This is a genomic window from Heyndrickxia coagulans DSM 1 = ATCC 7050 (assembly GCF_000290615.1).
In the GTDB taxonomy this organism is placed as follows: domain Bacteria; phylum Bacillota; class Bacilli; order Bacillales; family Bacillaceae_C; genus Weizmannia; species Weizmannia coagulans.
In genome coordinates this window covers 1-45,064 of the sequence record NZ_ALAS01000239.1, presented here as the reverse complement: position 1 = coordinate 45,064, position 45,064 = coordinate 1, and the positions used below count along the sequence as shown (strand labels likewise).

At 46.2% G+C, this 45,064-nt stretch carries 35 protein-coding genes, 2 pseudogenes and 1 riboswitch; of the genes and pseudogenes, 21 read left to right on the top strand and 16 right to left on the bottom strand.

The features are described from left to right. Positions 1-216: 216 nt before the first annotated feature. The 5 genes from IC21_RS13120 (at position 217) to metC (ending at position 6,865) form a co-directional block, all read left to right on the top strand. Positions 217-2,136, top strand: coding sequence for a BglG family transcription antiterminator (locus tag IC21_RS13120; protein ID WP_029141956.1), 1,920 nt, complete (start codon positions 217-219; stop codon positions 2,134-2,136). Between the two features lie 268 nt (positions 2,137-2,404). Beyond that, on the top strand, positions 2,405-3,247 hold the full coding sequence (gene kdsA, locus IC21_RS13115; protein ID WP_019722158.1) for a 3-deoxy-8-phosphooctulonate synthase: 843 nt from the start codon (positions 2,405-2,407) through the stop codon (positions 3,245-3,247). 14 nt (positions 3,248-3,261) lie between these two features. Next, positions 3,262-4,239, top strand: coding sequence for a KpsF/GutQ family sugar-phosphate isomerase (locus IC21_RS13110; protein WP_029141957.1), 978 nt, complete (start codon positions 3,262-3,264; stop codon positions 4,237-4,239). 141 nt (positions 4,240-4,380) lie between these two features. Further along, a riboswitch (SAM riboswitch) is annotated at positions 4,381-4,501 on the top strand. A 76-nt stretch (positions 4,502-4,577) separates the two neighbouring features. After that, positions 4,578-5,693, top strand: coding sequence for a methionine biosynthesis PLP-dependent protein (locus IC21_RS13105; protein ID WP_029141958.1), 1,116 nt, complete (start codon positions 4,578-4,580; stop codon positions 5,691-5,693). Then, complete coding sequence (gene metC / locus IC21_RS13100) at positions 5,690-6,865, top strand: cystathionine beta-lyase (RefSeq protein ID WP_029141959.1); 1,176 nt, start codon at positions 5,690-5,692, stop codon at positions 6,863-6,865. Before IC21_RS13105 ends, metC begins: the two co-directional genes overlap by 4 nt. Positions 6,866-7,010: 145 nt before the next feature. Here the strand turns inward: metC and IC21_RS13095 are convergent, their stop codons facing one another. From IC21_RS13095 to IC21_RS13080, 4 genes are all read right to left on the bottom strand, one after another. Beyond that, positions 7,011-9,299: a glycoside hydrolase family 65 protein gene (locus IC21_RS13095; protein ID WP_029141960.1), complete on the bottom strand. Its 2,289-nt coding sequence runs from the start codon at positions 9,297-9,299 to the stop codon at positions 7,011-7,013. A 141-nt stretch (positions 9,300-9,440) separates the two neighbouring features. Then, complete coding sequence (locus tag IC21_RS13090; protein ID WP_029141961.1) at positions 9,441-10,268, bottom strand: carbohydrate ABC transporter permease; 828 nt, start codon at positions 10,266-10,268, stop codon at positions 9,441-9,443. A 12-nt stretch (positions 10,269-10,280) separates the two neighbouring features. Next, complete coding sequence (locus IC21_RS13085; RefSeq protein WP_029141962.1) at positions 10,281-11,495, bottom strand: carbohydrate ABC transporter permease; 1,215 nt, start codon at positions 11,493-11,495, stop codon at positions 10,281-10,283. Positions 11,496-11,680: 185 nt separating this feature from the next. Next, entirely contained in the window at positions 11,681-12,925 is a 1,245-nt protein-coding gene (locus IC21_RS13080; protein WP_029141963.1) for an extracellular solute-binding protein, read from the bottom strand. A 116-nt stretch (positions 12,926-13,041) separates the two neighbouring features. Here IC21_RS13080 and IC21_RS13075 point away from each other — a divergent pair, with 116 nt between their 5' ends. The 4 genes from IC21_RS13075 to IC21_RS13060 all read left to right on the top strand — a co-directional run bounded on the left by IC21_RS13075 (position 13,042) and on the right by IC21_RS13060 (position 16,289). Then, positions 13,042-13,788 carry an AraC family transcriptional regulator gene (locus tag IC21_RS13075; protein ID WP_029141964.1) on the top strand — a complete coding sequence of 249 codons (747 nt, stop codon included), beginning with the start codon at positions 13,042-13,044 and terminating at the stop codon, positions 13,786-13,788. Positions 13,789-14,064: 276 nt separating this feature from the next. Further along, entirely contained in the window at positions 14,065-14,790 is a 726-nt protein-coding gene (locus IC21_RS13070) for a WecB/TagA/CpsF family glycosyltransferase (protein ID WP_019722168.1), read from the top strand. A gap of 181 nt (positions 14,791-14,971) precedes the next feature. Beyond that, complete coding sequence (locus IC21_RS13065; protein ID WP_029141965.1) at positions 14,972-15,286, top strand: iron-sulfur cluster biosynthesis family protein; 315 nt, start codon at positions 14,972-14,974, stop codon at positions 15,284-15,286. Between the two features lie 16 nt (positions 15,287-15,302). Further along, a complete protein-coding gene (locus IC21_RS13060) occupies positions 15,303-16,289 on the top strand; it encodes an acrylyl-CoA reductase family protein (RefSeq protein WP_029141966.1) in 987 nt (328 codons plus the stop codon). A 168-nt stretch (positions 16,290-16,457) separates the two neighbouring features. On the opposite strand, the gene IC21_RS13055 is transcribed toward IC21_RS13060, so the two are convergent. Then, positions 16,458-17,333 carry a cation diffusion facilitator family transporter gene (locus IC21_RS13055; RefSeq protein ID WP_029141967.1) on the bottom strand — a complete coding sequence of 292 codons (876 nt, stop codon included), beginning with the start codon at positions 17,331-17,333 and terminating at the stop codon, positions 16,458-16,460. Positions 17,334-17,521: 188 nt separating this feature from the next. Between IC21_RS13055 and IC21_RS13050 the strand changes: the two genes are divergently transcribed. From IC21_RS13050 to IC21_RS13025, 5 genes and pseudogenes are all read left to right on the top strand, one after another. Continuing rightward, positions 17,522-19,264 carry a phospho-sugar mutase gene (locus tag IC21_RS13050; protein WP_029141968.1) on the top strand — a complete coding sequence of 581 codons (1,743 nt, stop codon included), beginning with the start codon at positions 17,522-17,524 and terminating at the stop codon, positions 19,262-19,264. Positions 19,265-19,609: 345 nt separating this feature from the next. Next, positions 19,610-20,104, top strand: a complete 495-nt coding sequence (locus IC21_RS13045; RefSeq protein WP_029141969.1) for an Ig-like domain-containing protein — start codon at positions 19,610-19,612, stop codon at positions 20,102-20,104. Between the two features lie 256 nt (positions 20,105-20,360). After that, positions 20,361-20,846, top strand: coding sequence for a VanZ family protein (locus IC21_RS13035; RefSeq protein WP_029713783.1), 486 nt, complete (start codon positions 20,361-20,363; stop codon positions 20,844-20,846). 67 nt (positions 20,847-20,913) lie between these two features. Next, positions 20,914-21,726 carry a teichoic acids export ABC transporter ATP-binding subunit TagH gene (gene tagH, locus IC21_RS13030; RefSeq protein WP_029141971.1) on the top strand — a complete coding sequence of 271 codons (813 nt, stop codon included), beginning with the start codon at positions 20,914-20,916 and terminating at the stop codon, positions 21,724-21,726. A gap of 205 nt (positions 21,727-21,931) precedes the next feature. Continuing rightward, a pseudogene (locus tag IC21_RS13025) lies at positions 21,932-22,150 on the top strand (SDR family NAD(P)-dependent oxidoreductase); the annotation flags it as partial. A gap of 264 nt (positions 22,151-22,414) precedes the next feature. Here the strand turns inward: IC21_RS13025 and qoxD are convergent. Genes qoxD through qoxA form a run of 4 tightly spaced genes read right to left on the bottom strand, consistent with a single transcriptional unit; the run spans position 22,415 to position 26,204 of the window. After that, positions 22,415-22,699, bottom strand: coding sequence for a cytochrome aa3 quinol oxidase subunit IV (gene qoxD / locus IC21_RS13020; RefSeq protein WP_029141973.1), 285 nt, complete (start codon positions 22,697-22,699; stop codon positions 22,415-22,417). After that, positions 22,699-23,307 (bottom strand): cytochrome aa3 quinol oxidase subunit III, encoded by a 609-nt coding sequence (qoxC, locus tag IC21_RS13015; RefSeq protein WP_029141974.1) that lies wholly within the window; start codon positions 23,305-23,307, stop codon positions 22,699-22,701. Before qoxC ends, qoxD begins: the two co-directional genes overlap by 1 nt. Further along, positions 23,304-25,253 carry a cytochrome aa3 quinol oxidase subunit I gene (gene qoxB, locus IC21_RS13010; RefSeq protein WP_029141975.1) on the bottom strand — a complete coding sequence of 650 codons (1,950 nt, stop codon included), beginning with the start codon at positions 25,251-25,253 and terminating at the stop codon, positions 23,304-23,306. Before qoxB ends, qoxC begins: the two co-directional genes overlap by 4 nt. A 24-nt stretch (positions 25,254-25,277) precedes the next feature. Continuing rightward, positions 25,278-26,204: a cytochrome aa3 quinol oxidase subunit II gene (gene qoxA, locus IC21_RS13005; RefSeq protein ID WP_029713784.1), complete on the bottom strand. Its 927-nt coding sequence runs from the start codon at positions 26,202-26,204 to the stop codon at positions 25,278-25,280. Positions 26,205-26,549: 345 nt separating this feature from the next. Between qoxA and IC21_RS13000 the strand changes: the two genes are divergently transcribed. Then, complete coding sequence (locus IC21_RS13000; RefSeq protein WP_029141977.1) at positions 26,550-27,209, top strand: HAD family hydrolase; 660 nt, start codon at positions 26,550-26,552, stop codon at positions 27,207-27,209. A 53-nt stretch (positions 27,210-27,262) separates the two neighbouring features. Here IC21_RS13000 and IC21_RS12995 read toward each other — a convergent pair whose 3' ends face one another. Next, entirely contained in the window at positions 27,263-28,174 is a 912-nt protein-coding gene (locus tag IC21_RS12995) for an LCP family glycopolymer transferase (protein ID WP_029141978.1), read from the bottom strand. A 370-nt stretch (positions 28,175-28,544) separates the two neighbouring features. On the opposite strand from IC21_RS12995, the pseudogene IC21_RS16395 reads away from it, so the two are divergent. Then, positions 28,545-28,847: pseudogene (locus tag IC21_RS16395) on the top strand (transposase); the annotation flags it as partial. A 147-nt stretch (positions 28,848-28,994) separates the two neighbouring features. Here the strand turns inward: IC21_RS16395 and pgmB are convergent. The 5 genes from pgmB to ppc all read right to left on the bottom strand — a co-directional run bounded on the left by pgmB (position 28,995) and on the right by ppc (position 38,072). Further along, entirely contained in the window at positions 28,995-29,684 is a 690-nt protein-coding gene (gene pgmB / locus IC21_RS12990) for a beta-phosphoglucomutase (RefSeq protein ID WP_013858479.1), read from the bottom strand. Positions 29,685-29,912: 228 nt separating this feature from the next. Beyond that, positions 29,913-32,195 carry a glycoside hydrolase family 65 protein gene (locus IC21_RS12985; protein ID WP_272954094.1) on the bottom strand — a complete coding sequence of 761 codons (2,283 nt, stop codon included), beginning with the start codon at positions 32,193-32,195 and terminating at the stop codon, positions 29,913-29,915. 19 nt (positions 32,196-32,214) lie between these two features. After that, positions 32,215-33,621, bottom strand: a complete 1,407-nt coding sequence (locus tag IC21_RS12980; protein WP_029141980.1) for an SLC45 family MFS transporter — start codon at positions 33,619-33,621, stop codon at positions 32,215-32,217. A 513-nt stretch (positions 33,622-34,134) separates the two neighbouring features. After that, positions 34,135-35,112 carry a LacI family DNA-binding transcriptional regulator gene (locus tag IC21_RS12975; RefSeq protein WP_029141981.1) on the bottom strand — a complete coding sequence of 326 codons (978 nt, stop codon included), beginning with the start codon at positions 35,110-35,112 and terminating at the stop codon, positions 34,135-34,137. 251 nt (positions 35,113-35,363) lie between these two features. Beyond that, positions 35,364-38,072 (bottom strand): phosphoenolpyruvate carboxylase, encoded by a 2,709-nt coding sequence (gene ppc, locus IC21_RS12970; protein ID WP_371836416.1) that lies wholly within the window; start codon positions 38,070-38,072, stop codon positions 35,364-35,366. Positions 38,073-38,416: 344 nt separating this feature from the next. Between ppc and IC21_RS12965 the strand changes: the two genes are divergently transcribed. Then, positions 38,417-38,707 carry a hypothetical protein gene (locus IC21_RS12965; protein ID WP_234969504.1) on the top strand — a complete coding sequence of 97 codons (291 nt, stop codon included), beginning with the start codon at positions 38,417-38,419 and terminating at the stop codon, positions 38,705-38,707. Between the two features lie 424 nt (positions 38,708-39,131). Beyond that, positions 39,132-40,070, top strand: coding sequence for an L-lactate dehydrogenase (locus tag IC21_RS12960; RefSeq protein ID WP_013858488.1), 939 nt, complete (start codon positions 39,132-39,134; stop codon positions 40,068-40,070). Between the two features lie 210 nt (positions 40,071-40,280). Here the strand turns inward: IC21_RS12960 and IC21_RS12955 are convergent, their stop codons facing one another. Further along, the gene (locus IC21_RS12955) at positions 40,281-41,468 is read right to left on the bottom strand and encodes a 3D domain-containing protein (RefSeq protein ID WP_235801120.1); all 1,188 of its coding nucleotides are present in this window, start codon (positions 41,466-41,468) and stop codon (positions 40,281-40,283) included. A 257-nt stretch (positions 41,469-41,725) separates the two neighbouring features. Between IC21_RS12955 and IC21_RS12950 the strand changes: the two genes are divergently transcribed. From IC21_RS12950 to IC21_RS12940, 3 genes are all read left to right on the top strand, one after another. Further along, entirely contained in the window at positions 41,726-41,914 is a 189-nt protein-coding gene (locus tag IC21_RS12950; protein WP_026685048.1) for a hypothetical protein, read from the top strand. A 103-nt stretch (positions 41,915-42,017) separates the two neighbouring features. Beyond that, the gene (locus IC21_RS12945) at positions 42,018-42,560 is read left to right on the top strand and encodes an HD domain-containing protein (RefSeq protein ID WP_029141985.1); all 543 of its coding nucleotides are present in this window, start codon (positions 42,018-42,020) and stop codon (positions 42,558-42,560) included. A gap of 260 nt (positions 42,561-42,820) precedes the next feature. Further along, the gene (locus tag IC21_RS12940; protein ID WP_029141986.1) at positions 42,821-44,950 is read left to right on the top strand and encodes a YhgE/Pip domain-containing protein; all 2,130 of its coding nucleotides are present in this window, start codon (positions 42,821-42,823) and stop codon (positions 44,948-44,950) included. The last annotated feature ends 114 nt before the right edge of the window (positions 44,951-45,064 follow it).

The window sequence follows — 45,064 nt, the reverse complement described above, 5'->3', positions numbered from 1 at the left end:
TTTGAAATTTTTACACAACACTATTTTATATTTTGATAATCGGAATTTGGCTTGTATCTGACCAAATTTGATTCGTTCAGCAAGCCCTAACTACGATAAGGCAGGCTGCACAAGGATAAAGGCATTGGTTTTTTCAACGTTTACATCACAGCCCGAAAAAATGGTTTCTCTTTGCCAAAAATTGTAGTAATCAATGATAAAAGGGAGTTGTTGGCATTGTCTAATTTATCAAGACGGCAGAAAGATATCTTAATCCTTTTATCCAAATCAAAAGAACCCGTTACTGCAGGCTGGATGGCAAAAGAACTGGGCGTCAGTGACCGGACGATACGGAATGAAATGAAGCTCATGCAAAATAATATGGACTCAAACGGGTTTCAAATTGAATCGACCAGAGGTTTAGGATATAGCATAAAAGTATTAGATGCCGGGCTTTTCTCAAAAGTCCTCCATGAGATTTCTGCGGAGGAACCCCAATTAGCGGGGGATTTTGCTGATAAAGACACAAGAGTGCTCTATATTTTGCGCCGGTTATTGTTAGAAACAGATTTTGTTAAAATTGAAAGTTTTATAGACGAGATGTATGTCTCTTTGTCGACATTACAAAATGACTTGAAGGACGTAAAGAAAATTTTAAATCAATATCACTTAAAGCTAATCAACCGTCCCCATTACGGGTCGAAAGTGGAAGGGGACGAATATATGAAACGATTATGTTTGTCAAATTTATTACTGGAGCGGAACCAGGAGGCATTTCTGAAGGAAGAATGTTTACAGCTTATTGATCCGGAACTATTTAAAAAGATTAAAGAAATAATCGTCCAAAAGGTCAATAAATATAAGATTGAAATCTCTGATATATCTTTGGAAAATTTAGCGACACATATTTCCATTGCCTGCCGGAGAATCCGGGAAGGTTTTGTCATTGAAGAGCTGGCTGATGTTTTGGTCGATGATTATCCATTTGAGAAAATTGTGGCGAATGAAATTATAAAAGAAGTTGAAGCTTTCACTTTGTTAGCCTTTCCTAAGACAGAAATCGATTATATTATTGTTCATTTATTAGGAACCAAACTTTTACACAAAAAGGAGCTGGCCGAATTTAGTAAATTTGATGAAGCCGGAACGATTATTAATTGTATGTTATATCGTTTAAAGTCTGAATTGAATTGGGACTTCCGCCAAGACCGCGAGTTTATTCAGTCGTTAACGCTGCATATTCGTCCTGCAATGAACCGGTTACGGTATAAGATGAATATCCGGAATCCGTTATTAAACGATATAAAGAAAAAATACCCAGCTGCTTTTGAAGGCGCTATCATTGCCGGCAAATGTATAGAAGAATATTTAGGAATGGAAGTGGTGGAGGGTGAAATTGCTTATATTGCGCTGCATATTGGAGTTGCCCTTGAACGAATGAAATTAAACAAGAAAAAAATAAAAAAGGTACTTATCGTTTGTGCATCCGGCGTAGGGAGTGCAAAATTGCTGTCCTACCGGTTAAAAAATTTGTATGGGCAAGAAATTGAAATTGCCGATACCATTAATTACTACAATTTGTCATCCTATGATTTATCTTTTATTGATCTGATCATTAGTACGATTCCTATAAAGGAAAATTTGGGCGTCCCGGTCCAAGTTGTGAATACTTTTTTGGAAGATAAGGACATTCATGCGATAAAATGTTTTTTATCCAAGACACAAAATGTAGCAGAAAAGTATTTACATCCTTCAAGAATTTTTCTCCAGCTGGAATTGCGGGATAAGGAAAGCGTGATTCGATTTTTATGTGATGAACTATATAAGCAAAAGCTTGTACCAAGGGATTATGTAAACCTTGTTTTAGAAAGGGAGTCGATTACGCCAACCTGTTTTGGGAATCTCGTAGCCATTCCCCATCCAATGGTGCCCGTAACGAAGGAGACGTTTTGGACAGTATGCACGTTAAAAAGCCCTATTCACTGGCATGACCAGCAAAAGGTCCAATTTGTTTGCCTGTTAAATATTAAAGAAGGCACGCAAACGGATTTAGATGGTATGTATGAAAAACTCATTTCCATTATTGAAAACAGGTACGTTGTGCAAAAAATCATCAAAAGCAAAACGGCTGATGAGTTAATGGCATGTATAAAATAATGAGCTCAGTGCCGCCGCCATTTACAAAGGAATATTTTCCAATCCATTGCCTCAAAGGATACTTTACCCGCCATCCATGTCATCAAGCACAAAACTTGTCCGGTTTTGTGCTTGGTATTTCTGGAGATAACTTTACATAAAAGCGAAAAAAATTTGTGAATATTTTTTACAACTTCCTTGTCCTGTGCGGTTTCCTAAAGGATAATATTTGTAACCTGCAGTAGAAGGAGTAAAGACACGTGAAAACTTAACAATGAGGAGTGAGCAAATGAAAACGGTCCAACTGAACAGCCGGATAGCTTTCGGCCAACGTCTACCGCTTGTATTGATTGCCGGCCCGTGCGTAATTGAAAGTGAAACGATGGCCATGGAAACAGCCGCAACCCTTCAAACCATTGCCGGAAAACTCGGCATTCCTTTCGTTTTTAAAGCTTCTTTCGATAAAGCCAACCGATCATCCATTTTTTCCAAACGGGGCCCGGGACTGGAAAAAGGGCTCGAAATACTTGACCGGATTAAAAATGTATTTGGCGCACCGGTCACGTCCGATATTCATGAGCCGCACCAGGCAAAAGCAGCCGGGGAAGTGCTCGACATACTGCAAATCCCCGCTTTCCTTTGCCGCCAGACCGATTTGCTGCTTGCCGCCGCCGCGACGGGCAAAATCGTGAATGTCAAAAAAGGGCAGTTTTTGGCGCCTTGGGATATGAAAAACGTCATTCAAAAATTGGAAGAATCCGGCACCGAAAAAATTCTCCTTACAGAACGTGGTTCGACATTCGGCTACAATAACCTGGTGGTGGATATGCGTGCACTTCCGGAAATGCGCAGATTAGGGTATCCGGTCGTGTTTGACGCTACCCATAGTGTCCAAATTCCGGGCGGAAACGGCACTTCAACAGGCGGAAAGCGTGCGTTTGTCCCGTATCTGGCAAGGGCAGCGGCGGCATGCGGGATCGATGCGTTGTTTCTGGAAGCCCATCCTGATCCGGACCAGGCCTGGTCGGATGGCCCGAATATGGTGAAACTGGATGATATTGAAGAAATGTTAAAGCCAATAATTGAAATTGATCGCATGATAAAAGAACAAACGGCAGCAAACATCCATTAACGGAGGTGAATAGGATGTTAAAAGATTTCAAACGAAGCATCAATTATGTCGAAAGCGTCCGTGAAGTACTGGAAAAAGAAGCCAATGAGATCTTAAAGCTGAAAGACCGGATCAATTTTCGTATAAATGAAGGCATTGAAATGATATTGTCGTGCGAAGGCAGAGTCATTTTTACAGGAATGGGGAAATCGGGCATCATTGGCCGGAAACTTGCTTCCACATTTGCAAGCACCGGTACCCCGGCATTTTTCCTTCACCCGGGAGAAGCACTGCACGGCGATCTTGGAAAAATAACAAAAGAAGACATCCTCATTGCCATTTCCAACAGCGGGGAAACGTCGGAAATATTAAATATGATCCCCTCCATCAAAAGGATCGGCGCAAAAATGATTGCCATTTCCGGTTCACGCAAGTCGACACTGGCGCGGCGTTCGAATCTGGTGATGGATATCGGGGAAGTTGAGGAAGCGTGCCCGCTCGGCCTTGCGCCGACTTCTACAACCACCGTCACGCTTGCGCTCGGGGATGCGATCGCGGTAGCCCTTTTAAAGGCAAGGGACTTTAAACCGGAAAATTTTGCGCTCTTCCATCCCGGCGGCTCGCTTGGCCGGCGTTTGCTTCTCACGGTTGGCCATGTGGCTAAACGGAAAAGCATGAACCCGGTTGCCGGAATGGACACCGGCATAAAGGAAGCATTATTTATGATGACGGAAGCGGGGGCGGGGGCTGTTTCAGTTATTGATGATCGGGGACGGCTGGCCGGCATTTTAACGGACGGCGATATCCGGCGTGAGCTTTTAAACGGCCATGAAGTACTGGACAAAAAAGTAGCAGATTTGTATACAAAATATCCGGTTTGCGTCAGTGAGCATCAGCTGGCAGCGGAAGCATTGCGGATAATGGAAGACCATGCTTTCAAGGTGTTGCCGGTTGTTGCCGCCCAGAAACCGGTTGCCATGCTCCATATTCAGGATTTGGTCCAAACTATATAGACAAATGATAAAAATTAAATTGGAAATTTTTTAAAAAAGCTTGACGAATCCGAAAAAAGGGGATAAATTGAACATAAGCATTTTTTAAGTCCGTTGTGTAATGGCTTTTGCGGTGTTTATGGCAAATTTCATACTCGTATTTTCTTATCAAGAGAGGTTGAGGGAATGGCCCGATGAAGCCTCAGCAACCTTCAATGCTTTTACGCGTTGAAAAGGTGCTAAGTCCTGCAAGTTATGGGATCCATAACTTGAAAGATAAGAAGATGGTTCATGCACGAAAGGAATGGCCTTCTTCTTATTGGAGAAGGTTTTTAACTTTATTTGAGGGAGTGTCCATCATGTATCGTACAGAAACAAAACTTGCACAGATCGGAAACCGCAGTGACCGCGTGACAGGTGCGGTGAACCCGCCTGTTTATTTTTCTACCGCTTACCAACACGAAGGCATTGGGCAGTCGACCGGTTTTGATTATTCCCGTACCGGCAACCCGACACGCCAGTTGCTGGAAGAAGCGATTGCGGATCTGGAGGGCGGGGACCGCGGGTTTGCGTGCAGTTCCGGCATGGCTGCGATTTTCACTGTTTTATCTTTGTTCCAGGCCGGCGATGAGTGGATTGTGAGTGATGATTTATACGGCGGCACCTACCGCCTGCTGGAGCAGGGGTATAAAAAATGGGGGCTTTGTTGTAAGTACGTGAATACTTGCAACCCGGAAAATATTGAAAAAGAAATCACCCCGAAAACGAAAGCCATTTTTCTCGAAACACCGACAAACCCCCTCATGCAGCAGACGGATATCGGCGCTGTGGCTGAAATTGCGAAAAGGCACGGAATCCTGCTGATCGTGGACAATACTTTTTACACCCCGCTTTTGCAGCAGCCGATTAAAGAAGGCGCTGATATTGTGGTCCACAGCGCAACGAAATATCTTGGAGGGCATAACGATGTGCTGGCCGGGCTGATCGTGGCAAAGGGCGCTGAACTTTGCGACAAGCTTTTCTTGTACCATAACGGTGCCGGCGCCACACTCAGCCCGTTTGATTCATGGCTTTTGATGCGCGGTATGAAAACGCTGGCGCTCCGGATGGAAAAACACGAAAAGAATGCAAAAGCTGTGGCGGCCTTTTTAAGCGCGCATCCGGATGTAAAAGATGTGCTGTATCCGGGCCGCGGCGGGATGCTTTCTTTCCGTGTAAAAGAAGAATCATGGATTGACCCGTTTTTACGCGGCCTGTCTCTGATTACATTTGCCGAAAGCCTCGGCGGGACGGAAAGTTTTATCACTTACCCGGCTACACAGACGCATGCCGACATTCCGGAAGAAAAACGGATTGCCTCGGGCGTGGACAACTGCCTTTTGCGCTTTTCAGTCGGAATTGAAGATGACCGCGATTTGATTGCAGATATTGAAAAAGCTTTTGCCAACATTCACGAAGGGGTGCAAACACGATGACAAATGAAGATTATTCTTTTCAAACGAGGCTTTTACATAACAGCCACAAAATTGACCAGGTGACCGGTGCGGTGAGTGTGCCGATCCAGCATGCTTCGACATACCACCAGGCGGACATTGATCAGTTCGGCAAATACGATTACAGCCGCTCGCTCAATCCGACGAGGGAAGCGCTCGAGGATGTCATAGCCGAACTCGAAGGCGGCGCCAAAGGTTTCGCGTTTGCTTCCGGGATGGCGGCGATTTCAACGGCATTTCTGCTTTTGTCGGCGGGCGACCATGTTGTGATCACCGAGGATGTGTACGGCGGCACGTTCCGGATGGTGACAGAAGTCCTGACACGGCTTGGTATTGAACATACATTTGTGGATATGACCAACCTTGAAGAAGTGCGGCAGGCCGTCCGCCCGAACACGAAAGCTTTTTATGTAGAAACCCCTTCAAACCCGCTTTTAAAAGTGACGGATATCCGTGCGGTGAGTGAACTGGCAAAGGAAACCGGGGCGCTCACCTTTGTCGACAACACCTTTTTAACGCCTGCCCTGCAGCGCCCGCTTGAACTCGGGGCGGATATCGTGCTGCACAGCGCGACGAAATTTTTAGCGGGGCACAGCGATGTCGTCGCCGGGCTTGCAGTTGTAAAAGATGAAGCATTGGCAGCGCGCCTCGGCTTTTTGCAAAACTCGTTCGGGGCGATACTCGGCGTCCAGGATGCATGGCTCGTTTTGCGCGGGTTGAAAACGTTGCATGTGCGGTTGCTCCAATCGCAGCAATCAGCGGTGAAAATCGCACGTTTTCTTGATGCGCATCCGCTTGTACGAAACGTGTATTATCCGGGGCTCGGGCACCATCCACAGCATGCATTGCAAAAGCTGGAGGCACAAGGGCCGGGCGCGGTATTGTCGTTTGAACTGGAAGATGAAGAGGCGCTACGGGCATTCGTCAGCCATGTAAAAATCCCGGTTTTTGCCGTCAGCCTCGGTGCTGTAGAATCGATTTTGTCTTATCCGGCAAAAATGTCCCACGCCGCAATGCCGCCTGAGGACCGAAGAAAACGCGGCATCTCCGACAGCTTGTTGCGCTTATCGGTTGGCCTCGAAAATCCGGATGATCTGATTGCCGATTTTGAGCAGGCTTTTTCATACACGAAAGCTGGCACACCAGTGAAATAGAAGCCGGATTCCTTCAGCAGGAAACGCCAACTGTTGCCGGTTAAAGCCCGATTCGTTCAGAAGTTCCGAAAAAAGCAGCGGGAAACCACTGTAAAAAGGGTCCCGCCGCTTTTTTCTATTTTTTGTGCAATGAAAACGCCTGTATTCACAATCCGGGAATCGGCCGGGTAATCGTCCTGCCTGGTTGCAGCGTTTCTGTCCGGCCGCCGATATGGATGTCCAGCGCATCTCCTTCCAGCAATGCCACTTTGAACGCATGGCGCGTGACTTCCACCCGGAGCCTGCGGTTTTGGTAGGTGAGACGGAATAAATAGCGGTCCCATTGTTCCGGAATGGCCGGGTTTAAGAAAAGCCCATTTTCTTTGATCCGGACGCCGCCGAATCCGTACACGATGGACAGCCATGTCCCACCCATATTGGCCATATGCAGGCCGTCTTTTGTGTTGCCGTGCGTGTTATCAAGATCAAGACGGGCTGTTTCGATAAAATATTGATACGCTTTTTTCGTTTCGCCGAGCCTGGACGCCATGATGCTGAAGATGCAAGTGGACAGCGATGAATCGTGTGTTGTGACTTTTTCATAATAATGATATGAGTTTCGGATCGTTTCCGGATCGGCCTCTTCTTCCAGCAAAAAATGTGCAAGTACCGTGTCCGCCTGTTTGCACACCTGATGCCGGTAAATCGTGAGCGGATGATAATGCAAAAGGAGCGGGTAATGGTCTTTCGGCGTATGTTCAAAATCCCAGACCGCTTTATCGAGAAAGCTGTCATCCTGTTTGTGAATGCCGCGCTTTTCATCATAAGGGAGATACATCCCATCCGCTGCTTTCCGCCAGCTTGCCGCTTCTTCGTCCGTTAAGCCAAGCCGCGCCGCAAATGCCGCAAAAAAGGCCGCATCTGTTTCTTTCAGCCAGTAGTAAAATTTGTGCGCTGATTTTAAATTGTATTTTGCCATCACATTGGTATAGTAATTGTTATTAACGATGGCCGTGTACTCATCCGGCCCGGTCACATCTTCAATCGCAAATTTGCCGTCCTTTTCCCGGTAATGCCCAACCTCAAGCCAAAGCCGCGCCGTTTCCACGAGGATTTCGATGCCGTATTGTTTCATAAAGTCCTGATCTTGTGTGGCATACCAGTACTGCATATAGCTGTAAGCAATGTCCGCGCTGATGTGATACTGCGCTGTGCCGGCAGGGAAATACGGGGAGCATTCCGTGCCGGAGATCGTCCGCCACGGAAATAGCGCGCCTTTTTGATGGCCCATCTCTTTTGCCCTTGCCCGTGCGTGGTCAAGGATATGGTAACGGTACAGCAGCAAATGCCGCGCAATTTGCGGATACGTTAAAAGAAAGACCGGGAAAATATAAATTTCCGTATCCCAAAAATAATGCCCTTCATAGCCTTCGCCGGACAGCCCTTTTGCCGCAATATTGCTGGCGGTGTCTTTTCCGGCAGACTGCAGGAGCTGGAACAGATTGAAACGGATCCCTTCCTGCAGTTTCGGATCGCCGTCAATTTCAATGTCCGCTGCTTGCCAGTAAGCGGCTAAATATTGCTCCTGCTCCCGTAATAGTGCTGAAAAATCTTTCCCTTGCATGCTTTTCAGGATGTCCGCCGCTTTTTCTGCGACATGGCCCCCGTGGCGGAGCGTGTCCGTGTAAATCGCAAATTTTGTAAAGCATACCGGTTGGCCGGGCTTGAAATTGATGATTGCGCGCACTTTATTTTCGTCTTGTTCATAACGGCATTCGCAAGGGACGTTAACAGTATGGGTTACGGCACAGGCCGTTTCAAGCCCGGAAGCAAATGTGCGGGCACGCAGTATAATGGTGCCGCCTTCCTCTATAGCTTTTGTCACAGCCAGCCTTTTTGCATGGGCAGATCCGGTCCGCGGGTCGTTTGCATCGACATAATTTTGCACATCACCGTTGACAGTGGAAATCACCCGCACCGGCCCGGAAAAGTTCACCGGCTTCATTTTCACTTGAATCGCAAACAGTTCCCGTTGTGTAAAAGAAACGAGCCGCGAAAAAGTGAGTCTGATTTCTTTTCCGGAAGGCGATTTCCAGTGGATGGCACGTTCGGAAAACCCGCGTTTCATGTGCAAAGTTTGGGAAAAACCGAGGACTTCCCCTTCAAAAAGCGAGAAGCGTTCTTCCCCAAGAAAAATTTCGACGGTCTGTGCATCGATCACATTCAGCATTTTCTGCCCGGTTTCCGGAAATCCGTACGCTTTTTCCCCGTATTCGATGTCTGTAATGTCATAAAAAGCATTCAAGTATGTGCCGCGGATGGAAGGAATTTCTTCCGGGTAGCCTTCTTCAAAGTTGCCGCGCACGCCAAGATAGCCGTTTCCGAGCGCAAATAAACTTTCATTGACCAGCAGCATTTGTTTGTCACATTCGTGTTTTGCCATTTCCCATGTCATACGCGGTTCCTCCAAAAATTTGAAATTCATAGAGGGCATGATGCAAGTACCCTTCATCTTCTTTATGATTCAGCCGGCGGGCAACAACGGATCTCCTGCCGGCTCAACGTGTTCCTTTTTTGCAGTACGGGGGATGTGAAATTATTCTTTCACCCCGCCCGTTGTAAGGCCGGAGACGATTTGCTTCTGGAACAGAAGGACGATGATCAGGGTCGGGACCGTGACGACTGTGGTAGCGGCCGCGACCTGTCCCCAAAGAATTTGGAACTGGGTACGGAGGAAAGAAATCGCGACCGGCACAGTATGGTAGTCAGCGTCTGAGTTTAAGGTAATCGTCAGCAAAAATTCGTTCCACGCAGCAATGAATGTAATAATCGCAGTTGTAAAGACACCTGGCGCGGCAAGCGGGAAGACGATCCGGAACAGCGTCTGAACCGGCGTCGCACCGTCAATTTTTGCCGATTCTTCAAGCGCGAGCGGAATCTGGTTGAAATGCGTCACTAGGATCCATACCGCAGTCGGCAGGGTGATCGTCGAATACGGCAGGACAATCGCATACGAGTTCGTTAAATGCAAATGCAGGAACAAGTTATAAATCGGCCCGGTGACAATCATTTGCGGGAACATCGAAACCGCCAGAATCAGCCCGAGCAACAAGTTTTTCCCTTTAAAATCAAAACGCGAAATGGCGTAAGCCGTAAACGTGGCAATTAAAATAATGTAAACCGTTGTCGTTGTCGCAACGATAAAACTGTTTTTCACCGATGTCAGGATTCCCTTTTGGAAAATCTGCGTGTAATTTTCCCATGTCGGATGATGGGCAAAGACCCGAAAAGCCCCGTCCCCAAAAATTTCCCCGGAAGGTTTAAAGGAGGTGATAAAAATCCAGAAAAACGGAAATATCATCCCAAATAAAAATACGGCAATCAGGGCGATGATGAGCACATTCCATTTGCGGTTCGTTTTCATGGCCATCCCTCCTTAGTTTTTATCCATCAGATTGGCGCCAAGCACTTTAATGTAAATGGTTGCGATGATGGCGACGCAAATAAACATGATGATGACAATGACGGAGCCGTAGCCGAAGTTGGTTTGCCCGAACATCGTTTTGTAACCGTAGACAGACATGGTTTCTGTTGCCCCGCCCGGACCGCCGCCTGTCAGAACGTAAATCAGGTCGAAAACGCGAAAAGCGTCAAGTGTCCTGAACAGCAGTGCGACTAAAATAGAAGATTTGAGCATTGGCAGCGTAATTTTGAAAAATTGCTGGATTTTTGTTGCGCCGTCAATGGATGCGGCTTCATACAACCCTTTGGAAATGTTTTGCAGGCCGGCAAGCAGCAAAAGGGCCATATAAGGTGTTGTTTTCCAAACGTCGGCTAAGATCGTGGATACCATCGCGCCGGATCCCGTTAAAAGCAGAATGCGCGAATCGCTGATCAGCCCTATGGATTGGAAAAAATGCGCGACAACACCGCTTGTGCCGTCATACAAATAACTCCACATGAGCGCGGCAACCGCGGTCGGAATTGCCCACGGGATCAGCGAAGTTGTCCTTACAATGCCTTGCCCTCTGAACGCTTTGTTCATAATCATGGCGAGGCCGAGGCCGAGGACGAACTCAAGGAAAACCGAAACGACGGTAAAGAGCACGGTATTCCATAAGGCATGCCCGAGTCGTTTGTCATGCAATGCTTCTTTATAAGACTTGAAGCCGATGAAGTTGGAGGGTACAAAGCTGCTTTTGAAATCTTTAACAATTTTTGATAAATTTTTTCCGTTTTGCGTATTGTATTTGGCATTGATTTCCTTTACCAGTTTGGATGAGTCGGTATAAAGGCCCATCAGCTTTTTCTGGTCGGCCTGGCTGATTTTTTGGACGCCTTTTCTGCCTTTATACTGCTTGGCAACATCGGCAACGCGATGGACCAGCTTGTCGACTTTTTGCCGGTCGGCCGGGTTGGTGATTTTTTCCCGGTCTTCTGTCAGAAACAGCCTGACATACGTTTGCGTTTCGTCAAATAAATCGAAATTATAGCGCGGGCTCATGTACAGCCCCGATTTTTGCTGGTTATTCAGCTGATAATCAAAAAAGGTATAGCGGAGTGACTGAAAAATCGGCCACAGCGAGAATACGCCGATAATCAGCAGGGCTGGAAGGATAAATAAAAAAGCCTGCAAGCGGTTCTTCTTCATGATGCTGGCACCTCTTTTCACCGTAATGTTTCTTCCCGTACGGAGGATGCACAGTTTATGCAGCGCCCCCTCATATCTTTTTAAAAAAGGCTCTATTGAATAGAGCCTTTCGCCGATATCAAACCATTATGAAAAGCAGGCGCCCGGGGACGGAAAGGGAGTAAAACGCGCCCCTGGACGGTTGCTTATTCGCCTGCTGCGTCCTGGATCGTTTTGGCTGCATCATCCAGATTTTGGCCTGTGCTTAAATATTTGTGGGCCGCAATTTGGATCGTGTCGGATACTTTGCTGTACTTCGCGGATACCGGGCGGGCAATCGTCGTTTTCAATGCTTTTTGGAAGCCCGGCATGGTCAGCATTTTGTTTTGTTTTTGGACATCAGGATCATTCAGCAAATCATTATATCCCGGCAGGTAACCGCCTTTTGTGGACATAATCTTCTGCCCTTTTTTGCCGGCTACGAATTTTACAAACTCCCATGCGCCTTCTACATGTTTTGAGTTTTTGTTGATGCCGAGAAGCCAGCCGCCGACAGCGCCGCCGTTTGGAAGCGGGGCAATGCCAACATTTTTGATGTCCACTTTTACGCCTTCTCCGCCAGTTTTAATGGTGCCATACTGGTACGGCCAGTTCCGCGCGAAGACAGATTTTCCTTGCGCAAAGCTGTCCAGCGTTTGTTGTTCCATATAGTTTAGCAAATCTTTTGGCGCCCATGCTGCTTTTGTAAATTGATACATCGTCTCAAGGCCGCCTTTGATATCTTTATAATGATTCGTGAATTCTGTCACATTGACGGTTAAGCCTTCATATTGTTTGGATTGATAAACAAAACCGTTTGTCGTTCCGTTTTTGCCGGCATATTTTGCAGCCATGTCCCCGAGTTCTTTATAGGTGTAGTCCCCGCTTTCGAGTTTCGCAGCATCTTCCTTGCTGACAATATCGGAACGGTAATACAGAATGCCGAGGTCCGGGAAGAATGGAAGCGTATATTGTTTCCCTTCATAGTTACCGGAAGCCATCGAACCGGCATTGAACTGTTCTTTCGTCAAATTAGCATCCATCATTTTCTTGTCAATCGGGACAAGGTATCCGGCACCTGCAAATTCGCCGCCCCATACAACGTCCATGGACATGATGTCATATTCGCTTGATCCGCTGGAGAGCGAAGTCAGCAATTGGTCGTGCATTTGTGCCGAGTCATTCGTCATTTGCACCCATTTCACCTGGTACTTTTTCGATTGTTTGTTAAAAGCTGCAATGACTGCTTTTGTCGCAGGTGTACTGTCATTTTGTGCCGCGAATTTTAACACAATCTTTTTTGAGGAACTGCCGCTTTTACTTGATTTCGAGCTTGAATTGCTGCCGCAGCCGGCCAGCACGCCCACAACAAGCGTAAGCGCTGCCAAAATAACGCCCGCTTTTTTCCACATCCTAAAGCCCCCCTTTAGTTTTGATGCTTACACTTGAATATTACCATGTATGCGCATACAATGATATTGAAATCTTTAGATCTATAATAAAATTTTTAGATTGAGGGGCGGCTCCGATGAAACAGTCTGCCATCAGCAAATCCATTATAGAACGCTACCTTTCATACCGCGTTGAACACCAGCGCGAGTATTTTCTGCATCCGCCTTATATGATGGAAAAGCAGTTGTTGAATGCTGTAAAAGAAGGAAGAGTGGAAGCAGCCGAATCCGTTTTGAAAAACATCAATACGCTGGAGCGGGCAAAACTTGCGGAAGTACCGGTCCGCTCGCTCCGTAATTCTCTCATCTGCATTTGCACGCTGTTCACGAGGGCGGCGATCGAAGCGGGCGTGCCGCCGGAAACCGCTTTTAACATCAGCGATGCGCATATTTTGGAGATTGAAAGGATGGAGACGCAGGAAAAGCTGTTTGAATTGGAGTACAGCATGATGCGCAATTTTACGGAAACCGTCCGGCAGGCAAGGAAACAGGAACATCGCTACAGCCATGCGATTCATATGGCTGTGACATATATTCATGAAAATATTTTACAGGTGGTCACGCTCGAATCGCTGGCAAAACATGTTTACCTGAATCCGAGCTACTTGTCCCACTTGTTTAAAAAAGAGACCGGCGTATCGGTGACGGATTATATAAATAAAAAGCGGATTGAAGAGTCGATTTATTTTTTGCTCCATACGAATATACCCATTTCTGAAATTGCGCTTCTGTTCCATTTTTGCAACCAAAGCTACTATACTTCGCTTTTTAAAAAATATATGGGGCTCACCCCAAAAGAATTCCGGGAGCAAAACCAGTACTAATTTTGCTGGCATGTATCCGCTTTTTAACCCCGGCCGGCTCTTCCTTGCCATTTTCCAATGTTTAACATAACTGTTTCACGTCCGGATTTCCATCCAGTTTCATTTCGTAGCCCCCGTCTGCGGGGAACGCCAAAATTCCACCGCATATCGCCCATGCTGCGGGTCTTCCCTTTTTGCCACAGGCGTTGGCGGAGCGGGGATTTGTAATTGCCGGCGGTGCACAGAACGTATATACTAAACATGGAAACATTTCAACATGCTAAGGAGAAAACTGTTTTGAAAAAGGCATTTGGCAATATTGATTTGACCGTGATTACAGAAGAACAATTTTTGGGCGAATTTGAGAGCCGGGTACACGAAGGAATTAAAACCAATGTGTTTTTTTTAAATGCGCACTGTTACAATATCGCCCAAACCGACCGCGACTACTACCGGATTATCAATGAAGCCGACTACCTGCTCAACGACGGGGTCGGGATTGAAATCGGCGCAAAACTGTTTGATATTCCGCTTGCCGGCAATTTAAACGGTACCGACTTGACGCCGAAAATATTAAAGCGCTGTGAAAAAAACGGCTTTTCCGTATTTGTGCTCGGCGCTACCGAAACGAATTTGAAAAGTGCAATCCAACATTTCCGCAGGGACTATCCCGGTTTGAAAATTGCCGGCGCCCATCACGGTTATTTTCAATCAAACCATGAGATTGTAGAGGAGATTAACCGCTCGCATGCCGATGTGCTGATCGTCGGAATGGGCGTGCCGCTCCAGGAAAAATTCATTGCCGGCTTCGATCGGGAACTTTTCTGCACGGCACGGCTCGGTGTCGGCGCTTTTATTGATTTTGCATCCGGAAACGTACCGCGTGCCCCGTATCTGTTCCGGAAATTGCGGATCGAGTGGCTGTTCCGGCTGTTGCGCGAACCGAAACGGCTGTGGAAGCGGAATGTCGGCAGCCTCATCTTTTTATGCCGGATTTTGCGATATAAATGGAAACATTCTTAGCTTCCTTTTTCCGGTGCGGAAAAAGGAACGGGGTGTGCAGGGCGGGAATTCAGACACGTGCCCAAAAAAAGAAGGGAATGCCCGGCACTTGCCGAACGATAAAAGATGTGCCAATTTTTGTTTTACAAAAGGGAAAAGCGGGTACGATAATGTAATCATTTGTAAAAGAAAGGTGAGAAAGATGGAAATTGATATCAAACCCGCTGCACTCTCCCAATTTAAACAAATTGAATTTCAAGAAGGCGAAGGCATCCGGATTGAGGCGGTCTTTGTCGGGAGCTGTACAATTGCCGCTGAACATTCTTTGAAAATTGACCATAAACGGGAAGATGACGATTTGTTTAAAGTTTATGGCATTCCGCTCCTTGTATCGAAGGCAAGCCAAAAACAGCTCGGTGAGAAAGTCATCATCGATTACAATCCGAATAAAGGGTACAAACTTTCTTCAGATCAGGAAGTTTACCAATACAATCTTGACTTGACAAGAGCCGAGTAAAAAGAGGTGCTTTGCATTGAAAGAAACTTTTCGTGCGTTGGTCATGGAAAATGCATCACAGCCGGCATGCTCCGTACAGGAATGGGATACGGGCCGGCTGCCGGACGCGGAAGTCACCGTAAAAGTTGCCTATTCAAGTGTCAATTACAAAGATGCGCTTGTTGGCGTGAGAGGGGACTTTGTCAAATCTTATCCGTTTATACCGGGGATTGATTTGGCAGGGACGGTGCTTGCGTCCGCTGACAGCCGCTTTAAAGAAGGCGATGAAGTGATCGTCACAAGTTACAAGCTGGGCACCGGGCATTTCGGCGGATTCAGTGAAATGGCGCGCGTGCCGGCTGCCTGGGTGGTACCGCTTCCGAAAGGGCTGACATTAAGAGAATCCATGATTTTAGGGACAGCCGGCTTTACGGCAGCGCTGTCCGTGCAAAAACTGGAAGACCACGGGCTCAAACCGGGACAAGGGCCGGTGCTTGTTGCCGGAGCAAGCGGCGGTGTCGGCAGTGTTGCTGTCGATATTTTGGCAAAAAGGGGTTATGAGGTCACAGCTTCAACCGGGAAAAAAGAGGCACACGCTTATTTGAAACGGCTCGGTGCGACCCGCATCCTTGACAGGGAAGCCGTTACGGACCATGAAGACCGGCCGATCCGCAAAACGGAATGGGCAGCGGCTGTCGATCCCGTCGGCGGGAAAACGACACAATACATCATCAGCTCCCTGCAGTACGGCGGGGCGGTGGCAACGAGCGGCCTCACCGGCGGAAGGGAAGTCAAAACAACCGTAACCCCGTTTCTCGGGCGGGCCGTCAGCTGGATCGGGATTGATTCTGTTTTTTGCCCGATGGATCTCCGCGTGAAAGTTTGGGAAAAACTTGCCGGCGAATTCAAACCGGAACATTTGACGAGTGAAATTGTCCGGGAAATCAGCCTTGAGCAAGTCCCGGCCGCACTTTCGGATATTTTGGAAGGCAAGCTCCAGGGCCGGACAATTGTAAAAATGTAACAAAAAAGGATGCGTGGCACTCGCGCATCCTTTTTAACAACCGCAAAAAGCGCTGGTTGAATGGATAAGGGCACCGGCTGGCGTCTTGAGGCCATTCCGCCATTCCAGGGTTCACCTTTCCTTCGAATGTACCTCCATTACCAGCTGGCATGCTTGCGAGTCCGGGTTTTAACTTTCCGCCGGCTCTACATGCACAATGACCTCATATACTTCACAATCGCGAATCAATGAATTCTCCACTTTTGTTGAAATGTCATGGGCATGGCGCAAATCAAGAGACGGTTCAACGCCGATGACAAGATCAATGACTGTATTATTTCCGTACTGCCGCGCTTTAATGTCTTTCACGCTTTGGACGCCGGCTACGCTTAATACTTTCGCTTTATAATTTTCCAGCTCCGACTCATCAAATCCGTCCGTTAAAAGATGGGAAGTATCGCGGAAAATTTCCCAGGCGGTTTTGCAAATCAATAAGCCGACAACAATCGCAGCCGCCGGGTCAAGCCACGGAAGATGGAACTGCGAACCGATGATACCGATGCTCGCGCCGATACTCACCCAGGCATCGGACAAATTATCCATCGCGCTTGCCCGCACCGCCTGGCTGTTGATGCGTTTTGATAACCGTTTATTGTACAAATAGACAAAAAACATGACAACAGCACAAAGTAACCCGGTCCATGCCGCTGCCATATCCGGGGATTCGGATTTTCCATGCACAATCGAGAGAATGGCATCATAGAGCACTTGGATGCCGACCGCCACCATAATGAGAGAAGCAACCATGGAGGCGACGTTTTCCGCTTTCCAGTGCCCGTAAGGATGATCGCGGTCCGCCGGTTTCCGGGAGAGGCGGAGCCCGATCAGGACGGCGATCGAAGACAGGATGTCCGTAATATTGTTCAGCCCGTCTGCCTTCAGGGCGTTTGAATCCGTATAGAAGGCAATCACTAGTTTCAGCACCGACAGGCTTAAATAGGCCGCCATGCTGATCATAATGCCGTACTCGCCTAATTTTAAATTTTGGTATTTTTCTTCATTCATTGCTTTCACTTCCATTTGGTTTACTTCTCTATCATAACAATGAAGTGCAGGGTGGGTCTACAGCAACGTTTTTTCCAGCCGCTATAAAAGTTAGATGCGGGAAAATCCGCCTTCTCATGCATTAAGGTCTGGGATTTCAACAAATTTATGCTAATATGGAAATAGAAAATTTTTTACAGGAGGCCAACATGAGCACTGATTGGAAAACTTCTTATGAAAAATGGAACCGCTTTGCAGAGCTGGATGCCGCATTAAAAGCAGAACTATCCGGCGTAAACGGGGATGAAAAAAATCTGGAAGACCGCTTTTATAAAAACCTTGAGTTCGGAACGGGCGGTATGCGCGGGGAACTGGGCGCCGGCACGAACCGCATGAATATTTATACAGTCCGGAAAGCATCAGAAGGGCTGGCAAACTTCATTCTCGACCAGGGGGAAGAAGCTATAAACCGTGGGGTTGCGATCGCCTACGATTCAAGGCGCAAATCGCCGGAGTTTGCCCTTGAAACCGCAAAAACGCTCGGAAAGCACGGGATCAAAGCCTATTTATTTGATTCCCTCCATCCGACGCCGCTTTTGTCATTTGCGGTCCGGTACTTGAACGCTTATGCCGGCGTTGTCATTACAGCGAGCCATAACCCGAAAGAATACAACGGCTACAAAGTTTACGGGCCGGATGGCGGGCAAATGCCGCCAAAAGAAGCGGACGAACTGACAGGCTATGTGAACCGTGTCGAAAATGAGCTGCTTGTCGAAGTCGGCGAAGAAAAGGATCTGATCGAAAAAGGCTTGCTCGTTTATATCGGCGAAAATGTAGACAAAGCTTACCAGGACCAGCTCATCAAACTCCGCCAAAACAAGGAAGTGATCAGCTCGGTTGCAGATTCTTTTAAAATCGTCTACACGCCGCTGCACGGGACAGGCAATCTCCCGGTCCGCCGCGGCCTTGAAAATTTTGGTTTTCAAAACGTCACCGTTGTAAAAGAACAGGAGCTGCCGGATTCCGAGTTCTCAACAGTAAAATCGCCAAATCCGGAAGAACATGCCGCTTTTGAACTTGCCATCCGCTACGGCGAAGAAATCGGCGCGGACATTTTGCTTGGCACGGATCCGGACACTGACCGCCTCGGCGTTGCCGTAAAAAACCATGAAGGAAAATACGAGGTTTTAACCGGCAACCAGACAGGCGCATTACTTCTCCATTATCTTTTAACACAAAAACAAAAGCAAGGGACTCTGCCGGAAAACGGTATTGTCATCAAAACGATTGTAACGTCTGAAATCGGCCGCGATATTGCCCGGTCTTTCGGCATCCCGACCATCGACACTTTGACCGGTTTTAAATTCATCGGTGAAAAAATCAAAGAGTTTGAAAAAACCGGTGCTCATACTTTCTTATTTGGGTATGAAGAAAGCTACGGTTATTTAATCGGCGATTTTGTGCGCGATAAAGATGCGGTGCAGTCGGCGGTCCTTGCTGCTGAAGTGGCCGCTTACTATAAGTCGATGGGAAAAACATTGTATGAAGGCCTGCTCGACATTTTCGAACAGTACGGCTACTATAAGGAATCCTTAACATCGCTCACCCTGAAAGGAAAAGAAGGATCGGAAAAAATTGCCGGCATCCTTGCCGACTTCCGTGCCCATCCGTTAACAGAAGTGGCGGGCATCCCGGTATCCGCCCGTGAGGATTATCAATCGCAAGTGCGGACCAACGCCAAAACAGGAGAAACGTCAAAAATTGAACTGCCAAAGTCCAATGTACTGAAATTTTTCCTTGAAGACGGTTCATGGTTCTGCATGCGCCCGTCCGGAACAGAACCGAAAGTGAAGTTCTACTTTGGCGTGAAAGCGGGCAGTCTCGCGGAGAGCGAACAACGGAACAAACGCCTAAGCGATGAAGTGATGAATCTCGTAAACCGTATGCTTTAATTGTATTCATAGGGTGCCCCGGGCGGATCTGACGTCCGGGGCGTTTTTTCGCCGTGCGGCAGATTGATGCAGAACACCATAATCGGCTCCCTCACAACAAAGGACAAGGCTCATTTTCAGCGCCCCGGCCATCTCTCAGGAACCGCCTGTATTGGTGCCGCCCTGCCATGTACGCCGGATCTTCTTTCCCGCTTCTATGCAGGTTCAGTACGATTTTCCCTTTCTGCAAAAACAGGCATCATTTGCAGAAATTTTGCGAAAAAATGAGCCTGATTTTTCTTTACTTAAAAAATAAGGCATGGTATATTCTGGGCAGATGCACATTTTCGGCCGGGACGTATCTGTTTGATTCAACAGAGTCCGGCCAACCGGTCCGGTTTGCGGACTGTCACCAATTTTTCGAAAAAGGTAACCGGCACAGCAGAGCCATATGCGAAAATCACGGTGAAAGCCGGCAAAACAACGATCGGAACCGGCAAGGCCGGTAAAAACGGGGAATTTGCGGCCAAGATACAACCGCAATGCATCGGCAGAAAACTGTATGTCTATGTAACCGATGCAGCGCGCCATACAGGAAAGGCCGCAGCCACAACCGTAAAACCGCCGGCACCGTCCGCACAGGGCGTTAAAGCAGGCGCAACGAAAGTGACCGGAACTGCACTTAGCGGGTCCAAAGTCTATGTCAAAACCGGAAAAACGGCAATCGGCCATGCTGTTGCCGGAAAAAATGGCAGGTTCACCGTGAAAATCAAAAAGCAAAAGGCAGGCGCAAAATTGTCGTTGTATGCTGTTAAAAACGGCATTTGGAGCGACGCTAAAACGATTACGGTACAAAAATAGGAGAGCGGATCACTCCATTCAAAACGATATCGCTTTTCAAAAGGAGCATAACGTTTCAGGGCCAAAAAGGCCGGGAGCCGTCCCGGTTTTTTTGCTTATGATAAAGGGCAAATGCCATGCTTTTTTCTTCCGTGGAAACGGCTGAAAAGGGCGGCTTCTTTTTTTGTCCGTTGGAAGAAAAACGCCCAAAAAGGATGCAACATTTTTCTTACTCATGTAAAATGGAAAGAGCGAATAGGAGGCTTTGCCATTGCTCATGAAGAAAAAACAAAGCGCGCTGGTGCTTGCAGGTCTCTGTATCCTGTTTATGGCTGCCATGTTTCTTTTCTCCAACCAGCCCTATAAGGAACAGGACATGCGGCCGGAACTGGAAAAGCTGGTACGCCTCGATGCAAACACATTGCCGAAAATCGAATTCTATTACGGGGGTGCGCTTGTAACGTCAACGCTGCCGTATGATTTTATTGAATTCTGGATCCGGAAATTTTGCCATGTGGCGGAATATGCCGTCTGCACTTTGCTGATCCTTCTGACTTTGCGCACGGTTTTGGTTCCTGCCCGTTTTGCAGTTCCGGCCGGCTTTCTGGCAAGTTTTCTCTATGCCAATCTTGACGAATGGCATCAAAGTTTTGTCAGCGGCAGAACAGGGCATTTTATAGATGTCATCACTTTTGACAGCTTCGGAATCATGATTGGCGTCTGTCTGTTTTTATGGTTTACGCGAAGGAAAAAATCCCGATAATGCTTAACGAACGGCATTTGTTTCTTTATAATAATCGTATTGAATATACAACAGGGAGTTCTAATCTATGAGCATATCTGTCAGATTTAAAAACGTTTCGAAAAAGTATAAAATGTACCGGAGCAATTCGGAAAAAATCCTCGATATTATTTTGCCGGGCGGTTACGGGGATGATTTTTACGCCCTGCAGAATATTTCTTTTGAGGCAAGCACCGGGGATGTCATCGGCGTGATCGGCGTTAACGGCGCCGGCAAATCAACCTTGTCCAATTTGATTACCGGTATTATTCCGCCCACAACCGGAACAATTGATTTATATGGGGAAACATCGCTGATTGCCATCAACTCCGGCTTAAACAATGAATTGTCGGGCCTTGAAAATATTGAACTGAAATGCCTGATGCTTGGGTTCACAAAAAAGCAGATTAAAGAGCTGACCCCTCAGATTATTGAATTTGCGGATATCGGGCAGTTCATTGACCAGCCTGTTAAAAAATATTCAAGCGGGATGAAGTCACGGCTCGGATTTGCCATCTCGGTCAACGTTGACCCTGATATTCTTGTCATTGACGAGGCGTTATCGGTCGGCGACCAGACATTTGCCGATAAATGTTTTGAGAAGATGAATGAATTCAAGGATGCGGGCAAAACGATCTTTTTCATCAGCCACTCGATGGGCCAGGTAAAGAAATTTTGCGAGAAAGCGATGTGGCTGGAAGCAGGGGAAATTAAGCAATACGGCGCGATCGATGATGTCCTGCCAAATTACGAAAAGTTCCTGAAAGAATTCAAATCATGGCCAAAAGACAAACAGAAAAACTTCAAACAGATGATTCTCGAAAAACGGAGCAAAGAAAGAAAAGAAAAAGTGGCAGAATAAGGGCTGCTGCCCGGGATGCAAAAGCATCCCGGGCAGCAGCTTTCCTGCTTACCAGGCTTTTTGCTGGAAAACCGGGAGTGGCGGCTGAAGAACAATTCCAGCCAGGCAAAATGTTTTTCGTAAAAAAGATATCAAGAATTGACAGCGCTTACTTTAAAGCGGTATAGTGAAAATGTGCACATACTCACAATGGGAGGGAATCATAATGGCCAGCTTAGAAAATAAAATTGCAATTGTCACAGGCGGCGCTTCCGGGATCGGGCTTGCAACCGCAAAAGCTTTTACGGAAAAAGGGGCGAAAGTGGTGATTTCCGATTACAACGAAGAAAGCGGCAAAACGGTTGAAAAAGAACTCAAAGAAAAAGGGGCGGATGTTTGCTTTATTCGCGCCGATGCATCTGATGAACAGTCCGTCGCCGGCCTTGCGACAAGGCCATCGTATTCCTCAGTGAAAATGAATTTGTAACCGGCATTGCCCTGCTCGTGGACGGCGGTTATACAGCGCAATAAGTGCGGCATAACCAGCGCCAAAAGGCATCCATCCGGTCCGGGTTGATACCGGTTGATGCGTTCAAGCCATAAACCGGCCCTCGGGAAGAATCGCCGATTTGGCCGTATTTGCAAATGCGTCTGTCCAGACAAGCCATAAAAAAACCTGCATCCGCTAAAAGGATGCAGGTTTTTTTGGTTAAAAGTGCATAACCCAGATGGTTCCGTAAACAACGACGATCGCAATGATGATGCTGTAGATCATATTGCTGACATTGATCTTTCCGTTTTCGCCTTCTTTGACGTGCATGAACATAAATAATTGCACGCCAGCCTGGAGGAAGGCAAACAATCCGATTGTCCAGATGATCGCCGTTTTAGAAAGGTTGGTATACAAAGCAACATACAGTGCCACAAGGGTCAATACGATTGAAAGCAGAAAACCGATGACATGGCCGATCGGATATTTTGAATGATGCTCCATTATTTCATCAACCCTCCTAAATAAACGAAAGTGAAGATAAAGATCCAGACAACATCAAGGAAGTGCCAGTAAATACTTACAACGAAAAATTTGCGTGCCGTCATCGGCGTTAAACCGCGGCGGATCAGTTGTATAATAATCGATATTCCCCATAAAATCCCGAGGGAAACGTGGCATCCGTGCGTTCCGAGCAATAAATAGAATGCGGAAAGGAATGCGCTTGTCTGCAGTGTTGCCCCATCATGAACGTACGTGACAAATTCATTGATTTCAAAGCCGACGAAAGTTAAACCGAGAAGAAGGGTAACGATAAACCAGCCGAGCATCGCGCCTTTATTCCGGTTTCGCATATTGAAGACGGCAATTCCGCATGTAAAACTGCTTGTCAAAAGGACAAAGGTTTCAATCAGGACACCTTTGAGCTCAAAGATGTCCTGCTGAGCAGGCCCGCCTGCTGTTTGGTGCTGGAGTGTAAAATACGTTGCAAACAGCGTTGCAAACAAAGTGATTTCAGCCGCCAGGAAAACCCAGAAACCGAAAATGGTTAAACGGTCCTGATTGCGCTGGTATTCGAGGGGCAATGATGTATCCAAATGTTCGTCGCTCATCGTTTTACACCTCCTGCTCTTGTATTTTCTGTGCGAATGATTTCTTCTACACTGATATAGTGCCCTTTATCCGGGTCAAACGATCTCCACGCAAGGCAGCCGAGCATCATCAAACCGCCGAGAATGGCGAGCCACCACCAGGACCAGACAAGGCCGAAACCTGCAAGGCCCATCGATACAGCGGAGAAAAATGGCATTGCCGAGTTATTTGGCATATGGATCGGTTTGTACTCTTCATCCCGGTAAATCGGTGTGCCGTTTTCTTTGTATTCTGCGAACGCATCAAGTGTAGAGACAACCGGCTGTTTCGCAAAGTTATATTCCGGAACCGGTGTAGGGGTTGCCCATTCTAATGTGCGGCCATCCCAAGGATCACCGGTCGTGTCGCGAACGCCATGTTTAATGCTGTAAACAATGTTCCAAGCCAGGACGAGGAACCCAATCCCCATGATATAGGCACCTACTGTAGAGGCGAAGTTCCAACCTGTCCAGCCAAGTCCTGCTTCATAAGTGTACATCCGGCGCGCCATTCCGTCGAGGCCGACAAAGAATTGTGGCAGGAAGCAAAGGTTAAAGCCGACCATCCACAACCAGAACGTAATTTTGCCCAGTTTTTCATTCAGCATATAGCCGAACATTTTCGGATACCAGTAGTGGAGCCCTGCGAAACATGCATAGGCGACTGCCGGAATCAATGTATAGTGGAAGTGGGCAATCAGGAAATATGAATTGTGATATTGATAGTCTGCTGCTGCCATGGAAAGCATAACACCCGTAACCCCGCCGATCAAAAATGTCGGGATAAAGGCAAGCGACCAAAGCATAGGCGTTGTTGTTCTAATTTTCCCTTTATGCAATGTAAAGATTTCGTTAAATAATTTGACACCCGTTGGTATCGCGATAATCATCGTTGAGATCGAGAAGAACGAGTTTACGACTGCTGTGTTCCCCATTGTAAAGAAGTGGTGAACCCATGTGAAATAACTGAAGAATGCGATACCAGCCATCGCAAAGACCATGGAGGCATATCCAAACAATCGTTTACCCGAGAATGTAGCGATAATTTCCGAGTAAATCCCAAGAGATGGCAGCAACACAATGTACACTTCCGGGTGGCCCCAGATCCAGAACAAGTTTGCCCATAACATCGGGCTGCCGCCTGAACCCATGGTAAAGAAGTGTGCGCCGAAAGTACGGTCAAACGTTACTTCTGCCAAAGCCACTGTCAAAACAGGGAAAGCAAAAAGCACGATGATAAAAGTAATCAAAGTAGACCATACGAACATCGGCATTTTCATTAATGTCATGCCCGGCGCCCTCATTTTCAGAATCGTGACAATGAAGTTCACGGCTGTTGCCAGTGTCCCGATCCCGGAAAGCTGCAGGCCCATTGCATAATAGTTGTTTCCGACACCTTTTGTAAATTCCGGGCCTGCAAGCGGGAAGTAGTTCGTCCAGCCGGCAGTAGGGGAACCCCCGATAATAAATGAAATATTAAAGAGGCACATCCCTGCAACCATTGCCCAGAAGCTGAATGCGTTCAAAAGCGGGAAGGCAACATCGCGCGCCCCGATTTGGAGCGGAACAGCAACGTTAATCAGGCCGAACAAAAACGGCATCGCCATAAATAAGATCATGACAACCCCGTGGGTCGTAAAGATCCCGTCATAATGGTTGGCATCAAGCAGATGCTGGTTCGGCAGTGCAAGCTGTGTTCTCATCATTAAAGCATCGACACCGCCGCGGAATAACATTAATACCGCAACAATAATGTACATAATCCCGATTTTTTTATGGTCAACGGTTGTCAGCCATTCTTTCCATAACCATTTCCATTTCTTGAAATAGGTTAGAGAAAAGATCACAGCGGCCGCGCCAAGTGCCATGCCAACTTCGGCGGCATATATGGCCGGTTCACCGGTGACGAAAAAATCACTAAGTTTCACACTGTTTTCCTCCTATTCCAATGATTATTTTCCGCCCATATCCATACCGGACATATCGTGGTGGTGATGGTGATTTTGTTTCTCACCTTTTTCCGATTCTTCATAATAGCTTTTTTGTTCATCCGGTTTATCCCATTTTAAATGGGTTCCCGTGTAAGTCTGTCTTCCTACGAGGCCTTCTTTTTTAATCAGTTTTTCATAATCCGATTTTTTCATTTGAGGCGCTCTGCTTTTGACTTCCTTCACCCACGCATTAAAATCTTTCGGTGTTTGGGCCAACACATCGAAGTCCATCTTTGCAAAGCCTTCCCCGTTGAAGTTTGCGTTTCTTCCCGTATATTCGCCAGGGTGGTCTGCAGCCAGAATCAGCCTCATCGTCATGTTCGGCATCGTATATTTCTGTCCGCCAAGTTCAGGGATCCAGAAAGATGCCATCGTACCGGATGATGTCAATTCGAAATTGATTGGCCGCCCAGCCGGGATGTTTACATAGTTAACGGTTTCAATGCCCTGTTCCGGATAACTGAAAATCCATTTCCATTCCGATGACGTGACATAAATCGTTAAAGGTTTTTCGCTTTTCATGGATTTTGGCGTTTCTTCAACCGAATAGTTTGCTTTAACGGTTGGAATGGCAATGGCAATAATAATCAGCACCGGGATAATGGTCCACACCGTTTCCAGCACTTTATGGCCGTGGATTTGCGGCGGTTTATAATCAGCCGGCAGACGCGACGCCCTGTATTTTATCACCATATAAAGATACAACCCAAGGACAACGACGAATACAAAGGCCATTAAGATGGATGAGTAAACAATCAAATGATATTGTTCCCGCGCCATTGGGCCTTGTGGGTCGAGCACTGCAATTTTGGTGTCACATCCGCCGAGCAAAAAGAGCGATGTGAGGGACAAAAGCAGCACCAGTTTCCAAGGTAGTTTCCTCAACACATTTTTTCTCTCCTTCCGGTTTGGTAAAATAGTGTACAAATAAAAGCAAATGAAAAAAAGGTGGTACTTTTATTTTTTCACCTTTATTATGGTGCTAACCTATTTTACAATAAAAAAATATAGATGTATTGTCTTTTACCCTTATTCCGCCATGTTTCATAAAATTTTCATAAAAAGTTCATATATTTTTCATAGATTTGTCAAATACTGGCATTATCTAGAAATAATTTACAACTTTGTGAAGGAATATGGGATTTAATATTTTGGAAAAGATTTCAAAACCATTCTGGGAGGAAAAGTATTTTTAACGTATAATGTTACGGGAAACAGAAAGGGGTTTTACGGATGATAAAAGCTGTGATTTTTGATTTCGACGGGCTGATTATGGATACGGAATCGGAACATTATGAAGCGCTTTGTGAAATTTTCCGCGGCTACGATTGCGAGATGCCGCTTGAACTATGGGGAAAGGGGGTTGGCACGCATTCGGATTTTAAGCCGTTTAAATATCTTGAAGAGCAGATCAAAAAGCCGCTTGACACAGAAAAACTGGACCACGAGCTGGAGGAAATGTTTTTAAAACGGCTCGAAAAAGGCGCGGCCCGCGAAGGCGTGGAAGATTATTTAAAGTCGGCCAAGAACCTCGGGCTTAAAGTCGGACTGGCTTCAAGCTCTGACAGGAAATGGCTGCACCGCTATTTGCGCCAGCTTGGCCTTCTCGCTTATTTTGACTGCATCAAATCTTCCGATGACGTTGAAAAAGTCAAACCGGACCCAGCTTTGTATTTGAAAGCGGCCGGCTGTCTCGGCGTGGAACCAGAACAATGCCTCGTCTTCGAAGATTCGCCAAACGGGTCGCTTGCGGCAAAACGCGCCGGTATGGCATGCGTAGTCGTCCCGAACCGGGTAACAAAAGACCTCAAGTTCGGCGAGATTGACCACCGCCTCGGGTCAATGGCAGAAACGCCGCTTGAAGAAGTAATCCGGTTTATTGAAAGCCGTTGACAGAACAACCCGCTTCTGCATGCCGGAAGCGGGTTGTTTGTTTCCGCTATTCCTTAGTCACCAGACAGATTTTCTTCCAGCATTTGCGTGACTTTTTCTTTTTCAGCATCTGACACCGCCAAATAATAGATCCCGTCAATGTTGGCATCGGTGCCTTTTACTTCATACTGGGTAATGTTTTTGGCGGCATTCCGGTAATTTTTCTCAATCGTAAGCATGTCATTAAACGTCATATTTGTTTTGACATTGTCGCCAAGCGTATCAAGGATACTGCTGTATTTTGCCACAGAAGAAATGCTGGTTGCTTTCCGGATCAGCGCCTCGATCACTTTCCGCTGCCGTTTATTGCGGCCAAAATCGCCTTCCGGATCAAGATGGCGCATTCTGACATAGCCGAGCGCCTGGGCTCCGTTCAGATGAATTTCCCCTTTTTTGTAATGGTACCCTTTTTTATAGTACCCTTCGTCATGCCAGTCAATTGTGTTGTTGACGGTAATGCCGCCAACCGCATCGACCAGTTTTTTCAGGGCCTGCATGTTGATTTTCACATAATAATCCATTTGGATACCGGTAAAGTCCTCAACGGTCTGCAGTGCCATACTGGTTCCGCCATATGCATATGCAGCATTGATTTTGTCATAGGTGCCGCGTCCGGCGATCAGCGTCCTTGTATCCCGCGGGATGCTGACCAGCTGTGTCGTGCCTTTTTTCGGATTAATGGTCATCACAATGATGGCATCGGAACGGCCGCTGTCATTTGCACGTTCATCCACACCAAGCAGCAAAACGGAAATCGGCTGCCCGCTCTGGCTTGAGATGCTTTCATTTGAAGTGCCTGCCAACGATTCATGCATTTTATTAGCCGCAGCTTTTGCCGAGTGATAAACATAGTAGGCATAACCGCCACAGGCGATGACCAGGATCCCAATTAAGCTTAAAAAAGACATCAGGATTTTTTTCTTCATCGATGGCCCTCACTTTTTCGTCATATAATTGGTTATTATAACATGACTCGCTACGCTTGAATATCCTTTTTGTCGATTCCCTTCATATACCGTCAGTATCGGGCTGACGGTGCGGCCTGTTTTTCAATCATCGCATTTTGCAACGAAAACATTAAGAAAAATTTAAGTTTGCCCCATCGATGTTGCGGAATAGACGTGGGAATAAGAAAGAAGAAGCTAAGCTGACTCCAGAAGAGAAATTCAAACTTCAAATGAAAAAGGTAGAAAGAGAAAATGAACGGTTACGTGCGGAGAACTTATTCTTAAAAAAGTTAGAGGAGATCGAAAGGAGGCGAAACTAAGCCAAATCCGATTTATAGTATTATGAGATGGAGAACATCCACTTATTCATAGTGATCGTGGGTTCCAGTACACTTCCAAAGGATTTAAATGTAAGATAGACGCAGTAAAGATGACACAAAGTATGTCACGAGTTGGTCGGGGTATTGATAATGGGCCAATGGAATCTTTTTGGGGAACACTGAAATGTGAGAAGTATTATTTACATCAATATAAGACATTTGAGGAACTTTCTCTGGCAATAGATGAATACATCCATTTTTATAATCATGAAAGATACCAAAAACGATTAAACGGCCTTAGCCCGATGGAATATAGAGCTAAAGCCGCTTAAATCATTTTTATTATTTCCACTGTCTACTTGACAGGGGGCAGTTCAAAATTAATATCTCAACGGGTTTTCTTGTTTAAAAAGGACTTTGGGACTGCCCCTTTTCTGAAAAAATATCCATTTCTTTTTCTTAGATGAACAATGGATATTTTACAAATTTGATCTAGAAAAATATGGATCACCCTGAATGGCAGAAAGGCTGACCTCCGCGGTTGAGGCAAAGTGGATAGCCGCTTCATAAAGTTCATCTTTGTCCCCGATCCCGACCGATACTTCCCCCGCACCATTAATTGACTTGATACCCGCGATAGAGTCTTCCAAGCCGATCACTTCACAAGGTTGCAGATTCATCAACTCTGCAGCGCGGACAAAAATTTCAGGGTCAGGCTTACCGGATTTTAAAGCAGCCGGATCAACAACCGCATCAAACATATCAGCGATGCCCAATCTCTCTAAAATGATGGGTGCGTTCTTGGAAGCCGAAGCGACGGCAAGCTTGTACCCTTTATGTTTGACCTCCATTAAAAATTCAGCCATTCCCGGCAAAATATCCTCCGGCGTTAATGTATCGATCAGCTTTTTATAATACTCATTTTTTTCATCTGCCAATTGTGCTTTCTGTTCGTGTGTATAAGAATGCTCACAGTTTCCGGCCTTCAGGATCATTTCCAGGGAATCCATCCGGCTGATTCCTTTTAAACCCGCAGCCAGTTCATCTGTCCATTTCGTGCCGACTTCCTCTGCCGTTTTCTTCCATGCCTGTGCATGGAAACGGGCGGTATCCGTCAATACACCATCAAGGTCAAAAGCAAATCCTTTAATATCATGAAAACTTCTCATTTGGAATCCCCCAGAGTTTCTCTATTTTTACGTTAGTGTACAATGTGGATGGCCGCGATATCCGCCCGTTTGCCAATTCTTGCCCGATACCTCAGCAAGAGGGGGCCAGCCTGGCCCGCTTATCCCGCAGGAGTCTCCCGCGGCCATCAACAATAACATTTAACCGAGCCTTAGGATGAAAATATTTTGGAAAAATGCCTCCGATATCTTCGCATAAAGGAGAATCATTTAAACAAAAACCGAAGATTGTGCAACCAGTTCAACGTCTTTTCCATACAAACCGACCGTCAAGGGTTCGCCTTCCAGCAATTCAAGTGACACTCCATTTGTATCCACACCTACTTCAATCAGACGGCCTCGGAACAACAGACGGAATTGGTATTTGTCCCATTTTTTCGGCAGGAACGGGGCAAAGTGCAGCTTGCCATCCCGGACACGCATGCCGGCAAATCCCTGCACAATAGCCAACCAGCTCCCCGTCATTGAAGTGATATGCAGCCCGTCTTCGGTATCATTGTTATAGTTGTCCAAGTCAAGACGTGATGTCCGTTCATACATTTCCACCGCCTTGTTTTCATCGTGCAGATCGGCAGCCAGAATCGCATGGATAGAAGCAGACAGGCTCGATTCATGCACGGTTAAAGGTTCGTAAAAATCAAAGTTGCGTTTTTTCTGTTCCGGTGTAAATTCATCAATAAAATTCCAGATTCCTTGCAATACATCCGCTTGTTTGATATACGCCGAACGCAGTATTTTATCCCATGACCAGTGCTGATTGATTGGCAATTCATCAGCCGGAATTTCGCTCACAGGCTTAATATCTTTATCAAGGAAACCGTCATGCTGGACAAAAATGCCGAGTTCTTCATCTTCCGGAAGATACATGCGGTCTACAATATCCTGCCACAACTGTTTTTCTTCCTCTGTCACATTTAAAACAGCTGCCTGTTCCTGCGAAACTTCCTCTAGGACCTGCAAAGTGTATGCCAAAGTCCATCGGGCCATGTAGTTGGTATACCAGTTATTATCCACATTATTCTCATATTCGTCTGGACCGGTGACGCCGTGCAGCATATATTTTTGTTTGCGTTTGGAAAAATGCACGCGGTCAGCCCAGAACCGGGAGATTTCTGTCAACACTTTGCTGCCTTCGTTTAAAACATAGGACTTGTCTCCGGTATAGCGGGTGTAGTTATAAATGGCAAAAGCAATATCCCCGTTCCGGTGAATTTCTTCAAACGTAATTTCCCATTCATTGTGGCACTCAATGCCATCGAAAGTGACCATAGGGAACAAAGCGCCCTTTAATCCTTGCTTTTTAGCATTATGATAAGCGCCATCGAGCTGCTGGTAACGGTACTTCAACAGATTTTTGGAAATTTTTGGTTCTGCCACCCCCAAGTAAAACGGCAGGACAAAAGCTTCAGTATCCCAATACGTGGCACCGCCGTATTTTTCACCTGTAAATCCTTTCGGACCAATGTTAAGGCGGGCGTCTTCACCATAATACGTTGAAAACATCTGGAAGAGGTTAAAACGGATCCCCTGCTGTGCTGCAACATCGCCTTCAATTTTGACGTCCGACTTTTCCCAGCGCTCTGCCCAAATCGCACGATGGGCATCGAATAATTCATCATAGGATAGATTGTCAGTTTTTTCGCTGATCGCGTTCATCGCAGAAACCAAATTATTTTGAGTATGATAATCCCGAGAGGTAACCACGATCACGCGCTTTTCAAAATCGATTTCCGAACCGGCTACCAATTTACCGCTAAATTCATTTACAACTTCTTTATCATGAGCCGGTGCAGCTACTTTCGCTTGCAAAGCTGTCCGATGGTGCATTTCCGCCCCGACGGTAAAGCGCGGGGTTCCGAACGGGTTGGCTTTCGTAATGGCAACCAGTGATCCGGATTGTTCTTTTTGATCAGTTTGCAATACTTCCCAAAAGCGTTCGCCGTAGTTTGCATCTTCATTTTTAACGTCCGCATCGATGGCTGAAATGATCTTAACGTCCACATCATCTGATCCGAGATTTTTTAGGCGAACCCGCTGGAATGACAATTCTTTTTGGGCAACACTCAAGAAACGTTCAAAGGTAACCACAACTTTTGCCGTACCCTTTTCCACAGTAAAAGAACGGGTAAGACGTGCGTTTTTCATATCGAGATTCAGTTCGAATCCGGTAATCTCATCTTTAGCCAAATCGATAAATTCTCCGTTTAACGCAATATTGATTTTAATAAAATTGATGGCATTAATCACCTTGCCGAAGTATTCAGGATAACCGATTTTCCACCACCCTACACGGGTCCTGTCCGGAAACCATACACCGCCTAAATAAATGCCCGGCAAAGTATCTCCGCTGTAGTTCTCCTCGAAAAACCCGCGCATGCCCATATAGCCGTTGCCTAAACTGGTCATGGATTCCTGCAACCTTTTTTCTGCCCGGTTAAAATCATGGCTGACAACATTCCATGGCTGTACTTCAAAAATACGTTTCATATTCATTCCCCTTTTCCATAAAAATTTACTTTGTTTGCGTTTTTTTAATCAGCGAAACAGAAGCCGCCCCAATAACCAGCAGCACGCCTGACAACAAAATCATCGCCGGCATAGAGGACCCGAGCGCCGGGAATATCACAAAACTTAAGCAGGAAGCCACAATTTGTGGCAAACAGATGCTGCCGTTAAACAACCCGAGATAGGTTCCCATATTCTCTCCTGATAATGCATTGGTCAGAATCGTGAACGGGAATGCCATCATCGCAGCCCATGCAATGCCGATCAGGATAAACGAAACAAGTAATGTGCCCGGGTTGTGGATAAAGAAAACTGAACCGAAACCAACCCCGCCAAGCACTAGGCTGAACGCATAAGCCGGTTTCTGTTTATTTTTCGGTACCTTTGTTAACACAAGAGACCAAAATACCGCGGCAAGGGAATACACACCTGATAAAATGCCGAACCAGTTGGCTGCTTCCTGATAGGCCGTGCTTGACGGATCCACTGCATTCCAAGCGTTTTTGGCCACTGCCCCCGCTCCATACGTCCACAAATATTGAAAACCCATCCAGCAGAAAAATTGTACGACAGTAATCGTCCAGAACTCTTTCGGCGCATTGAGGAGCAATTGAAACATGCCCTTTTTTTCTTTTTGGGCTTGATTTTGGATGCCATGATAAACGGCATACTCATCCGGGGGATATTCTTTGACTTTAAAAACCGTAAGCAGGCTGCACACAATTAAAATAACGGCTCCGCTGTAAAACGAGACCACAACCGATTGCGGCACCACGCCTTTTGGTGCACTGTTTGAAACGCCCAATGCCGTTAAAACAAACGGAAAAATACAGGCCAGTACTGCACCGCTGTTAGAGAGAAAACTTTGGACAGCATAAGCAAAACCTTTTTGTTCTTCATTTACCATGTCGGCGACCATCATCTTAAACGGTTGCATGGCTACATTGGAAGATAAATCCATAAACAAGATAGCCACCGCTCCAAATGTCAATGCTGTCATTGATCCGAACCCAAAGCCAAAACTTCCGGCATTCGGAAGCAAACACATAACTATCACAGCCACAACGGCCCCTACCAACAAATAAGGGATCCGGCGGCCCAGTTTCGGTATCCATGTCCGGTCAGAGAAATAACCGACCAACGGCTGGACAACAAGTCCAGCAAGCGGCGGCAAGATGAAGAAGAAACCTAATTTTGTCGGATCGGCGCCAATCGTTTGAAAGATGCGCCCCATATTCGAACTTTGCAGCGAAAAGGCCATTTGCACACCTAAAAAACCAAAACTAATCATCCAAATCGTGCTGATTGGCAGCGCCGGCAATTGGTGGCTGCCAATTTTCTTGCCGTCTTTAACAGTTGCAGATGATTTTACCCGTCCAATACTTTTTTTGTCGGTATTCACCGTTGCTCGCATGATCAATCCTCCATTCTATTTAAAAGCCTGCGCTCAGGCCAGATATTTCTGGTTGCGTTCACAACCGGTTGCATTCCCCCGTAAACGCAGAGACACCTTCCATATTTATTACAGACTTTGAAGATCCATATTGGTTCGTTCCAGCAGAAGTTTTATTCCCTTATTTTTGGGTAATCCTCATCGTAATTCCCCCTTTTCAAGGCGCAACCGGTTGCATTTTTGCCGCCAATGTACTATCGCTTTCCATATTTATTGGAAGCCCCAACCAATTTTCTTCCAGATTTCTTAGTTCCAGCTAGTAGTTATAGATTTAATCTTATTAAAACCTCATGGCAGGGGATTGCGCAATCGGTTGCATTACAGGCAATAAAAAATGAACATGTTCATCATTTTGGGTCTTCTGCATCGAACATCTTTATTATATATGATTTTACCGGATCAGCGCAACCGGTTTCACAAAATATCCATAAACCGGTTGCAAGATTGGAATCTACTGCATGTAAAACACTGCCGTTAACTGATTTCAAATGGCAGAATGATTTTACGCGGTGGCTCTTCGCCCCCTTTATTTTCCTTATCTGTAAAAAGCAGATCGACAGCTGCAGAACCGAGATTTTCCGGAAATAAATTGATCGAATGAAACTGATGATTTGCCAATTGTAAAATAAAAGAATGATTAAAGCTTACAGCCGGTATGCTTTTGCCAGGATGGGCGCACTGCCAATGATGGTAAAATTCAAAACCGATTATGTCATCAGTCGCCATGATACTATCAATTTCCGGATGCTGCCGGATAAACTCCACCGTTATGCCGTCATTGTTTTCCTTTTGAAGGCGGTAAATCAGTGGGGAAACGCCACGTCTTAAAATGGCTGCCTGGAAGCCTTCCCGCCTGCTGCGCTCATAAGGCCATTCATGGGAAGATTCGACAAAAACCGGGTGTTTCGCCCCTAAATGCCCGAGCAAGTATTCTGTTCCAGCAATACCAGCTTGATAATTATTATTGTCTACATAAAAATCATTTTTATCTTCAACCGGCTCGCCGATAATGACAAAGCGCAATGCCTTTTTTCGCAAGTATTCTGTTACCGGATCGCCTGCATAGGAATACAGTAAGATAAATCGCTTTACTTTCGCCTGTTCAACCATAGATTTCACGTTCTCAAAAACTTGTTCTGTGTGATCACCAATCGCAACTGACAGAACGTAGTGGCGAGGGGCCAGCTGTTTGTTGATGCCCCGTAAAATATCAATATAGAAAGGATTCCCCTGTACATTGTTTTCAGCTGCCGGAAATACAATCCCTACGACGTTTGCCTCACCAAGCGTTAAATTCCTGGCATTATAGTTCGGCATATAACCTTCCGCGGCTGCGATGGCTTGGATGCGCTGTCTTGTCTTTACGCTGATGCGCGGATTATTATTCAAAGCCCGTGAAGCAGTCGAAACGGAGACATTTGCTTTTTTCGCAATATCCCGAATGGTTGTCATCTAAATCACCTTTCTTCAGGAAAAATAACTGAATAATCGGATCGATGCAGAGCTCTTATATAGATTTATTTTAAGCAATTATTCATAGAAATCATAGACTGAATATATGATTTTTAAATTAATTTTTAATATAATGGAAAAATGGAGGTTTGACTGATGAAGCTGTTGATTGTGGAAGACAACGTATCCCTTTTGGAATCCATGAAGCGGACAAAAAAACCTGCCTTGATTCAAGACAGGTTTTTTTGCTATCAGCCTGTATTCCGGAGCCCTGCGGCGATGCCGTTGATCGTAAGCAGGACCTCCATCAGCAGGTGCCGGGCTTTTTCATCTTTGTTTTCGCGTTCACGCAGTTGCGAAATAAGGTAGACTTGGAACAGGTTCAGCGGGTCGACGTACGGGTTGCGGAGACGCACCGATTCTTTTATGTTTGGCGTGTAATCCAACAATTCTTTTTGGTCCGCAATCTTTAAAACCATTTCCTTCGTTAGTTCGTATTCCGCTTTGATCAGGCCGAAAATCCGGCCGGCAACTTCAGGATCTTTCACCAGCCTTGTATATTCTTCAGCCGTAGAAAGCTCCGCCTTGATCAATGCCATTTGCAGGTTATTGATCGTTGCATGGAAGAACGGCCATGATGCATACATTTCCCGAAGCAACTTGAAATTGCCGGTTTCTTCCACATATTTGCTCAGGCCTGTCCCGGCTGCGTACCAGGCGGGAAGGAGCTGGCGGCTTTGCGTCCAGGAAAATACCCACGGAATGGCGCGCAAGTCTTCGAAACGGGCGCTCCCTTTCCGGCTCATCGGGCGGGAGCCGATGTTGAGTTCACCGATCTCATTTAAAGGCGTTGCCTGTTTGAAATAAGACAGGAAGTCAGGGTCGCGGAAGACGAGTTCCTGATATTTTTCAAGCGCATATTCGGAAATTTTATCCATTGCCCTGACAGCTTCTTCGTTTGGCGTTTTGCCATTTTTCTCGTTCTGTTTCTGTTCTGTGATGGCACACATCATCGTGGATGTCGCCTGCTCAAGGCTCCGGTAGGCAATGTCGCGCAGCAAATAGCGCGATGACAGCACTTCGCCCTGCTCGGTGATTTTCACGCCGTCGCCAAGTGTAACTGGCGGCTGGGACAAAAGGCTTGAATAAAGCGGGCCGCCGCCGCGTCCGAGTGAACCGCCGCGCCCGTGGAAAAACTTCAGCTTAATGCCGTATTTGGCACCCATTTCGTGGATCTCTTTCTGTGCTTTGTACAGCTGCCAGTTCGCCGTCATCGTGCCGCCGTCTTTGCTGCCGTCGGAATAGCCGAGCATGACTTCCTGCAGATTGCCGCGCACCTTTAAATGGTTGCGGTAAATGGGCATTTGGAAAAGGGTTTCGAGCATTTTCGCGCCGTTCCGCAAGTCTTCGATCGTTTCAAGAAGCGGGGCGATATGGATCTCACTTAAAATTTCGCCGTTCGGGTAGACGCGGTACAGGCCGGCTTCTTTCGCGAGCACGAGCACTTCCAGCACGTCGCTGACCGAATGTGCCATGCTGATCAAATACACCTGGATGGACCGTTCGCCGAATGTTTGGTGGGCGCGTTTGATCATCCGGAATGTGTTGATGACTTCCTGCGTTTCCGGCGTAAACGTATCATAGATTGAAATCATCGGCCGCGGGTCGTTTAAAGCCTTCAGGAGCACCGCGACTTTTTCATTTTCGGGCAGATTTTTATAGTCTTTCGCGATATTGACGTTATAAAGCACCTCGGCAAGTGCTGATTCATGTTCGCCGCTATGGTTGCGGATATCGAGTGATGCTAGGTGGAACCCGAACAATTCGACCTGGCGGATAACTTTGCGGAGCAATTTAATCGGATGCCCGGCCGGATGGTGCTGGTTCACGCTGTCCCGGATCATATACAGATCGGCAAGGAGCTCCTCTGCGGATTGGTAGCCGCCATTGCTTTTTCCCACACATTCCAGTTTATGGATCATAATCGCCAGCTTTCTGCGGTAAATTTCATCTTTTGTCGGCCATAATTTTGCAGCCGGGATTGTATTTTCTTCGCTTTCCACAGACGCAAGCAGGGCATGGCTGGCGCTTATTTTTTTGGCAGAATGGCTGAGCAGCTCCCGGAGTGTGGTAAGCGACTTTTTATATTTTTCCAATACGAGTTCACGCTGCATCTCGAGCGTTTTCCAGGTGATGTCCGCGGTCACGTTCGGGTTCCCGTCCCGGTCGCCGCCGATCCACGATCCGAAATGAAGATAAGAAGGGACTTTAAAACGCTGTCCGTACGATTCGTACAGATAGTCTTCTAGGTCTTCGTGTATGCGCGGCAGCACGTCGAACAGGACATTGTCGAAATAATAAAGCCCGTTTTTCACCTCGTCTAGAACGGACGGTTTCTTCTCGCGGATTTCGGAACTTTGCCATAAAATGGTAATCTCATTCAAAATCGTTTCTTCAATGACTTTTTTCTCATAACGGGTGTTGGCATATTCGAGCGCTTTTAAAAGATCTGCAATACGTTTATGGATTTGCAGAATGGTCCGCCTCGTTGCTTCTGTCGGGTGTGCCGTTATAATCAGCTCAAGCGATAAACTGTTCAGCAGTTCTGCAACCACTTCAGCCGGCACTTTTTCTTTCCGCAGCGTTTCGATGCCATCTTCAAGTGAACGCGGTTGGACCTGGTCTGTATCTTCCGACTGGTACTCCCGCCGGCGCTTAATTCTAAAATTTTGCTCGGTAATATTAAATAATTGCAGATAGGTAGAGAAAGCGCGGATGACTTCTTGCCGTTCAGGCGGATTCAGGTCTGTAATTTCTTTTTTTAATTGAAGGTAGAAAGCCTCATCGCCGGTTTCCCTCGCTTTTTGTGCCAGGGAGCGAATATTTTGGATTGTTTTAAGCAATGCTTCGCCGCCTTCAAATAGGATCACTTTATCCAGCAGCCCGGCGAGAAAATCCATGTCTGCCTGCAGGGCCATCTGGGGGGCTTTCTTTTCATCAATTTGATGCAAGGATAATCGCTCCTTTCATTTGGTCAGAAAAATGCACAAAGAAAATGATACTTATTATTATACTTGTAAAATGAAAAAAGTCTAATACTTTATAAAATTAAAAACCAGCATAGGAACATTCCTCGCATAAAGAGATAAATTAAGGATAAAACACGAACAATTGAAAGTCAACTGTGAATATCATTCGTGTTTTTACATGGCAAGTACCGGGAATGGAAAGAAAAGAATTGACATTGAAACCGTTCTCTTCTTCTTTGATAATAAATGAAAGCAGCCGGTATGGAGAGAAAAAAGTGCACTTATATGAAGTTGATTTTATGGTCGGCTTTATTTTGCCCGTCGTACTGGCTGTCCACACGATGTTCATTTTTGATGCACAATTGAATGGCTGTACAGTTGCGTTTTTGTCGATGTCTGGCGGGCACGCCTCCATGCATGTGAAGCAGATTCTTTTAAGCGGGCAGCACCCGCTTTTTTGGAGGGCAGGCATTCAGGAGCAAAAATGGCAGAGATCAGTTGGGCGGGATCAGCCATTTATTCCTCCATCCGGGGCACTTTGTGAAAATCAGCACAAGAATGAATAACGCTTACATATCTGGCTTTTTCAAATAAAACCATTTGTGAAAAATGTAAACGGATGATTTTGAAAAACCGTCATTTTCCTTTAAAACCGGGCATTTGGGCAGATAAATTTTCAAATTTTCGCCATAAAATATGTGAATCTAATCACAAAAATAGTGGTATACTTACCCATGTGGAATGAAGGAAAATGAACGGAACGATCCATTTCAGCCATAAAAGGGCATGCCGTCCATCTATTTCACAAACCGCACGGCAGCATTTGCTGCAAAAGTTTAATCGTCCTGCTTTAAAGGAAAAGCAGTATGGAATCCATTAGGAGTTGGCACAATATCCATAGACTGGATAGGGGCCCGCCATGCCGGGCTTGCAAAACTGCTTTCATACAGTGGAAATATTTTTTACTTTTGATGGGGAGGAAGATTATATATGAAAAAAGTCAATCGTATTGCAGTGGTTGGAACGGGTGCAGTTGGTACAAGTTACTGCTACGCCATGATTAATCAGGGTGTTGCAGAAGAGCTTGTTTTAATCGATATTAACGAAGCAAAAGCAGAAGGGGAAGCCATGGACCTGAACCACGGCCTGCCATTTGCGCCTACGCCGACCCGCGTTTGGAAAGGCGATTATTCCGATTGCGGCACTGCCGATCTTGTTGTCATTACAGCAGGTTCCCCGCAAAAACCGGGCGAAACAAGGCTTGATCTTGTTTCCAAAAACGCAAAAATTTTTAAAGGCATGATTAAGAGCATCATGGACAGCGGCTTTAACGGGATTTTTCTTGTTGCCAGCAACCCGGTTGACATTTTGACATATGTAACTTGGAAAGAGTCCGGCCTGCCGAAAGAACATGTTATCGGTTCGGGCACAGTGCTTGACTCCGCGCGTCTCCGCAACTCTTTGAGCGCCCAATTTGGAATTGACCCGCGCAATGTGCATGCTGCGATTATCGGCGAACACGGCGATACGGAACTTCCGGTATGGAGCCATACAAATATCGGTTACGATACGATTGAAAGCTATCTACAAAAAGGAATTATTGACGAAAAGACGTTAGATGACATTTTTGTCAATACGAGAGATGCGGCTTATCATATTATTGAACGAAAAGGGGCCACATTTTACGGCATCGGGATGTCCCTGACCCGGATTACAAGGGCAATCCTGAACAATGAAAACAGCGTATTGACGGTCTCTGCATTTCTTGAAGGCCAATACGGAAACAGCGATGTGTACGTTGGCGTTCCGGCCATCATCAATCGCCAGGGCATCCGTGAAGTGGTTGAAATCAAACTGAACGAAAAAGAACAGGAACAGTTCAATCATTCTGTAAAAGTGCTAAAAGAAACAATGGCACCGATATTGTAAGCATTTGTGCCGGCCGGGCTTCATGGGAGGCCCGGCTTTTTCTTTGAAAAAAATCCCGGCGCCTGCTTAAGGCGGACTGCCGAAAAAAGTGCCCATGCTTGCCCCGCTTTCCGGGAAAAGCATGGGCCTGTTTTTTGCCGGGGTTAGGAGCGGGCCTGCCATAGGCGGATATAAAAAAGCAGCCTTGAATCGATTCAAGGCTGCTTTTTCTTAATTCAATATGATCACTTTGACCGTACGGCGCCCCCATGCGATGGAAGCTTTTTTGTTCGGCATCAGGACATCGATGATATGGCCCTTAATGGCACCGCCGGTATCGGCTGCGATGGCAACCCCGTATCCTTCAACCCAGACTTTGCTGCCGAGCGGAATGACCGACGGATCGACAGCGATCAATTTCATGTTCGGGTTTTTCTTAATGTTATATCCCAAAGCGGTAATATCCAGCTTCGTATCTTCATGGTTATAAGATGTCGCCGTCACATAAAAGGATTTGCCTTGTGGCGTGCTGTGGCCGGAAGATGCGGTGGATTTGGTTCCGGCCGTTTTCCCGGCACCGGCTTCCGCTGGTTTTTTCGCTTGTGTTTCTGCTGTTTTTTCAGCTTGCGCTTCCGCTGCCTTTTCGGCTTCAGCTTCGCTCGCTTGTTTTGCGAGGGCTTCTTCCCTGGCTTTTGCGGCCGCCTGCTGTGCCTTTATTTCTTTTTGCAGGTTGCTGATTTTCGTATTCAAGTCGGTTTGTTTTTGTTCCGCTTTTGACAGCTCATTTTGAATGCTGTCATACTTCGATTTTAATCCCGACAATGCTTTTTCCTTTTCTTTTAAATTTGTTTGCAGTTTTGCCTGGCTGCTTTTCAAGTTTGCCTGCTCCTGTTCGAGCACTTTTTCCTGGTCTGCAATGGCTTTTTTATCGGCTTCAATTTTCGCAAGGTCCGCTTTTTGCTGATCCAAAAGGCTTGTATCAGCGTTCAGCAGTGTCGCGACTGCACTGACCCGGTTGATCAGGTCGCCAATGCTTTCCGCGTTTAAAATCGTTTCAATCACATAGTCGTATTGGTCGTTTTTTTGCATGGCAACGAGGCGTTTTTTAATCACGCCTTCCCGTGCAGAAACTTGGTCCTCCAGCTTTACGATTTCCTCTTTTTTCTTTTCAATCAAATCTTTTGCTGACTGGATTTTCGCTTCAGTTGCTGCGATATTTTCTTTATTTTTCTGAATGGATGATTGCAATGCGTTCCAGTCTTTTTGCAAATTTTCCATTTTGCTTTCGACGGCTTTTTTCTCCGATTCTTTCTTTTGAATGGTTTGCGTATTTTCATCCAATTTTTTCTGTAAGGAACCTTGATCTGTTTCTGCATAGGCATTTAGTTGTGCCGTGCCAACGAATATGGCAAACGCCATAACTGCAATTCGCCTTTTTAAGTGCATAAGACAACTCCCTTCTCCGTACTCTTGTTATAACACAAATAGGCAGAAAGGAAGATTACAATACGATTAAATTCATATTACGAGAATGAAAACGGACTCAAATCATGCGAAAAAGGGAAAAGATAGATTTGGGTGCTTTTTCGCATGATGATGGGCAGTTATAAGACTTCTGCCTCCAGGCGTATGAAAAGCAGCAAAAAGAAATAAAGCGGGTACAGCGGCAAATCACTGTGCTCAAGCAATGGTCGGATAAAGCATATCGAGAAGTGGGAAAAAGTGATAACATAAAAGAATTCGCGGGGGTAAAGGCGAAGAAAATAGATAAAAAGAAGCAAGGATCAGCTTCTTTTTCAATTCAGACAGGATGGGAAGGAATATTCTGTGCCTTTGTGCCGGTCAAGGATTCTTTTGATGTTTAAGAAGTCCAAAAGTAGTGCTGAACTTTTCGATTTTCATTCATGTATAGCCGCGCCGTTTTGGTATGATGATGAAAGCAGCTTTGTATGAAGAGAGGAATTTCTAATGGAAATGGTGGAAAAAGCAATTGAATTTGCGGCAAAAGCACATGAAGGCCAATACCGGAAAGCGTCCGACCTTCCGTATATTGCGCATCCGTATGCGGTTGCCATGATGCTTTTAACAGAAGGCTGCCGCAAAGAAGTGGTCACAGCAGCGCTTCTTCATGATACGGTTGAAGATACTGCGGTGACAAACGAGGAGATAAAAGACGAGTTTGGAAGCGATGTTGCCCGCATTGTTGCAGCCTGCACCGAACCGCCTAAAAATGTGCGCTGGGAGGAACGGAAACAGCATACCATCGAGCGATTAAAAACGGCAGAAGAGGAAATTTGTATGCTCATATGTGCAGATAAACTCCACAATTTGAAAACGATACACGAAGGATTGCGAAAAAATGGGGAAAGCGTGTGGAACGCGTTCAGCCGTGGAAAAGAAAAGCAGGAATGGTACTATCGAAGTATTGCAGAAAGTATTGCGCTGAACCATTCTTTTCCTTTACTGGAGCAGCTGCAGTCGGAAATAAAGCAGGTTTTTGGACATAAATAAGGTGCAGGGGAACGGACATTGCCGGTGAAATAACGGACTTGCTGCTTGTAAAACCGCAAAATGAGGGCACCTGCTTTCATTCGTAATATTTACGTTACTGCAGACGCTTGCTTGTGCGGGCCGCAAATCAATTATATAAGGAAAATGGCTTGTTTGACGCTAACCTGTGCGGGACCGGAGACGCACAGGCTTTTTTGCGTGTACATGACAGTTCAAACGGTTGGAAAACATATAGGTACAACAACATTTGGAGGCTGCCAATGGAAAAAGTATGGAAGATTTATACAACCGATTTGAAAAAAATTACAACAAACTGGGCAGCAAGCCTGATCATTGCCGCCTTGATCATTCTTCCGTCATTGTATGCCTGGTTTAACATCAAGGCATCCTGGGACCCATACGGCCACACAAAAGGAATTGCGGTAGCCGTTGTGAATTTGGACCGGGGGACAGCGATCAACGGAAAAAAAGTACATGCCGGTAATGATGTCGTGAAAAAGTTGAAACAAAATAAAACGCTCGGCTGGAGGTTTGTGCAGGAAAAGGAAGCCGCACGCGGCGTAAAGACCGGAGAGTACTATGCAAGCCTGACCATCCCGGAAAATTTTTCGGAAAAACTGGCTTCCATCCTGGGTGATAAGCCGGAGAAACCGGTTATTACTTATACCGTAAATGAAAAAATCAATGCGATTGCGCCTAAAATAACAGGGTCGGGTGCGTCTGCCATTACACAGCAAATCAGTGCCGCATTTGTAAAAACTGTCAGTAAAACGATCTTTACAATATTTAATCAAATCGGCATTGAACTTGAAAGGGATTTGCCGGATATCGAAAACTTTAAAGCATGGGTTTTTAGATTGGAGGGAGACATTCCGGAGCTTAACCGGATCATCAGGACGGCAGATCGGGATATTACGAAAGCAGACGCAGTAAGAAAACAGGCAGAAAGCGCGATGCCCGATGTCCTGCTGCTTGCAAAACACGGCAAAACCGTCTCAGGGGACATGTCCCGCTTTTTTGGAAACACTGGAAGTTTGCTTGAGCAGACGGATACCGTGATCAAAACCGGACTGGAAGCACTGAATGCCGCCCCTGCAGTCTCGAACCAGGTGAGTATGCTGGCAGACAAAACGAAAATTGCAGAAACAGCGCCAAAAAATACGATAATTTTGCAAAATAGCAAGCAAATCTCTGACGCGTTCAGTGATTTGCTCCGAACCGTTGCTGAAGAAACCGGTTCGGAACATCTTAAGCGTATGGCAGCCCGGTTTATTGCACTCAGCCAATCCTTTCAAAAACAGCAGGACCTAAACGGGAAAATTCTCCAACAGGTCAATAACGGGTTGCTGCCGGAAACATTGCAGGCAGATCTAAAGCAGGAAGCCGGCCGTGCCGGGGCCATCGCCGGCAGCCTGCTTGAAAACGATGGTGCAGCCATCGCCGCGGATTTAAAAACATTTGTGGCACAAGCCGGGCAGGACAGTGCAAAAGCAAACAAGCTGTTTCAAAAATTGGAAGGCAGTCTGCCGGATATCCAGGCGATTCTCCACGATACGAAAACCGGGCTTGCAATCGGGAAAGCAAAATTGAAAACGGCTGAAACGGAACTGCCAGCTGCTGAGAGAAAAATCAGGGAACTGGCTGGTAAAATCCGGGCGTTTGAAAAACAGGGAAATATAGACCGGTGGATTCAACTGCTGAAGAACGATGCACAAGAAGAAAGCGAGTTTTTAAAACAGCCGGTATCGCTGAAGGAAGAAGTTCTATATCCAATCAAAAATTACGGTGCGGGCATGGCTCCGTTTTATACAGTCCTGTCTTTTTGGGTGGGGGCAATGCTATTGGTATCCCTGCTGTCGGTTGAACACCACCATGGCGGCGCATATGCCAGCTGGCAAGTCTATTTCGGCAAGCTGCTCCTGTTTTTAACGATTGCGTTTTTCCAGTCGGCGATAACGGCGGCGGGTGACCTTTTTATTTTACATGTGGATGTGCAGGAAAAAGCCTGGTTTATTTTATTCGGTATCGGGATTGGTGCTGTTTTTACCGTGATGGTCTATACACTCGTTTCTGTTTTTGGCAATGTGGGAAAAGCACTTGGGATTGTCCTGCTTGTCCTGCAAATTTCCGGTTCGGGCGGCACTTTTCCAATCCAGATGGAACCGTCTTTCTTTCAACATATTCATCCGCTCCTGCCATTTACTTACGGAATTGGCTTAATGCGTGAAGCTGTTGGCGGGATGCTGATGGAGGCTGTGATCACAGATATCATTTATCTGGCAGGATTTCTGGCAATTGCGCTTATTTTCGGGACCGCAGCCAAAAAACTGTTCAGCCGTATGACCGAACGTTTTACAAGAAAAGGGAAAGAAAGCGGGCTATTCGAATGAAAAAAGCGGAATAGACAAGAAAAATGTATGTGTAAAATTTTACTCGAAGGGGCAAATGAGTGGAAAAAAATGGGAAGACACTCTATCATCTAAATGTACACCTTGAATGAACAT

Excerpts from the sequence above, each read along its gene's own strand:
- qoxD (WP_029141973.1), bottom strand. The coding sequence starts at position 22,699 with ATGGAGCATCATTCAAAATATCCGATCGGCCATGTCATCGGTTTTCTG.
- IC21_RS12985 (WP_272954094.1), bottom strand. The coding sequence starts at position 32,195 with ATGAATATGAAACGTATTTTTGAAGTACAGCCATGGAATGTTGTCAGC.
- qoxC (WP_029141974.1), bottom strand. The coding sequence starts at position 23,307 with ATGAGCGACGAACATTTGGATACATCATTGCCCCTCGAATACCAGCGC.
- IC21_RS12980 (WP_029141980.1), bottom strand. The coding sequence starts at position 33,621 with ATGCGAGCAACGGTGAATACCGACAAAAAAAGTATTGGACGGGTAAAA.
- IC21_RS13000 (WP_029141977.1), top strand. The coding sequence starts at position 26,550 with ATGATAAAAGCTGTGATTTTTGATTTCGACGGGCTGATTATGGATACG.
- IC21_RS13055 (WP_029141967.1), bottom strand. The coding sequence starts at position 17,333 with ATGAATGAAGAAAAATACCAAAATTTAAAATTAGGCGAGTACGGCATT.
- ppc (WP_371836416.1), bottom strand. The coding sequence starts at position 38,072 with ATGGATTTTCTCGCCGGGCTGCTGGATAAAGTGATCCTATTTGAAGGC.
- IC21_RS12995 (WP_029141978.1), bottom strand. The coding sequence starts at position 28,174 with ATGAAGAAAAAAATCCTGATGTCTTTTTTAAGCTTAATTGGGATCCTG.
- IC21_RS13090 (WP_029141961.1), bottom strand. The coding sequence starts at position 10,268 with ATGAAAACGAACCGCAAATGGAATGTGCTCATCATCGCCCTGATTGCC.
- IC21_RS12960 (WP_013858488.1), top strand. The coding sequence starts at position 39,132 with ATGAAAAAAGTCAATCGTATTGCAGTGGTTGGAACGGGTGCAGTTGGT.
- IC21_RS13110 (WP_029141957.1), top strand. The coding sequence starts at position 3,262 with ATGTTAAAAGATTTCAAACGAAGCATCAATTATGTCGAAAGCGTCCGT.
- IC21_RS13105 (WP_029141958.1), top strand. The coding sequence starts at position 4,578 with ATGTATCGTACAGAAACAAAACTTGCACAGATCGGAAACCGCAGTGAC.
- IC21_RS13085 (WP_029141962.1), bottom strand. The coding sequence starts at position 11,495 with ATGAAGAAGAACCGCTTGCAGGCTTTTTTATTTATCCTTCCAGCCCTG.
- IC21_RS13095 (WP_029141960.1), bottom strand. The coding sequence starts at position 9,299 with ATGACATGGGAAATGGCAAAACACGAATGTGACAAACAAATGCTGCTG.
- IC21_RS13035 (WP_029713783.1), top strand. The coding sequence starts at position 20,361 with ATGAAGAAAAAACAAAGCGCGCTGGTGCTTGCAGGTCTCTGTATCCTG.
- pgmB (WP_013858479.1), bottom strand. The coding sequence starts at position 29,684 with ATGAGAAGTTTTCATGATATTAAAGGATTTGCTTTTGACCTTGATGGT.
- IC21_RS13080 (WP_029141963.1), bottom strand. The coding sequence starts at position 12,925 with ATGTGGAAAAAAGCGGGCGTTATTTTGGCAGCGCTTACGCTTGTTGTG.
- IC21_RS12975 (WP_029141981.1), bottom strand. The coding sequence starts at position 35,112 with ATGACAACCATTCGGGATATTGCGAAAAAAGCAAATGTCTCCGTTTCG.
- IC21_RS12945 (WP_029141985.1), top strand. The coding sequence starts at position 42,018 with ATGGAAATGGTGGAAAAAGCAATTGAATTTGCGGCAAAAGCACATGAA.
- tagH (WP_029141971.1), top strand. The coding sequence starts at position 20,914 with ATGAGCATATCTGTCAGATTTAAAAACGTTTCGAAAAAGTATAAAATG.
- kdsA (WP_019722158.1), top strand. The coding sequence starts at position 2,405 with ATGAAAACGGTCCAACTGAACAGCCGGATAGCTTTCGGCCAACGTCTA.
- IC21_RS13050 (WP_029141968.1), top strand. The coding sequence starts at position 17,522 with ATGAGCACTGATTGGAAAACTTCTTATGAAAAATGGAACCGCTTTGCA.
- IC21_RS13065 (WP_029141965.1), top strand. The coding sequence starts at position 14,972 with ATGGAAATTGATATCAAACCCGCTGCACTCTCCCAATTTAAACAAATT.
- IC21_RS12940 (WP_029141986.1), top strand. The coding sequence starts at position 42,821 with ATGGAAAAAGTATGGAAGATTTATACAACCGATTTGAAAAAAATTACA.
- IC21_RS12955 (WP_235801120.1), bottom strand. The coding sequence starts at position 41,468 with ATGGCGTTTGCCATATTCGTTGGCACGGCACAACTAAATGCCTATGCA.
- metC (WP_029141959.1), top strand. The coding sequence starts at position 5,690 with ATGACAAATGAAGATTATTCTTTTCAAACGAGGCTTTTACATAACAGC.
- IC21_RS13075 (WP_029141964.1), top strand. The coding sequence starts at position 13,042 with ATGAAACAGTCTGCCATCAGCAAATCCATTATAGAACGCTACCTTTCA.